The organism is Ezakiella massiliensis, assembly GCF_059862345.1.
On record NZ_JCBCEO010000002.1, the window covers coordinates 115,343 to 173,013 of the forward strand.

A 57,671-nucleotide genomic window follows, 5' to 3' on the forward strand; every position below is an offset into this window, starting at 1 on the left:
AATTTAATTTATGTTGATTATAAAATTTTGGTTCAAAATAAATTTGCCCCTCAGTATGTAGATAGGTTTTGGCAAAGGGATTTTTATGATCACATAATAAGAAATGATAAAGAGATGGAAGATTGTTATAATTATGTCGAAAATAATCCGCGTGTGGCATCGTTTAAGATTTTGTTAAAGAAATGGAATAGAGAAGCGGAAATAGAGAAACAAAAATTAAAAAATAAAAATAATCATAAATAGCAAAAACGGGGGCATCGAACCCCCGTTTTTGAATGGTCACCATTCTTCTCAGATTGTTGCAACCAATCGGTCAATTTCTTGGCGACCATAAAGGATCGCCTCTACAGGAAATTGACCTCTTGGGCAACAAGTTGCGTGAGTCCTGCATACCAATCGAGCATCGTTATTACTCGCTCTCTTGGGCAGGGCTGCAAGGTGACCTCTACAACGTTCTTATGAATATACATAGATCAAATCACAATTTAGCCATTATTAATTTTCATAAGATATATTTGGGCGTGACGTTTTATTTATACCAATGGTATTCATTATATAGATGCGTATCGCGTGTAGCGTCCATCCTTTATGGTGGACATTCCGGGGCCGAACCCCATTTTTGGGGTGAGGTTTCGGCGTTTTATTGTGCAAATAAAAATTCAAAATTTTTTCCAATTTCTTCGTAATTTTCCTTCGCTCAGGATATCTATATATGCAAGGGGTTAAAAAGGCCTTGCAAAAATATAATTCTAAGGAGGAGAAAGAATGAAAGTTGTATTAAAACTTAAAAAGGAAAGGGAAGGCAAGGAATATTTGTCTTCCAAGACAATCAACAATGTGGCAGATACAGCTTCTAGGGAAGATATCCTAAAGATGGCTGATGGTTTTCACGGCCTTATTGGCCTAGATATGCCAGAAGTCCACAAGGTTGTAACCGAAATCTACAAGGTCGGTGCTTAATATGATTATTATCTTGGCCACCGGCAAGGGTGGACTCAAAGAAATTAAGTTAGATGTAGACGACCCCGGCCCTCCAGGCTATAGCAGAAGCCGCCATTGGCGACGGCACTTTGAACTTGGAACCGGTCGCAGGCCAGGTCTTTAAGATAAATTTGCGGGATATAGTTAAGTATATCCTGTCCATGATAAAATAATATAAGGAGGTAAAGATGAAGAAAAGATTGCAATTGAAATTTGAAAACGCTAATAAACAAAGCTTTTCAATTTCACTATCAGAATTCAAAGAAGGGCTAACAGGAGAGGCAATTAAGCAAGAAACTGCCAAAATCCTCGGATCAAATACTCTAATGTATAAGGATAGCCAAGCCCAAAGCCTATTAGAGGCAAATGTAATCACAATTACAACAGAAAAACTCGCCTAAGAGTGGGTGATGAGAAGGATGTGTAGGGATAAAACCTTACGCATCCTTTTTTTGTTTACAATTTGTGGTGTGGGGGCGATCTAATGGTCACCAATTTGGTGGCCATATTTTCTTTTTGAACAAGAGCTTGGGTGAGGTGTTTATAAATTTAATTTTATAAATTGTTTTCAAAATATATTGACATTTTTCTTTTATGATGGTACTATAAATGTAACATATGTACTAAAAATGTAACATTTATAGTAAAAATGAAAGGTCATTTGAGGAGGTGGGCTTGTGGATGTGGTAATTGAAAATAGGATTGGAGAATTTCGCAAGGAAATGGGCTTGTCCCAGCACAAGTTGGCCCAGGCAGTCGGCCTCAAGAGGCGGTCGATCATGGCTTATGAGAACAACACTATTAGTCCGACCCTGGAAACTGCCTACAAGATTTGCAAGGTTTTGAACAAGGATATAAAGGAAGTTTTTATTTTTAAATAGGAGGATATATGGGTTTATTATTTAATTCCGCTCAGGAGATTAGCGATAAGGTTTATGAGAGATTTGGCGATCGTGAAAATTTCTTGCTTGTCATGAAACACAATGATTTTAAAAAAGATTTATTAAAATTACTGGCTAGCAAGCTCTACTATGCAATGGATTCCAGTCGGACTTTTGTTTTGCATTTTTCGCCCAAGGGCATAGAAGAGGTAGAGGTTTCAAACACCTTAAAGAAAGATTTCCTCCTCATGCCATGGAATGAAATTTCGAATTTTGAAGTGAAGACTGGACTTGCCAAGACTATAATGACATTCAAGCATTTGAATGCAAAAATCAGCTACGAAATTCCCTTTGAGGGCAGACTTTTTGCTGACAACAAGGGCAATTTTTTAAGGCTAGAGGACAGGGATTGGAATAGGATATAGGTGGATAGATATGGATAAGTTAAAGGCAAGGGAAATTTTTGATAAGTATACAAAAAAGCTCAGGATAGTTCCTGAGTGGGATATTAGATTGGAATTTGTGGAGGATGAGGACTGGAAGAAGACGGGGGATTTTAAAATTGATCCAACTGATAAAAAGGCAATTTTAATGTTAAATGCAGCGAGTCCCAAGGACGAAAACATCGAGGAGACGATCGTTCACGAGCTCATGCACATAAAGTTGTATCCACTGGACCAGGTCTGCGAGTCCATGATAATTAATATGTTTGAAGAGGGAAGTAAGGAGCAGAACTTCGCATATCAAACTTTTTTTGAAACCCTTGAAGTTACCGTTGAAGAGCTGGCCAAGTGCTTCCTGTTGGAATTTGGGGAAAACACAGAATTTTCTTTTGGAAGGATGGATAAAATAAAGTCCTTTAATGAATTGTATGATGGCCTTAAGAAATTGGATTAAGGGATTGAAAATTTGGCTCACATTATTGTGGGCCTTTTTTGTATAAAAAAATGGTCACCATTCTCCTCAGATTGTTGCAACCAATCAAACAAAATTTTTTGGTCACCATAATCTCGTCCTCGCGGCATCGAGCCTGCTCATACGAGGTGTCCACAATAAAGTGGACGGTACATGGCTACATATATATTCGTTGGATAATTAATATGTTTTTATATCTCCTCTTTACCTTTCTACATACTATTTGCTAGGGAATTTCGATGAGATTCGAATATAATATCTTTTTCCCTCTATACATACAATTTGTGAGGAAAAATTGATGAATTTTTGTAGCTTGAGACTTTTTAGGAATGAGGCGTAGTGAGTCCTACGCCGCAGTGACGAAAAAGTCGAACACTGCAAAAAGTCGCAATTTTAACCACAAATTACTGTCTGTGAGATGGGTCGGTGATCCCAATAATCTGTCCCACCGGCACCGTAAACATGAGTCCAACTCCCGGCTTGGTCATGTCGCCCAGGATTTCTTGGATGGCTTTGATTGCCTTGTCCAGTGTTTCTTCGTCATCGCAAACTGTAAAGACGACTTTGTTGTAGGGTCTGTTGTTGTCGATGGCAAAGCGGAGGAGGCCGCCAAATAGTTGGCCGTCGCCTGTTGATAGGGCCGAGCCCATGCCTTGTGAATCTATAATGGTGGCTCCGCGCACACCTGATTTGACTAGGTTTTCTAGTATTTCATTTAACTTATTGGTTTCGTTTAAAATTAAGAATAATACGTTTTTCATATGTCCTCCTATTTCCAAGTTTTATCTACGCCGTCTACTTCTCCTGCCTTGGTGATTGAAATCTTGGCTAGTATTGGTCCCATGATTTCAAAGACTAGGACTGAGAAGAGGATTACTGTGATTATTTCTCCTGCATGGTCGGGGAGCTCGCGCGCCACGATCATGGACAGGCCGATTGAAATTCCGCCCTGGGGCAAAAGTGCCAGGCCCAACCATTTTTGTACCCTTGGAGGGGCGTTTACCATTTTTGCTCCAATGGTTGCTCCTGAAATTTTCCCTATGGCCCTGGAGAGGGCATAGACAACTCCGAGAAAGCCGATTGATTTTAAGACCGACAGGTTCAAGCTTGCTCCAGCAAAGGTAAAGAAGAGCAAGTGAATTGGCGGTGCAAATTCATTTATGATATCAAAGATTCTTTTGATATTGCGATTGAGGTTGCAGGCTGTTGCGCCGACGACCATGTTGCACAAGAGGGGCGATATGCCGAACATATTGGCAAGGCCGGTTGTGCCAAGTATGGTCACCAGGATTAAACAGAGCATGTGGTCGTGCGATTTGATCTTGGTCGACAAAAATGTAAAAATATAACCGACCACAAAGCCGAGTCCAATTGAATAAATTATTTCCAAAAAGGGTGCTGCAAACATCATGACCTTGGAGACATCGCCGGTTGCCCCTATGCTAATTTTGGCAAGAGACATACAGATGCCAAAGGCGATTATGCCAAGCACGTCGTCAAGAGCCGCTACTGGAAGTATGGTCCTTGTTAGGGGGCCGTCAGCCCTGTACTGTTTGATAACCATAACCGTGCCTGCAGGCGCTGTGGCAGCTGACATGGAGGCGATGATTATGGAGAAGACAAAGCTCTGTCCTAAGACAAATCTCATCATTACAAAAACAAAGGCGAGAACGCCCACAACTTCCATGACTGTGATTACAAAGACATCCTTGCCCAGCTTTTTTAAATCGGGCAGGAAAAATTCTCCGCCGATGGCAAAGGCTATGATGCCTAGTGCAAATTCGTTTACAAACTCAATAATGCCGGCGTCGTCTGGGCTTACGAGTTTTAAAAACGAGGGGCCCAAGAGCAGTCCAGCCAGCAAATATCCTGTTACATTTGGTAGATTTAACCGCTTGGAGACCTTGCCTCCTGCGATTCCAAATAAAATTATTATAGCTATTTTTAAACTTATATTCATCCCACCACTCCTCCCTTAATGCCTTTATTATATCATATTTTAGGCATTTTTTCTATCTTGTGTTTAATATATATGTTTTTTGTTAACCTTTTTATTTTAAAAGGGCTTTTTTATTGGACAAATATTTTTTTGTAAGACAAATTATCCCAAGGCCTTTAACCAAAATGTAATTGCAGGAGGCGAAGGTCTGTGGTAGAATAAGTATATATTTACTTTTTGATGTGGAGGTTTTTATGCTTAAAAAAATTTTAAGGGACAAGGAATTTGTAAATGCGACCTTGCAGATTGCAATACCGGTTACAATTCAGTCGCTGATTGCCTCGTCCCTAAATACTTTGGATACTTTTATGATTACCAAGCTTGGCACAGCCGCCATTGCAGGCGTTGGTCTGGCCAACCAGGTTTTCTTTTTCTTTAGCTTTTTTCTCTTTGGTTTAAATACGGGATCGGCTATTTTATTTTCCCAGTTTAATGGCAGGGAGGACTTTAAATCTGTGCGAAAGACCATGATCCTCTCCCTCAAATTTTCATTTTTTATAGCTCTGATCTTTAATATTTGCGCCCTAACTTTCCCCCATCAGATTATCGCGCTTTTTATAGCCGATGATCCTATGGTTATTGAAGCTGGCGTAATTTATTTAAGGGCGGTTTCCTCTTCTTATATAGTGACGGCTCTATCCTTTGCCTTTGGTGTGGCCATGCGGTCGACGGGCAATCCCCGTACGCCTTTAATGGCTTCCATTATTTCGTTTTTTGCCAACGCCTTTTTTAACTACTGCTTTATCTTTGGTAAATTTGGCATGCCTGAGCTGGGCGTTTTGGGCGCAGCAGTTGGTACAATAATCGCCAGATTTATCGAGCTGGGCGTTTATATTTTTGTAGTTGTTAAGTACAAGGGGCCTCTTTATTTTAGGCTGGCCGAATTTTTCAAGACGGATTTTAAATTTTTCAAAAACTTTTCCCTAATAGTTATACCGGTAATTTTGGAGGAAATCCTCTGGTCATTTGCCCAAGTCCTCTACAACTTTTTCTACGCCAAGACCGGTGTTGATTCAACGGCGGCCGTACAAGTGGCCTTTGCCGTTTCAAATATGCTTTATATATTTGCCCGTGGACTTTCCTCTGCAACTGCGGTTGTAGTTGGGACCAAGATTGGCGAGGGCGATTTGGACCGGGCCCAAGACATGGCCGACAAGTCTATCATCGCTTCGCTTTATCTGGGAGCCTTCCTGGGAATAATTTTAATTTTGGCCAGGAAATATTTGTTACTGCTCTTTGACCTGACACCTGAAGTTAGGCAAATTGCCATGGAGGCCTTAGTTGTAATGGGAATTTTTTATCCAATCAAGACCGCCAACTCCACAATCGTGGTCGGCGTTGTCCGCGGCGGTGGCGACATAAAATACTCCCTTGTGGCCGAGACTTCGACTGCCTATCTGATCGGCGTGCCAATGGCTTATTTGGGGGCCATAGTTTTGGGATGGCCGCTATATGGGGTCATGGTTTTGATTTCTCTGGAAGAAGTTGCCAAGTTGCTTGCAACCTTGCCCAGGACCAGAAATAAAAAATGGATTAGGAGGCTGGCGGCATGAGCCTAGTCGCAATTGCAATTGTAATCTTAGTCTATTTAATATTAAAATTTTCTTTCAAGACTATTATCAAGCTCCTGGTAAACGCAGCTGTCGGATTTGTTATAATTATTGTTATAAACGCCTTTATATCCATGGTGGGCGGGGAGATTCCCCTGAACTTTTTAAACTCACTCCTCATAGGATTTTTCGGCGTGCCCATGGCAATCATAATGGTGGTGTATTATCTATGGATCAAATGAGAAAATATGGTGACGGGATTTATGTAAAGGAATTTACGGACGGGTCTAAACTTTTTATGACGGGCCTTCCCTATAACTTTCGTCGCTACAATGTAAAAAATACCAACAAATTTTTGAGACACTTCAAGATGACGAACAAGCCCATTTCAAAGACCAGGCAAAAGCACACGAAAAATATAATCGTCGACCCGCATCCGGGCGAGTACGTGGGCGTGGATGGCTTTATTAGTGACGGAAGTCCAGTCATGGTCGTCACGGCCGATTGCATACCGATTTTAATCAAGGACAAAAATTCCAAGAGGGCCGCTCTCCTGCATTCGGGTTGGCGGGGCGTTAAAAAACGCATTTATTGTGAGGCCATAAATAAACTTGGCAGGCGGACAGAAATGGAAGCCTATCTCTTACCGTCCATACAAAAAGCCTCCTTTCAAGTGAGTGAGGACTTTGTAAAGGAATTTAAAGGGCGGAGGGACTTTAACAAGTTCTTAACTGTGGATGAAAAAAATCCAGGCAAATATTATTTTGACCTGCAAAAATTTGTCAAGGCAGAGTTGATAGGTGCAGGATTAAAGGCGAAGGATATTCATATAAGCGGACACGATACATTTACAAGTAAAACCTTCCATTCATACAGAAGAGAAAAAAATAATTATGGGCTGAACGCAATAATCTATTTATAAAATATTTCGTGTTAAATTCGCGATAAAGGCTTGTTTCGAAATATTTGCTCGTTGCGACGTATCATTTATACGACTCACTCGCAAAATTTCTGCACTTCGCCTTTCTCATCGAATTTTCCTACGAAATATCAGTGCATATAGGGGTAAAGTTAAGATTATTTTCTTGAAAAATTATGTGTATAAAAACTAAAAAATAACGCGAAGCGTTTGTAGGGGCTACCTTTATGGTAGCCATATTTTTTAGTTTCTTTTTGTAGATATTTTTTAATAACTAAAATCTAATGGCCATTTCATTTGGTCATTTTTTATTTGCATTAAGGGTATAAATAAATATAGTCAGGAAATCTGTATTTACATAAAGGAGGTTTTTCGATGAAAAGATTTAATCTGTTTATTATAATTGCGATAATTTTCGCCATGATTTTTACTATGGCGTGTTCGAAAAAAGTTGACGACCCTGCCACTAGCAAGAGGCCAGTCACTGATGAGAAGGCGGACACTAGTGAAAAGACGACCACTGATGAGGGGGCGGATGCTGGTGAAAGGGCGGACGCTGGTGAAGAGGTGGACACTAGTGAGAAGGCGGACGCTAGTAAAGGTCCGATGACTAGTAGAGACCCATTCAAAAGTTTAGATCAATCTTTGGTTGATGGAGCCATTATGGGGTCCAGGTCTGACCATGTCAAGGACAGGGAATTGTGGAAGGACTTGACCGATCCGAAATTAATGGAATTGGCCAAGAATCCTATTGACGGCCTTCACCTACCTGAGATTTTATTGACATCTAATGACGCCATGAAGGTCAACGATGAGCTAATAAATCTTTCTCAAGAATTTTTAAAGATTATTGAGGAAAGTAAAGACGATTATGCTGGCACCGACCTGCCTGTGGATGCAAGTTTTTCTGTCTATGATGACGGGGAAATTATTAGCGTCCATTTGAAATATTTAAATCTCAATGAAGGATATTTTATAAAGCACAAGGTTTATAACTTTTTAATTCCAGACAGGATTTATCCAAGTACTGGTAAGCTGATAAGCGACGAGGAACTTTTGGAACACTTTGGCATTGGCAAGGATGAGATAATGGGTCGACTGGAAGCAACTATCCAAGGGGAATACGATCGCATGGCAAATCTTTATGATTCGCAGATAGACGATAAATATTTCTTGTCGGGCACAAAGTATTTTGAAGGCCAGGCCTTAAATGAATTATGGGATTCCTATAACCCTCAAAAGAGCCAAATTTTTATAGATCAAAATGGCCAGGCAAATTTTATTTACAAGCAGTATTCTGAAGCTGGTAGTGGAGAGTCCATAGCGACAGCTCCAATTCCTGGTCTGAATATAAACGATAGCGAAATCTCACCAGCCTTTATCCAAACGGCCAAGGCTCTTGGCCTAAATCCAGAGGACAAAAATATAGAGGCCTTTATACTCTTTGTTGGCGGAGCCTATGATGAAGATACTACGAAGAGTGTGGTAGCAAACCTCTATCCTTGGCAGATGGTATTTAACAATTACGCAGATCCAGTATTTTTGCCAATGATTACGACAGACCCAGAAACTTTTGATATAAGTCTGATGGGCCAAGAATTTTATTTGGTAATCCCCAAGTACAAGGCGACATCTATTGCCCTTAGGCAGTTGGATTTGACTGAACAAGGAAAGTTATCTCAGGTGGAAAATCTGGCGGTTGAAAATATGTCCGTTACTGGTCCAGCCTTGCTGGCGGTAAATATCAGCGACATTTATTCAAATGCCAAGATTATTTTGAGGCACAGGGACCAAGTGAGTGAGTTCACGCCATTTATCAGCCTCAAAGACGGCAGCCTAATAATCGATCAAGCTTCTGTGGACGGGGAAGGAATCGTGGATGCGACAGGGCTTTTTTATAAGCTGCCGGCGAAGGAGGATTTTTATTCGTATCTACTTTATAGCAAAATTATGAGCCTCATTAAGTAAATTTGCAATAAATTTGCGGTTAAAATTGCGAATTTTTGCAGTGTTCGACATTTTGCTCATTCCGACGTACCCTCTAGTACGCCTCATTCGACAAAATGTCTCAAGCTACAAAAATTCATCAATTTTTCCTTGCAAATTATGTATAGATAATGGTCGTTAAAGGCCATTTTTTATTGAAAAAATTTAAAATACATTGTGTATATATCAATGGTATTTATTCAAAAATCGCTCTGCGGTTGTAGGGGCTACTTTATGTAGCCCGAAAAGTCTCGCCCGAAAGGTGAAGGGGAAATATTGAGCTTGTAACAACAACAAAAATAAACGACCAGATTTCCTGGCCGTTTTTGTTTGCAAATAAGATGTCTTATGATATAATTTAAGGAGGAGGTAATATGATTACTAATAAATATAAAATTAATCTTGAAAGCATGCCGGTTGTACCCCTGCGTGGTCTTTCGATTTTTCCATATATGATGATTCACTTTGATGTTGGCAGGCCCAAGTCTATGAAGGCGATTGAAGTTGCCTCCATGAAGGAAGAGCCTATTCTTTTGGTTACCCAAAAAGACGCCAAGACCGAGGACCCAAAGGCGGATGATTTTTACCACTGGGGGACGGTTGCCAATATTAAACAGATTATGAAGCTGCCCACAGGCGGCATTCGCGTTATGATTGAGGCCAAGATGCGTGGCCATATTGAAACTTTTACAGACGAGGGCGAATATTTTGAAGCAAATGTTTCCACTTACCAGCCCGACTTTGACGAAGATGATTTTGATGATGAGGTGACAGCTCTGGTTAGGCTGATAAAAAAAGACCTGGAAGAGTATGTCAGCCTTCATCCAAAGATTCCGGAAAATGTTTTTATGAATGTTTACGACGAAGACGATCCGGAACGCTTTACCGATATAGCAGCTGCTATCACGCTTTTAAAGGAAGACGAATACCAAAACTTGATCAAGGAATTGGATATTAAAAAGCGTCTGACTTATTATTATGAAGTTTTGCAAAAAGAATTAGAGCTCTTGGAACTGGAGGAAAAAATTAACGTCCGCGTTAGAAACCAGATGTCCAAGATGCAAAAGGATTATTATTTGCGCGAGCAAATCAAGGCTATCCGCAAGGAGTTGGGCGAGGAAGAGGAAATCCACGCCGAGATTGAGGAGCTCAAAAAGGCTATCAACGACAAGCCAATGCCCATTGAGGTCAAGGAAAAGGCCCTGAAGGAAGTCAAGAGGCTTTCGCAAAATGCTTTTAACACAGCTGAGACTGGCGTTATCAGAAATTATTTGGATTTGATTTTGGATTTGCCATGGGAAGAAGCCTCTGAAGGCGAAATCGATTTGGACAGGACCATGGAGATTTTAAATCGCGACCACTATGGCCTGGTCGATATCAAGGACAGGATTGTCGAATACCTGGCTGTTAAGAAATTAAATCCAGAGTCCAAAGGCAATATACTACTCTTTGTGGGCCCGCCAGGAGTTGGCAAGACCAGTATCGCAAGGAGCATAGCTGAGGCACTTGACCGCGAATTTGTCCGCGTGTCCCTAGGCGGTGTTCGAGACGAAGCAGAAATTCGCGGCCACAGGAGGACTTACGTTGGAGCCATGCCGGGTAGGATTATTTCTGGCATCAAAAAAGCTGGGACCAATAATCCGGTCTTCCTCTTGGATGAAATAGACAAAATCAATTCAGACTTTAGGGGAGACCCTGCGTCTGCGCTTTTAGAAGTTCTTGACCCTGAACAAAACAAGGACTTCGTGGATAACTATTTGGATTTGGAATTTGATTTAAGTCAAGTTTTATTTATTACGACTGCAAACTCTTTAGACATACCGCCAGCCCTCTTAGACAGGATGGAAGTTATCAGGATTAGCGGTTACACAGATGATGAGAAGTTAAATATTGCCAGCAAATATCTCTTGCGCAAGCAAAGGGAAAATGCAGGCTTAAACACAAATAGTTTTAATATCACAAAGCCAGCCATCAGGGAGATTATCGAAGCCTACACCCGTGAGGCAGGCGTTAGAAATCTGGAACGCGAGCTGGCCAAGGTTATTAGAAAGGCCGCTGTTAAAATTGCCAAGGGTGAAGTTGATAAGGTGTCTGTAGGTATAAAAGAGGTCCACGAATTTTTGGGACCAGAGATTTTCACTGCAGATGTGCTGGGTAAGCGGGACAAGGTTGGTGTGGCAAATGGACTTGCATGGACTTCTGTTGGCGGAGTCAACTTGCAAGTAGAGGCAATCGCAACTCCGGGCTCGGGCAAGATCCAACTCACAGGAAAATTGGGCGATGTAATGAAAGAATCAGCCTTTGGAGCTGTGACTTATATTAGAAAGAACGCGGAAAAACTTGGAGTGGAGGACGACTTTTACAAAAAAACCGACATCCACATTCACGTCCCTGAAGGGGCAGTCCCCAAGGATGGACCGAGTGCTGGCATCACGATTGCAACAGCGATTTTATCAGCCTTAAGCAACAAACAAGTCGACAGGACAGTTGCCATGACAGGCGAGCTGACTATTACAGGTCGTGTCCTTGCCATTGGCGGCCTCAAGGAAAAAGTTTTGGCTGCAAACAGGATGGGGATCAAGGAAGTTATAATTCCAGAGGAAAACGCAAAAGATTTGAGCGAAATTCCTGATAATGTAAAGGAAAATATTGAATTTCATTTTGTAAAAAATGTTGGAGAGGTGTTTAAAATTGCACTTAGATAAAATTATTTCAGCAGAATTGGAGGCCATTGCAGTTAAGCCCGACGGTTACCCCGAGGCAAATCTACCTGAGATTGCCCTGGCCGGCCGGTCAAATGTGGGCAAGTCCTCTTTTACAAATGCCATTATGAATAGGAAGGCCCTGGCACGGACATCGGGTAAGCCGGGCAAGACCAGGACCATAAATTTTTACAATATAAATAATCAGGTCCGCTTGGTCGACCTGCCGGGCTACGGCTATGCGGCCACCAGCCAGGATGAAAAGGATAGGTGGGCCGATTATATAAACACCTATCTGGAAACCCGGGAAAACCTCAAAGCAATTTTTTTAATCGTGGACATCAGGCACGAGCCCACAGCTCTGGACTGCGCCATGTATGATTACATCGTCCACACAGGGATAGATTGCGTAATAATTGCAACCAAGGCGGACAAAATCGCCAAGGGTAAGTATCAGCAGGCGGAGAAAGTTATAAAGAAAAAGCTAAAGGCAGTCCACCCGATTGTACCGTTCTCATCAGCAAATAAGTATGGAATTGAAAAGGCTAGAGAGCTGATCGAAAAATACATCTAAAAATTTGCAGTTAATTTCGCGTTAAATTTGCGATAAAGGCTTGTTTCGAAATGTTTGCTCACTGCGGAGGGCACTAAGCCCACCTCATTCGCAAAATTTCTGCACTTCGCCTTTCTCATCGAATTTTCCAGCGAAATTTATGAATATAGGCAGAGAGAATCTCATCGAAATTTCCTCGCAAATTAAAAAGGTGAGTGTAGGTTTTTTCTGAAAAATATAATAGAAAAAACAAGCGAAGCGTTGTAGTGGCTGACTTAATGTCAGCCATTTTTTATTTAATGTTATATGTAAGACCGAAACCTCACCCCATAAATGGGGATCGGCCTCGGAATGTCCGAGATAAATCGGACTCTACCTACGTGTTGAGAAATATCCGTTGGAAAAGACTCGCACGCGGGACATCGAGTCCACGCGCACGAGTGGCGACCATTTCAGGATCGCCGTTACGCCACAGCCATTGCTAGGGGATTGTTTGAAATTTATTCTTTTTTAATGTAAAATATACCTATTAATGATATAAAGATAAGGAGAATTTTTATGAAGATTTTAGATGACAAGGGGAGGCTATTTGGTCTAATCAATATAGTCGACCTATTTATACTTGTAATTGTGGTTTTGGCCATTGTTTTTGGGGCCAAGAGGTATTTTACCAAGCCTGACGAATCCAAGATGATGAAGCCAGCCAAGCTGACTTTTGAAATCAATGACGTAAGACAGGTGACTGTTGACACGATCAAGGTTGGCCACCAGCTTTATTGGGCTGATCGCAATACTCCGCTAGGAGAAATCGTTGAGGTAAACCACATTCCTTTTGAAAGACCAATTGAACAAAATGGTCAGTGGGTTAACATGCCTGTGCCTGGCAAGTATGCGGTGACTTTTGTAATCGACGCCATGGTCAAGGACGACGGCAACGCTTTTTGGCTGGGTGGCGAGCAAATTCGCGTCGGCATCAAGTATATGGTAAAGACCAAGTATATGAATATGGAAGCCCATATTGTGGGTTTTGATATTGATGAGTAATTCAAAGTTTGTAAACGGACTTGTAATAATAGGTAAATATATAGGCAGGGTTTTTGTATCCTCAAATCTCTACAAGATTTTTACTCGTAAGCACGGGAAGACAAATTCCAAAATCGTGCGGACTTTGGTTGACGAGGACTTGTCCAAGGATTCCAAGGCTTACGGCTTTATAGAAAAAACCTTGGAAGAGCCAAGGGTTTTTGAAGCAAAGGCTTCGGTTTTCTTGAGGGCTGGGGAAAAATTATCCACGTCAATAATTGCAGGTTTGGCAGCTTTTGTCATGATGACAATCGCCTTTGCTTTGGGGGTTATCGGTAAAAAACTTTTGATGGTCGGCGGAGTTTTATTAATCGTGGCCTTGTTTATTGGTTGGATTATTTCCACCAAGGCCTACGAGGGCAGCCAGGTCGTCAGGTTTTTTAAATACGCCTATAGGTTAGAGGAGGATGGCCATGGAAAATAAAGCTGTTGTGAAGAGAACCATAGACAAGGACCAAGTTATCTACGCCCTTGTATTTGCGATATTGACTCTTGCCTTAGGGATTTTTATGGGCGGCAAATTTGCTTTGCTCGCAATGGCCGGTGCCATGGTCCTGCCCATAGTTTACAAGTACCAGTTTTTATCTCTCAATTTATTTGTAATGGCCTATGCCTTTTTGCCGGACATAGTGATTTTGGCGGCGGAAATTTTATTTTTCGCGGTAATGGTTATTGATTTAAAATTTAACAAGAAGGTTATCAAGGCAAATACGCTTTTGATTCCAATGTTTTTGGTCGGGATTTTTATGATAATAAATTCCTTTACCAGTTTAAATATCTTGGGCTCTATGAGGGATTTGGCCTTTAACTTTGGTGGCATATTTTTGGCCCTTATGGTCTACAAGGAAGTCAACACAAAGGAAAGGCTCAATAATATCTTGACCTCGATCGCAATTGGTGGAGCCCTGGTCGGAGTTTTTGGCCTTTATCAATTCGTATTTTTGGGCACGGTCCAAAGGGAGTGGATAGACGCTAGTCTCAAGGGCGTCATCACCAGACGGGCCTACTCGGTCTTTATGAATCCAAATATCTTTGCCGAGTATTTGGTCCTGGTAACGCCCCTTGTAGTCAGCCAATTTTGGGCCCACAGGGACGGCTTTAAAAAATTTATTTATCTAATGATAGCCGGCCTACTTCTATTAAATATGATGCTGACATTTTCACGTGGAGGCATGGTTTCAATTGCAGTTGCGGCCATGGTGTTTTTGTTCTTTGCCATGAGACCTCTCTTTGTATTTTTGATCCCAATAGGAATTTTTTCTATAAATTTCCTGCCAGAGAAAATTCAAAATAGGATTTATAGCATCTTTAACTTTGCCGATTCATCCACCAGCTACCGTTTTAAGATGTGGGGAATTACAAAAGATTTGATCAGAGACAATCCAATGGTCGGCGTTGGCTTTGGCCACAAGGCCTTTAAACAGGAGTTTGAATTATTGATTCGGTCCATGCCAATCTTCCACGCCCACAACACTTATTTGGAAATTATGGCTGAGGGCGGAGCGCTGGGAATTATTTCTTTCCTATATATAGTGATTGGGTCGATAGTAAATTTATTTAAGAGTGGAATGAAGTCTACAGACAAATATATAAGGACGGTTTCCATTGGGCTTTTGGCAAGCATCATAGGAATTTTGACAAATGGAATGACCGAGCACATCGTATATATAAATAGGATAATTGTTATGCTTTGGATGGTCTTTGGTCTGACGGGCGCCCTTAGAAATATATACGAAGACGAAAAAGAAAAAATAAATGCAAATTAATTTTTAAAGATAATTTTTATCCAGGGTTTGATGCCCTGGATTTTTTGTAATATTTTTTCTGTTGCCTTATTGTAACTATTACAAATCAAAAGACTTTCGAATACCGTATGACTTGATTTTATCGAGCTAGAGGGACTTATGTAATTTAAAACACATTTTGGATTCGCTTTAATCAAGTATTACTATTAAGTTTACCCTTGACATAAACTTGTAACTTAGTTATAATATTCGTGTTGGGAATTTCCCAAACAAAAGGAGGAGACATATGAATAAAAAGTTATTGGCTTTAATTCTTGCAGCTTTAATGGCTATTACAATGCTAACAGCATGTGGCAAGAAAGATGAGCCAGCAAAGAAAGACGAACCTGCAGTTACAGATAACTCAGACAAGTCAGAAGACAAGAAAGACGAAGAATCAAAAGATGATTCAGCTAGCGAAAATGATGGAATGATCAACGGCGAAAAAATCGACGAAGACCAATACATCAACACATTTATGGATCTATGGCCAAACACATACGACCCATCAAAAGGTAACGATACTTATGGTAACAATGTTCTTGTTAACGTCTTAGAACCACTTATCAGATATAACGAAGACCACTATGAACCAGCTGGTGCTGAAAGCTGGGATATCTCAGATGACGGTCTAACTTATACTTTCCACATCAGAAAAGGAAACAAGTGGGATGACGGTAAAGAAGTTACAGCTGAAGACTATGCTTACGGTATCAGACGTTCAGCTATGCAAGACACTGCATCACCATATGCAAGTTTCACTTACCCACTAGTTAACGGTCAAAAAGTTAACTCAGGTGAAGCTGATATTGAAGAACTTGGCGTTGAAACACCAGATGAATACACCCTAGTTCTTACACTTGGCAACCCAGTTCCATTCTTCTTGGACATGCTTCTAAACAGAGTTTACTTCCCACAAAGAGAAGACTATGTTGAACAATACGGCGACCAATACTCAACAGACCTAGGCAACATCCCAATGTGTGGACCATTCCTAATCGAAGATATGACATTAAATAATGAAATCAACTATGTTAAGAATCCAAACTTCTGGAATGCTGCAAACGTTATGCCAGACAGAGTTCACGTTGCTATCTTAAACGACCAAAACACAATCAACAACGCTCTAATGACAGGCGAAATTGACTACTCAGGTGTTGGTGATCCAAAGGTTCGTGAAGAACTTGAACAATCAGGTGAATACAACATTCTTAAGAGACAAAACCCATGGACAGGTTACTTCATGATGAACTACGGTCCAGATTCACACGTAGCTAACAACAAGATCACAAGAGCTATTGCAGCTGTTCTTGACAGACAAGAAGTTATCGACAACGCTTGGAACGGTACACCAGTTCCTGCATATGCATTCGTATCACCAGTTATGAGATGCCAAGGCGTAGAATTCAACAAAGAAGGCGAAGGCCCAGCTAAGAGATTGATGGAAGACATCAAAGATCCAAAGGCTCTATTCGAAGAAGGAGTTAAGGAACTTGGCGGAGATCCAAACGGATACGTTGTAAGACTACTTGGTTCAGACAACTCAGACTCAGGACGTATTGCTATCGAAGCTTTCCAACAACAAATTGAAAAGGCTCTAGGATGCAAAGTTGATGCTCAAAACCTTGACTGGAACGCATTTACAAACGTAGTTGAATCAGGCGACTTTGATATCGCTTGGGCAGGTTGGGGTGCAGACTACAACGACCCAATCAACCTACTCGAAACAGTTTACTCAAAAGCTCCAGCTTACAACATTGGTTGGGTTAACGAAAAATTTGACTCACTTCTAGAAGAAGCTAGAGTTGAAGTAGATGCTGAAAAGAGAGCAGAACTATTAAGAGAAGCTGAAAATATTATGATTTATGACGACGCAGTTATTATTCCTATTAACCACGGCGTTGCAAATATCTTCAGAAAGAAATACCTACGCGGTGCAGCAGACAACTGGTTCACAACAATGGGCCTACAAACTCTATACACTGTAGGTAGATAAAATCAACTAATTAATTGGTAGGACAGGGCGAGCTTTTTATAAAGCTAGCCCTTTTACCTACATAGGAAGGAGAAAAGATGACAAGATACGTATTAAGGCGTATTGCCTTTATGATTGTTACACTACTTGTAATCTCGGCTGGTACATTCTGGATGATGCACTCTGTACCAGGTAATCCATTAACCAACATGGCAAAGAAAAACTTGCCACCTCAAGTTATGGAAAACTTTATGAAAAAGTATAAGCTCGACAGACCTATCTCTGAGCAATATGTAATCTTTTTGAAAAATGCTGTCCAAGGGGACTTTGGTGAATCCATTATCTACCCTGGCCAAAAGATTTCAAAGACTATTGCAAAGACAGCGCCAGTAAGTGCTAAACTTGGTTTTATTGCTCTTATTATCGGCTTTACTATAGGTGTTACACTAGGTTTTGTGGCTGCTTTAAACAGGGGTAAGTGGCCAGATTATGTAGTTATTGCTATTTCAATCTTGGGTGTTACAATTCCATCATTTGTTATGGCTGCCCTCTTACAATATTTCTTGGGCAACAAACTCAGATGGTTCCCTATCACATACAAGGCGAAAAACTGGAAGTCAATGGTTATGCCTATCATTGCTCTATCATTTGGTACTATTGCTACTTATGCAAGGTACATGAGAAGCTCTGTTCTAGAAGTTGTTAACTCAGACTATGTTTTAACTGCTAGGGCAAAAGGCGTAAGCAAAATGGGAGTTTTATTTAAACATATTTTAAAAAATGCGATGATTCCAGCTATTACTATACTGGGACCACAAATTATGGGCGTTTTTGGAGGATCATTTATCATTGAAAAGATTTTTGGTATTCCAGGCCTAGGATTTTTCTTAGTTAAAAGTATTCCAGATCGCGACTACCCAATGATTATTGCAACTACAGTTTTATTTGCATTTTTATTTGTAGTCAGCCAATTGGTTGTTGATATTGTCTACGGTCTAGTTGACCCAAGAATTAAGATTCAAGATTAGGAGGGACAAATGGAAAAAGATATTAAGCTTGATGCTTCCAATATCACCCCAGATATGTTTAAACGCATACCTATGGATGATGACGAAGCGGAAAAAATTGCCCGTCCTATTATTACTTTTTGGGAGGACGTTTGGCGTCGTTTAAAGATGAATAAGGCAGCTATGTTCTCTCTTGTTCTAATTGTTTTATTAGTTTTTATGTGTATTTTTGGACCTATGATGAATAAGTTCGAATACGCTACCCAAGATGCAAGTGTTAGAAACCAAACACCAAATGGGACTTACTGGTTTGGTACTGACTCAGCAGGTAGAGATATTTTCACCCGTATTTGGATGGGTGGTAGGAAATCTCTAACCATCGGTTTGGTCTGTGCTTTTGTAGCCATGCTTGTAGGTGTTACCTACGGGGCTATCGCAGGTCTATCAGGTGGTTGGGTTGATACAATCCTCATGAGAATTGTTGAAATTATTTCATCCCTACCTTATCTATTGATAATAATATTGGTCCAACTCTGGCTGGATTCTCAGACCTTTGGGACCATGCTCTTGGCACTTTCTCTTACAAGCTGGACCGGTACTAGCCGGCTGGTTCGTGGTGAAGTTTTAAGGATTAAAAACGAAGAATTCGTACTTGCAGCAAGGACACTGGGTGTTCCTCAATCAAAGATCATTTTGAAGCACTTGGTACCAAATGCTATGAGTATTGTTATAGTTGGTGCGACTTTTGATATTCCTGGCTTTATTTTCTCAGAAGCCTTCTTATCATACATGGGTCTTGGACTTAAACCACCTGAAGTTTCATGGGGTATTATGTCCAGTGAAGCTCAACAACAACTCATGTTCCACCCTTACCAACTATTCTTCCCAACACTTATGATAGCTTTAACCATGTTATCATTTACTCTTTTGGGAGACGGTCTAAGAGACGCTCTTGACCCTAAACTGAGAAAGTAAGGAGAGAATTATGGCAGATAAATTAATAGATGTAAAAAATTTACAGGTATCCTTCCACACCTACGCTGGTGAAGTTAAGGCCGTTAGAGGTTTGGACTTCCACGTAAACAGGGGGGAAACCTTGGCTTTTGTAGGTGAATCTGGTTGCGGTAAGAGTGTTACCGCCAAGGCTCTTATGAGACTTTTGCCAGAAGAATCCTCAGAAATTAAAAAAGATTCAATCATCACCTTTGAAGGTGAAGATGTTATGTCTATGAAGGGCAAGAGACTTACTGATTTAAGGGGTGGAGACATTGCTATGATCTTCCAAGACCCTATGACATCTCTAAACCCAACCCTTACAATTGGCATGCAAGTTACAGAAGCTCTCAAAATCCACAGGGGATTAAAGGGTGACGATGCCAAGCGTGAGGCCATTAGACTATTAGAATTGGTTCAAATTCCTGAAGCAGCCAAGAGGTTAAAATCATATCCACACGAATTATCAGGCGGTATGAGACAAAGAGTTATGATCGCCATGGCGCTATCATGCTCACCAAAACTTTTGATTGCTGACGAACCAACAACAGCTCTGGACGTTACTATCCAAGCTCAAATCTTGGACCTTATCCACGATTTGAAAGAACAAATGCACACAGCTGTTATCCTTGTAACTCACGACCTGGGAGTTGTAGCAAACTTTGCTGACAGGATCCAAGTTATGTATGCAGGCGACATCATTGAAGAAGGTACTACAGATGAAATCTTCTACAATGCTAGACACCCATACACCTGGGCCCTATTAAACTCAATTCCTAAGGTTCACGATACCAAGAATGACGACTTAAGAGCACTTGGCGGTACACCACCAGACTTATTATTGCCACTTCCTGGCTGCCCATTTGCACCAAGGTGCTCAAGGGCTATGGAAATTTGCAAGAAGATGGCTCCACCAGCAAGCGTGCACTCAGACACCCACCGTTCATGGTGCTGGCTAGAACACGAATACGCCGGAGAAATCGACTGGCAAGCTATGAGAGAAGGAGGATACTAATATGACAAAAGAAGTACTAGTACAAGTTGAACATCTCTCAAAACACTTTAAAGTTGGTAGACACCAAATTTTAAAGGCAGTTGACGATATTTCATTTAATATTTACAAGGGCGAAACCTTTGGTGTTGTAGGTGAATCAGGTTGCGGTAAGACAACTGCAGGCCGTACAATCCTCGGCATGTACCCAGCAACCCATGGTAAGGTTTTATTTGATGGCAAGGACGTACACTCAATGAGTAAAAAAGAAGCCTTTGACTTCAAAAAGAAAGCCCAATATATATTCCAAGACCCTTACGCAAGCTTGGACCCAAGAATGACCATCGGCGATATTATCGCTGAAGGTATGGACACCCACTTTGACCTATCCAAAAAAGAACGCACAGATAGGATCAATGAACTTTTGGGCACAGTTGGTCTAAACAAAGAACACGGGGCACGTTTCCCACACGAATTATCAGGTGGACAAAGACAACGTGTAGGTATTGCAAGAAGCCTTGCAATTGAACCAAAGTTCATCGTTTGCGACGAACCAATCTCAGCTCTTGACGTAAGTATTCAAGCACAAGTTGTTAACTTGTTAAATAAATTACAAAAAGATATGGGCCTAACCTATATGTTTATCTCCCATGACTTGTCAATGGTAAAACATATTTCAGATAGGATCTGTGTAATGTATTTGGGATCAGTAGTTGAACTTGCTAAGTCAAGCGAAATCTACGAAAACTCCCTCCACCCTTACACCCAAGCCCTAATCTCAGCAATACCTGTACCGGACCCAGAAGTTGGTAAAAAATCTAACAGGATCCACCTAGAAGGCGAAGTACCTTCACCAATCAACGTCCCACCAGGATGTAAGTTTGCAGGTCGTTGCTCCAAGTGCATGCCAATTTGTAAGGAAGTTGCTCCTCAATTGAGAGAAGTAAAACCAGAACACTTTGTGGCCTGCCACTTGTATAACGAATAAAAATTTTGAAGGCGCTAATTAGTGCCTTCTTTTTTTGTGTGAGTTGATTTAGCTTAGACGAAATATTTGAATTTTACATGCAAAAATAAATAAAACAAAAATCTATAATTATAATAAATAAAATTACAAAAGCCTTAAAATAAAACGACTTTATGGTATAATAGATAATAGATGGATAAATGTCCTTAAATTTTATAATTTATAGGGAGAAAATAAAACAGAAGGAGAAGAGGATGAGAGATTTTTTTAAGACTTTTAAGCGGATGCTAAGGGAGACCAGGGCCTTTGACAAGAGCTTTTTCTGGGTCTTTGCCGCCATAACTATTTCAAAGGGGCTCTTGCCAATATTTTTATCGATAATTCCTAAGCTCATGGTCGAGTCTTTTGACCAGGGCCTGGAGGCAAAGTGGACCATAATTTACTATGGGATAATTTATTTTGTAATTGCAGCCATTGGTATGCTGGTAAGCTCTTATTTAAAAGAGTCGACCGCTAGCAATCGTTTTGATGCTCGTTTTAATTTGATGGGCAAGATGTTTGTCAAGGTCTTAAATGCCGACTACAAGTACATAGTTGATGAAAATTTTTGGGACCAATCCAGGGAGGGCTTTGAGTCCTTGTCATCGGACATGAGGGGCTACCAAGGTGCCCTGGAGAATTTTATAGATTCAGGGGCAGATGTGCTTTCTATTATAATCTTCCTTATAATACTTGGCATGCTGAGTCCGCTAGTTTCTCTTACCTTGGCTCTTTATATTTGCCTTTTTGTTTATATAGAACTGGAGAGGACACAATTAAAACTTGCCATGCAAAAGGATGAGAACAAGCATTTGAGAAAGCTTGATTATCTCTACGAAACGACAGGGGCCTTGGAATACGGCAAGGAAATCCGCATCTATGACCTGGGTGAAGACCTGATGAAGAGGTATAAGGAGGCCGTGGCTGATTACAAAAACTTTTTAAAGTCCTACAAGCGTAAGGACTTTCTCTACAACAGCTTAGCTGTCCTTGGACTTTTGGGATCATCAGCCCTCGCCATTTGGTATTTGATAACCGGCTATAGGTCGGGTGATGTTAGCTCGGCTAATTTTATGATGTATCTGTCATCCCTGATTTCCCTGGGCGTATTGGTCGAGACCTTTACCAGGAGATTTTGCTTTTATGTTATTAGCGAATCTAAGAAGACACGGACGGCCTTTGAGCTTTTGGATTCAGACCTCAGCCACAAGGGCGTCATGGATTTGAAACTGAGTCCCCCTATGGAAATTGAATTTAAAGACCTCTGGTTTAGGTACGCAGACGACAGTCCCTATGTATTAAAGGGTCTAAATTTAAAGATAAATGCCAATGAAACTGTGGCCTTGGTTGGTAGAAATGGGGCAGGTAAGTCGACTATAATTGCACTTTTAACTGGCTTTTACGAGCCGACCAAAGGCCAAATCCTCTTAAACGGAGTGGATATAAGTAAATTTTCCAAGAAAGACCTCTACACTTACTTTAATGGAATCTTCCAAAATGTAAATTTATTTCCACTTGACTTGGCCCACAATGTTGCCATGCAGGAAAATCCAGATGAGAAAAAGGTCTGGCAAGCCCTTGAAGCTGTTGGCCTAAAGGAAAAATTCCAGGCCCTATCTACTGGCCTAAAGACGCAAATCCTAAAGGGCGTTTACAATGACGCGGTGGGTTTGAGCGGTGGCGAGGCCCAAAAGGTTTCCATATCTAGGGCCATTTACAAGGACGCACCAATCACTCTCTTGGACGAGCCGACGGCTGCCTTGGACGCCTTGGCTGAGTACGATATTTACACAGGCTTACACAAGGCGTCTGATGCCAAGACTTCGATTTACATTTCCCACAGGCTCTCGTCCACCAAGTTTTGCGACAGGATAGTCTATCTTGAGGACGGCAAGGTCTTGGAAGAGGGGACCCACGATGAGCTCTTGGCTAGGGACGGAGAATACGCTAGGATTTTTAAAATCCAAGGCAAATACTATCAAAAGGAGAATTATGAAGATGAAAAAATTTAAAGAACAAAGTAAAATCTACAAATTCATTTTCGGATTTGCCTTTAAGGTAGCCAAAAAAGAAATGATTTATATAATCATGGGCGGGCTCTTGTCAGCCGCCATGCTCTTTATAAATCTCTTTGTGCCAAAGCTTATCATTGACAACATTGGGACCAGTACACCCAGCCAGCTGCTAATCTACGGGGCAATGCTGGCCCTTGCCAACCTGCTCTTTGCCAAGCTGCCCGGCATTATCCAAGAGGCTGTGGACAATTCTTGGGACACGATTTATATAAATATCAGAGACCACATGGCCGATAAGACCTTGAAGCTTAAATTCGAGGACTTAGAAAATCCTGAGATTGTATCCATCAAGGAGAATGCAGACTTTATCAATCGGACCAACGCTCCTATGATTTCCTTTATATCAAATAGCGTTAACTTTATAATCTCTCTTTTGAAATTGGCCCTCATAACTGGGATTGCCTTGTCTTTTAGTCCACTGATGACAGCGCTTATGATAATAATCGCCCTGGTCCAAGTCAAGATGTCACAAAACATCATGGTCCTCATGAACAATTTTATGTCCGGCATTGTTGAGACCAATAGGATTTTCTCTTCATTTTTTAATATTCTTGGCAACGATCTCAAGCAAATGGACGTTAGGATGTTTAATTCTGAAGAGCTAATCACTCATAATTTGAATGATTTTTCTGATAAAATCAACAGCAATTTTAAAATCATGAGAAAGAAGATGGCCAAAAACATTTCTCTCATGGGTATTTTAAATGTTCTAATCATTGCAGTTTCATATATTTACACTGGTCTTAGAACGATTGGCGTCCTGGGTGGGGAAAAGCTGGGATTGGGTTCATTTTATTTATACAGTTCGGCCCTGGCTATGTTTAACACCAATTTCTTTGATATGATAAAGTCCCTATCCTTTATGAATTCAAGTGCGGCCATGATAAAACCCCTCTATGATTACATGAATCTGGAGGAAGAAGAGGCGAGCGATAGTGATAAGGAAAGCTTGAAGGCAATCGACAAGATTGAATTTAAAAATGTCTCTTTCAAGTATCCAGCCTCAGAGGCAAATGTACTAAACGACATTTCCTTTGAGATCCACAGGGGCGAAAAGATTTCAATCGTGGGCCTAAACGGGGCTGGTAAGACCACAATTATAAAACTTCTCTGCGGTTTTTACACGGCAAATGATGGGAAGATTTTAATAAATGACAAGCCTATTGATGCTTACAAGAAAAAAGACTTGCAGAAAAATATTTCCGCAGTCTTTCAAGACTATCATCTATTTAACTTTACAATCGGCGAAAATATTTCCTCAGACCCGACCTATGACAAGGCCAAGGTCCAGAAAATTATCAGCGATTTGAATTTGACCGAGAGAGTCGCCAAGGCCAAGGATGGCGTGGACTCACTGGTCGGCGTGGGCAACCTGGAGGGCGAACGCTTCTCCGGCGGCGAGCGGCAAAAAATCGCAATTGGCCGGGCATTATACAAGGATGCGGACCTGGTTATCCTCGACGAACCGACATCTGCCCTGGATCCTGAGTCCGAGGCGGAGATCTACGAAAATTTCGCCAAGCTGGTTCACGATAAGACTTCGATTTTTATTTCCCATAGGATGAGCTCGTCAGTTTTTTGCGACAAAATTTTGCTTCTAAATAATTCCAGGGTCGAAGCCTTTGACTCCCACAAGAACCTGATGAAAAATACCGACAGCTTGTATTATAAGCTCTTTACCACCCAGCAGGAAAATTATTTAATAGAAAAAGAAAAGAGCCAAGTTATGTAGTCTCAAGCGGAAGTAAAAGCTTCCGCTTTTTTCTTGCTTGATTGTATCAAACCTTGGGTAGAAAAATATTGAAAGATAAAATAATTTACAAGGAGGATCATATGAAAATTGGATTAATAGTTGGATCTTTGAGAGAAGATTCTTATAATATGAAAATTGCAAAGGCAGTTAAAGAGATGCTTGACGGAGATGTGAAAGCTGAAATTATAGATATAAAAAATATACCATTTTACAATAGCGACTTGGAAGGAGATAAACTCCACCCAGAATTTAAGAGAATCAGGGAAGAGGTCAGAAATTATGACGCCTTTATTTTCTTTACACCTGAGTACAACAGGTCCTTTGCCCCAGCCGAAAAAAATGTCATCGACATAGTTTCGGTTGACCCAAACGGCAGTGGAATATCCGGCAAGCCAGCCACAGTATTTTCTGCATCAATCGGCGGCATGGGAGGACTTGCAGGCAACCTGGCCCTTCGCCAAGTCTTTGTAAATGTAAATTTAATCCCCATGCAAAAACCGGAAATATATCTGGCAAATGTGGGCGAATGTTTTGATGAAAACGGCAAATTGCTTGATAAAACCTATGACTATGTCAAAAAAGCTGCCGACGCCTTTGTAGACTTTGCAAAGAAATTCGCATAAGAGGTAAGATGAAGCAGGCCTTGGCCTGCTTTTTTATTGAGTTTTTTACTTTAGTGCTTTTAAGGCAAATATAATAGCTTAATTAAGTTGATTTTATAAAAAATTTAATTCGATATGTTTATGGTAAAAAGGGTTTTAATAAAAAAGACGGAGAAAGATTTTAATTAGAAAATAAAATATAAGCTTGTAAAATATTATGAATTATTATAATATACTATATAAATAGGATTAAAACTAGATGTGTCTTATGGATTTTTTCCATGATGAAATGTAGATGTTTGCTAATGGTGATAAAATATATGAAAAAAATATTAATAATTGAAGATGATAAAAATTTAAATAAAGGACTTTCTATAGCTTTAAATAAAGAATATGAAGTTTTCTCTGTAAACACAATGAGCAAAGCTAAATCTTTTATTGGCGATGCAGACTTAATTTTACTTGATATGAACTTACCAGATGGAGATGGGCTTGAAATAATAAAATATACCAGGGAAACTTCATCAATTCCTATTATAGTTTTATCAGCCATAGACCTAGAAGCATATATAATTTCAGCTATAAATTTAGGGGCAGACGACTATTTAACTAAGCCTTTTTCTTTAGGAATATTAGAAGCAAAGATAAAGAGAGCCTTCGAAAAAACAGTCCCTTGTGATTTAAATCTTTATAAGAAAGATGGTTTAGACTTTAATTTCAATGAAAATACTTTTTATGTAGATGATAAGAATATAGATCTCACAAGGACAGAGGCAAAAATTTTATACTATTTGATAAAAAACAAGTCTCAGGTTATTACTAAGGAATTACTATTTGATTTTGTTTGGGGAATAGATGATGAATTTATTGATCAAAATACTCTTAGTGTCAACATTTCTAGAATAAGAAATAAATTAAAACCCTATGACCCAATAGAAACAGTTTTTGGAGTTGGTTATAAATGGCAATTTTAATAGGTTTTTTTGCTCTTATAATTGGATTTCTTTTATACAAATATATAATTTTGAGAAATGAAATGCGTGAATTCTCAGACTATATTGATAAGGCTTTGGATGGGAATTTAGAAGTAACTGAATTTGATGAAAATGAATTATCTAAAATAAAATCAAAGCTCATTAAGTTTTTGTATGCCAGCCAAGTAAAAGAAGCAAAAATAAATACAGAAAAAAATAAAACAAAAGATTTAATAGCAGATATATCACATCAAACCAAGACACCAATTACCAATCTTTCTCTATACATTAGTCTTTTAGAAGATGATCCGAAAGATGAGTATCTTGAAATTATAAAGTATGAGCTTAATAAACTAGAATTTTTAATACAAAACCTAGTAAAATCTTCTAGGCTCGAATCTGATATTATAGGGCTACAAAAAAATCCAGCAAATTTAAAAGACCTAGTAGAAGATGTTTTGAGAGAATTCAAAGTCATATTAAATGAAAAAGATATAAGAATAAATTTAAAAGATGAAGATTTAATTTTCAATTTGGATGAAAGATGGCTTAAAGAAGCCATTCACAATCTAGTAGATAATGCTATAAAATACTCGCCAAAGGATTCCACTATTAATATTTCAGTTTATAAATCTTACCTAAACTATAATCTGGACATAGAAAATGAATGCAAAGACTTATCAGAAGAAACTTTGCCAAAGATATTTGAAAGATTTTATAGAGGAAAAAATTCAGTTTCAAAGGACGGTTTGGGTTTAGGTCTTTTTATAGCCAGAGAAATTATAGAAAAACATGGTGGAAATATAAGAGCGTCTTTAGACGAAAATAGAATAAAATTTTCAGTAGACTTCCCCTTGTGAGAAGTCTTTTTTCTTACAAAACTGTAAGAGGTCTTGTAAGTACTTTGTAAGATATGAATGTTATATTAAATGTAAAGAGGTGATAGATATGTTAAAAGTAGAAAATTTAAAAAGATATTATAAAACAAATGATGTAGAAGTAAGGGCCCTTGACGGAGTATCTTTCGATGTGGAAAAAGGAGAATTTATTTCTATAATTGGAGCAAGCGGATCTGGTAAATCAACCCTACTACATTTACTAGGAGGACTTGATTATCCTACAAGTGGGAAAGTTTTGATTGATGGTACGGATATTTATGCTTTAAAAGATGATGAGAGAACCATTTTTAGGAGAAGGAATATCGGTTTTGTCTTTCAAGCATATAATCTTTTGCCCATGCTAAATGTATATGAGAATATAATTATTCCATTTGGTCTTGATGGGGACAAAGTAGATAAGAAATATGTTGATTCCGTAATAGACATTCTAGAAATAAGTGATCAAAAATATAAAATGCCTAACGAATTATCTGGTGGACAGCAACAAAGAGTTGCCATAGCAAGAGCCTTGGTTACTAAACCATCTTTAATTCTAGCTGACGAACCCACAGGAAATTTAGATTCAAAATCATCTTCCCAGGTTGTTTACTTACTAAAAAAAATTAATAAAGAGCTTGGAAACACTATTCTTATGATTACTCACGATGATGCTGTCGCTCAAGCTGCAGAAAAAACTCTAAGGATAGAAGATGGAAAGCTGGTGAGAAAAAATGAAAGTCAAAAATAAAGCTTATATAAGGCACCTTGCAAAAAATATTTTAAATGCAAATAAAAGCAGGAGAAATATTCTCTTATTAGCCATTGCTTTGACTTCTATACTATTTACAAGTCTGTTTTCTGTAGCCTTAGGTTTAGGAAAAAGCATGGAAACCCAAACGATGAAAACTGTGGGGTCGATCAGCCACGGATCATTTAAAGAACTTTCTGACGAAGATGTAGAAATATTAACCCATGATAAGGATATAAAGGATTTTTCAGTAAGAAAGAAAGTTGGAATTCTTGACGATGAAAAAATAAGTGCAGAACTATCTTATATGGATAAGAAAGGATTTGAATGGTCTCTAATAGAAAAAGTTAAAGGGAAATTTCCTGAAAAAGAAAACGACGTATTTATAGATTTAGCAACTGCTAAAAAATTAGGTTATAAGGGTGAAATTGGAGAAGAGATAGAAATTCCATACAGTATTGAAAAACCTTACACAGGAGAGATTATTGAAAAGAAAAGTGACAAATTTATTATATCTGGAACTTTTCAAAATCCAATTGACTCCAATGTTGGTGTAGGACAAATTTACTTATCGAAAGCCTATGTGGATAAATTATTACTACCAGATACGAATAACGATATGGAAGTAATGCTAAAAAACTCTTTTATGATAAAAGATAAACTCTTAAAAATAGCAGAGAGAAATGGTTATAAAGTAGCAGATAGCCCTGGAAATTTATCTGATAAAGAAATAAGAATTGGTGTTAATTTTGCTTATATTTTATCAAGAGGTGATAACGCAGACTTTTTGATATTTTTACCCGCATTACTTTTATTAATTTTAGTAATGATTGCAGGATTTTTAATTATCAATAATATATTTAAAATATCTGTAAATGAAGATATAAATTTAATTGGACTACTTAAAACAATTGGTATGACAAAAGTTCAAGTTAAAAAGCTTGTTCATTTAGAATCTTTTATAGTTTCTATTCCATCTATAATAATAGGAAACGCCATAGGTATTTCTATTGGTAAAATAATTTTAAATAAAATATTTTCTACTAATGTAATGCTAGCGAATATAAATCTATCATTAGCCTTAATATTATTAGTTATACTTTTCTCTACCATATTTACTTTATTAACTGTTCTTCTATCAGTTATGAGTCCAGCAAAATATGCAGCTAAAATTTCACCAATAGATGCTAGTAAATATAATGAAACTCAAGTAAAAAAGAAATACAAAAGTAATTCTATTTCACTAGAAAAACTTGCAAAAAGACAGGTTTTTTCAAATAAATTTAGATTTATATCCATAGTTATATCTATTAGCCTTTCTGCAGTTATTTTGAATAGTGTCTTAACTTATACTGGTAATATTGATTTAGAAAAAGGGATTTCTGATGTAATTGCAACGGACTATAATATAGCAAGCCCAAAATATTTTAGGTATATGTACTCAGGAAGTGAGGACGGTATCAAGGATAATTTCATTGATAAAATAGAAAATCAAAAGGGATTTAAAGCTGGAGGAGCTTTATATTCCTATGGTTATGAGTACTCCTTTCCAAGTATAAAAATAGAAGATCATAAAGTCGCACCAATTCTATTCGGTATGGATGAGTTTCTAATAAATAAACAAAAATTTATAGATGGAGAGTTTGATAAAGATAAATGGCAAACTGGAAATTATGTTATCATAGGAGAATATGGAGATAAAAAATCTGCATTTAAAGCTGGCGATAAAATAAAGATCAAAGTAAAAAATAGCATTAAAGAAGTCCAAATTATGGGAAAGATTAATTATAATTTTTCCGATGGATTGAGATATTATCCTATTATCCAGGAAAATCAATTTGATGAGTCTAGCCCTGAGTTAGATTTAGAATATTTTTATTTAAATCCTAATTTGTACAAAGAACTCACAGGCGATAATAGTATAATGTCCTATGGATTTGATGTAGAAGATAGTGAAAAGGAAAATTTTGATAAGTTATTAAAATCTTTTGAAAATGAACCAGGATTTTCCTATGACTCAAGAGATCTTCAAATAAAGTCTTTTAAAGATTTCAAAAATCTTATAGAATTTGTGGGTTATAGTTTATCTATAGTATTATTCTTAATATCTGTACTGAATTTTATAAATGTTATTGCTACTGAAATTTTGAGAAATATGGTGAACTTATCAATCCTTGAAGCAATTGGAATGACAAAGAAAAATATTAAAAAATATTTGGCGAAAAAGAATTTGATTTATTCTTTATGCGGCTTAGTATTTTCTTTCATCATTATGCTTCTTGTAGATAAATTTATCTTGTTGGATTTTATGGAACAAACGAAGTGGACTTCCTATAAATTTGTAATCATGCCACTTATACTTGTAAACTTAGTAAATATAATCATTGGAATAATATTTACTGGAAAGTTTTATGAAAAGCACAGTCAAAACAGTCTTGTAGATAGAATAAGAAATTTAGAATAAAAATTTATTTTATGTTAGCTGTAATGGAAAAAAGGCTATGAGAATACTCATGGCCTTTTTTATTACAGCTAAAGAGTTATAAAAGTATTTTTTAAAAATGTTAAATAAAATTTTATTTTCCTCATAATAGTTTATTTTTTAAGAAAATATGGTATAATTATACAAAGTGACACGGTGTCACCTATTTGTGAGGAGGATCAAATGAAGAAAAAATATTTAGTTTTACTTGCTGGAATCCTGTGGATTTTTGCCGGCGTTAAAGTTGTAATGGTAGGCTGCAGGGTCGGCGGAGATGTTGATATCAAAAACTTTTGGTATTATCTGATCATGGCGGCGGTGTTTTTAGTTTTTTATTTTAGAATTTTTTCGCCCATGGTGGATAAAAATCTGGACAGGATTTCAAAATTAGACGAGCCCAAGCTCTGGAAATTTTTGGATAAAAAATCCTACATCATTATGTTTGGAATGATGTTTTTGGGCATGGCCTTAAGGAAATTTACCAGTCTGCCGGCTGCCTTTTTCTATACTTTTTATATAGGATTGGGCATGGCCCTCCTGTCAGCTGGTATCAAGTACATGGTAATCTTGGTGAAGATCTATGCCAAAAAATACTTTTTATAATTTACCAGACGAAAAAAAGTCCAGGGTGGTCGGCGTCTTAAAGGAAACTTTTTCGGCCAAGTCCATTTACCAGGCCAATGTCAAGGAAATCGTCGAAAAACTGGACATAGCCAGGGGGAGTTTTTACAAATATTTTGAAGACATTGAAGACGCTTACTTTACGATTTTGGATATGGAGACGGCCGACATCCACAAGGTCTTTTTGGATTTGTTTAAGGAAAATGACCACGATATCCACAAAGCTCTTGAGGCCTATGGAAATGCTTTGGCGGAAATTTTGTTTGAGCCAGACACTTACGGCCTTTATAAAAATCGCTTTCTCAATTGGACGCCCGACTTGGAAGGCAGGTGGAGAAAATATCTGAAGGAATTTCGCCCGGGCGAGGACGACTTTTCGGCCAGCGATTTTGATAGGGACCGGCTTGAATTTATGAAGGCGGCCGTCCACAATCTCATTCAGCGGACTTACTTGGAAGCCTGGGATAGGGAAGGTTTTTTACTTCATTACAAAAAATATATGAAATGGTTAAAGGGAGGAATTTAAAATGATGGGATTAATGGAATCGATATTTGATATTGTCTACCTGGTTGTAGTTACGGGGCTGGGTATCAGACTGCTCTTAAATGAAAACAAAAACGCCAAGACCTTTGGGCTAATGGCAGTTTTACTTGGCTTGGGCGACGGCTTTCACTTGTTACCCAGGGTGATGGCCCACATGTCTGCGGACGGCTTCAATAGATTTGCGACCGCCCTTTCTTGGGGAAAATTTGTCACCGGCATTACAATGACAATTTTTTATGTGCTCTTCTATTACTATTATAGAAATATTTCCGGGGACAAGGACCCAATGAAGAGGTGGATTATAGTGGGCCTGGCGGCTCTTAGGATAATCCTCGTCTGCCTGCCACAAAATAATTGGGGAGGGGCAGAGTCCTACTCAATGGGTATAATCAGAAATATTCCATTTTTAATAATGGGAATCCTATTAATAATTTGGACTTACAAAAATAGAAAAGTCGAGGGCCTTGAGCACATGAGCCTTTATATTGCCTTGAGCTTTTTGTTTTATATACCAGTTGTCCTTTGGTCGAAGGCAGTCCCAGCTCTGGGCGCTTTAATGATGCCAAAGACAATCGCCTATGTAATGATAGTTGTAAAAGGCTTTAGGCATTTTATAAAAGATTTTAATGAAAAGAATATTTTCGACACTTCTCTTGTCTATATGTTTATGGGTTTGGCAGGCGGAGTTTTCTACAGGGAATTCACCAAATATTTTGCCTATACAGGCGATAATCACCTGGGAAAACTCCATGTCCACACCCTAGTCTTGGGATTTATTGTGGTCATGGTCATCTTTATCTTGACCAGATTTATGAAATGCAAAGAACTCTGCGGAATCAAGAGGCCGCTTACAATTTACAATATTGGATTAATTACAACCGTGTCCATGATGACAGTCTACGGGATCTATGATGTAATTGGCACAGAAGGAGTAGTATCAGTGCCGGCCATGGCAGGGATCTCTGGCTTGGGCCATATAATTTTAACCGTCGGCCTGGTCTGGATGGTCTTGAATATAAAGAAAGGAATTTTTGCCAAAGATCCAGCCAAGGGAAGTGGCCTAGACTTTATATAAGCAGAGGGCTCAGATTTTGAAATTGCAAATGCAAAAATAATTTGCAAATTAGGAGCCGCAAGTTTTGAAATTGCAAATGCAAAAATATTTTGCAAATGAGGAGCCGCAAGTTTTGAAATAAAAATACAAAAATAATTTGCAAATGAGCAGGCGCAGACTTTGAAATTGCAAATGCAAAAATATTTTACAAATGCCTGGCTGTGAAAAAGTAAATACAGGAAGGATTTTAAATAAAAATAAGATCTACTAGGAAAAAATTCCGCTCTTGGTCCCCTCCAGGGCGGAGTTTTTATTTGCAAACTACTATATATAGTCCATTAATTTTTGTTAGTCATACTATCCATAATTATTTGCAGGAAATTTCGTCGTAAAAATAATAATATGCAAGGGCTATTGACAAAAGAGCTTTTATCTGATAAAATATTGCATAGTCACATGTGTAGTGACAAAAGTCTTCGAATTTTAATTCGGAGGCGGCTGTCTACATAGTGCCTTTTGATCATATGCATTTTTAATAATGTATTTGTTCTTCCTCAAACAAACAAAAGAGGCCCCGCGACGGGGCTTTTTTTGTTGGGCACATTTTGATTTTAAAATTGCATTTGCCTTTAAAATTTGGTAAAATAAGGGAAAGAGAATTTATTATATAGGAGGAGCTTATGTACTTTTATGAAAATCTTTCAGATGATTTAATTAGGATTGGTGTAAATGACAGACGGATTTCGCGTTTTGAAAATATGTATCCAATTCCAAATGGAATCAGCTACAACTCATATCTAATCAAGGGCGAGACTAACACACTTTTTGATACTGTCGACCCTTGCTTTATTGAACAATTTATGGAAAATCTGGAAGGGGCATTGGCCGGCGAAGATTTGGATTATCTAGTCATCACCCACATGGAACCCGACCACTCAACTGCAGTTTCAATCGTTATGCAAAAATATCCAAATTGCAAGATTATCGGAAACGCCAAGACTTTCCAATTTTTAGACCAATTTTTCCATGTAGAGGACAAGGGTAACCGCATTGTGGTTAAGGACGGCGATACTATGGACATTGGCACCAGGACTCTTACTTTTAAGTTTGCTCCTATGGTCCACTGGCCAGAGGTTATGTTTGTTCAAACTTCAGAAGGCGAGCTATTTACAGCTGATGCTTTTGGCGTGTTTGGCGCAATCGAAGGCCACATTACAAGCGACCTAATAGACATGAACGAAGAATTTTTCTCAGAAGCCAGACGCTATTATATAAATATCGTTGGTAAGTTTGGCAGAAATACTGCTAATATTTTAAAGAAGATTGACCTGGATGAAGTTAAAATGATTTTACCCCTTCATGGTCCAGTCCACTGCGATGGCGAAAAGATTAAGGCTTTCGTTGATAAATACCAAAAGTGGGCAGCCTATGAACCAGAAGAAAATGGGGTTTGTATTGTCTGCGCAACCATGTATGGCAACACCATGCTTGCAGCTGAAGCTCTTGCATATTATCTAAGCCAAGAAGGCGTCAAGAATATCAAGGTTTATGATGTAAGTAATACTGATTTTTCCTATATGATTTCAGAAGCCCATAGGCTTTCAAATCTGGTAATCACGCCTATCAACTACAACACAGTCCTCTATCCAAAGATGGATGCATTTTTAAGAGATCTTGTGATGACAGGTTACAGCGGACGCAACTACTCCACAATCGTAAACGGTTCATGGGGCGGCAGGTCCGAAGCTATGGCTGATGAGATTTTAGAAAAATCAAAGATGACAAAGGTTGGCAATCCAGTTGTATTAACCTCAGCTGCATCCCAAGAAAATATGGAAGAACTTAAGGCCTTGGCCAAGGAAATTAAAGCTTCTTTTAAATAAGGCTTGCAAAATTGATGTCCATGTAGTATAATATGACAGTACCCAATGGGGACTGTTAGCTCAGTTGGTTAGAGCGCTACGTTGACATCGTAGAGGTCACAAGTTCGACTCTTGTACAGTCCACCATTTTTTTGTGCAATAAATTATAAAACAAAAGAGGTAACATGAATATTAACGAAATTTTTGAGATGTATTTTAACTCTCTGGTAAAAATAAAATACAATACATTTTCCTTAGGCGGCCTGGACAAGGACCTGACAAGCGAATTTGTAGGGATTTTGGACCGGGCGATCTTGGAATCTTTTAAGATTGCAAGGACTGAGGGCTATGACTTGGTCTTTGACCTAAGCAAGATAGACAGCTACTCTGACTATCCATATACAGTCACTAAGCCCCAGTCACGGGAGGAATTTGTGGGAGAAATAATGGCTATGACAGACCACATTTTGAGCCACTTGAAGGAGCTCATGACCCAGCTTAATAAGAATGCAGATATTTTTGTGGTCAGCGGCTTAAATGAAATAGCCATGCAATTTTATAATTTCAAATTGAATTTATAAGGAGGAACAATGAAAAATACAAAAAAACTACTAGTAATTTTGGCTCTTGCCTTGTCACTTATGACAGCTTGCTCCAAAAAACCTGCAGAAAAAACTGAAGAGCCCAAGGCTCCAGTAGAAAATGCAGAAACAACAGAAAAAACAGAAGAAAAAGATCAGCCAGCTGAAGAAGCAAAGCCTGCTATCGAAGCTGATGAATTGAAATTTGCCATGCGCGATTCAACTTTGAATCTCTATTCTTTTGATGATGGACAAAAATATATTAGGCTGGACGAATTTTCAGAATTCCTAGCCCCATCTATCCACAGGTTTTCCATCAAGGCCAATGACAAGAACAAACGCATTGCCATGAAGGAAGGCGAGTTCAACCACAACAAGAAGTCCGTTTCCAAACTGGACCTCAGCCAAGTGGAATTTGATGAATACGAACTCCGTTTGGACAAGAAGAGCGAAAATTACAAGGTTGGATTCATAAAAGGATTTTACTTCTTAGAAGTTAATGACGCCATGGAATTTTTTGACTTTAAGCTCGAAGGTGATGGCAAGGATGAAGTTGTCTTTGCTGTGCCTGATAAAAAACAAATGGAAGCTGCCAACAACCGCGACTACGATTGGTACGAAGACCAAGCCCACACAGGCGAATACAATGAAGGTAACTGCGGACCAACATCCATGGGTATGGTTTTAAAATGGTTGGATCCAAATTCCACAGCCACAGGTGAATCCTGCAGAAACGAAGTTCCAAACGACGGCCAATGGTGGAGCACAAATATTGTTGAAGATTATTTCAAGGCTCACGACGTCCACTACGACGACGTATTCTACAAATATCCAGAACTTATTACAGATGAAATCGACAAGGGCAACATCGTTTATGTTTGCGCCATCATGAAGGAAATCAAGGAAAACACCAAGCCTGAATCCAACAATTTTGGCAGGTTCTACGGCTTTGACGGTGGTCACTTCTTCCTCATCAAGGGCTACAAGGTTATAAACGGCGAACTCTATTTTGAAGTTTACGATCCAAATGGTTGGGATAAATATTATCCAGACACCAACGAACCAATGGGTAAGGACAGATTGTATGCGGCTCGCGAAGTTGACCAAGCTATCAAAAACTGGTATATGACAGTTTTCTCAATCTACCCAGCCGGAAAATAAAATATATAAGCTATATAATAAGAAAGATCCAGGTTTTTGACCTGGATTTTTTTGTGTTGACAATTATTTTTTTTATACATATAATGCAAGTAGGAAAAGACTTAGACGCGGCTGTGGATTTGGTCAAGAGATTTGCGGCCGACAAAAGTTATAAATTTTTTTGAAAAAATAAAAAAATATTTTTTTAATTTCATATTCATTTCATAAATCTATTGTATCATAGGTTTTGTTGGGAGGAGATATGGTCTCTGAACCGATAATTAATTTAAATTTGAAAGAGAAAAAAATATTAGGAGGAAAAATTTATGAGAAATAATATTTTAAAAATGATAAGTGTTTTACTTATACTTACAATGGCCTTTGGAGCTGTGGCATGCAATAAGGCTGACAAGGCAAAAAACAACGACATGCCAATGATCGAAGACGGCAAGGGCCTAGAAGAAGGCACAGAATCAGTGAGCGCTGAAGAAGCTGGCATGAGTGATCCTACAAAGGACACTCCATCAGCAACCTTTAAACCAGCTGATTATACAATTGGGGCCAAGGACGAATACGTCTACGAATTTATGGGTCTCAAGTTTAAGCTGACAGATGAATTCAAAAAGGCCATGGTAAACAAGGAAGTTGCCATGCTGGACGACCAAAGTCCTCTGGACCAAGAATTAAAATACGCCATGCTAACTTTTGATCGTTTGACTGAAGAACAAAGAAATGCAGAAGTTCCTCAAATGGGCGACGGCTTTATGAATTGGATTCAAAGCCTAGAAAGACTGGGAACCATTTCAATGTTTAAAAAGGGCACAAGCCAAGAAGAAATTTCCAAGATTACCAAGGCTGATAAACACGAATTGATCGGCACAAGCAAGGATGGTGAATACGAATACTATCTATCCACAAATGAAAAGACAGACGACGAAATTTTGAAGGAATTTAAAAATACAAATGTAGAAGTTATCGACAAAAAAGACCGTCCTGAAAATGGTTTTGTCCTAGCAGAAAAATCAGACCTCCAAGGCGACCAAATTTTGGACAACAGTTCTGCCAAGGATTTAAAAAACCTAAAGACAAAGGACATTAACGGCAAGGACTTTGACATCGAAGACTTTGGCGACTATGAACTCACAATGGTAAACGTTTTTGCAACCTGGTGCACAGCTTGCGTTAAGGAAATTCCTGACCTAGAAAAGGTTTATAAAGAAATGAAGGACAAGGGTGTAAACATCGTTGGCGTTGTAACAGACACAGTTGACGATAGGGGAGAAAATGCAGAAGCCATTGAAAAATCAAAATTAATTCAAGAAAAAACCAAGGCTTCTTATCCATTCTTGATGCCAGACAAGACCAATTTCAACGGCAGATTAAACGGCATCCAAGCCCTACCTGAAACATTCTTTGTAGACAAGGAAGGCAATATCGTTGGCGAAACTTACTCAGGCTCCAGAACTGCTGAAGGCTGGAAGAAAGTTATCGAAGACGAGCTAGCAAAGATTAGGAATAAATAAGGACATAATAATGAAAGAAAAAATTTTAAACAGCCGGGCCCTACCCTGGGCCCTGGTCGTTTTGTCCGCAGCCATGATTTTTTACGGGACGCAAAACGGCGAGGTCAGGGTGGTCCTTGAAAAGGCTATCAGGATTTGCATGGAGTGTATAGGAATTGGCTAGATTTATGAATATATTTAAAGTTAGCAAGGCCAAGTTTTATTTGGCCATGGATTGGGTCAGGCACTTCTTCCAAGCTTCATGGTTTTTACTTACAAACTCTTACTTCCAGGGTTTCAAGACAGGGAAGATTTACGGGGGAGAGTGGAAGAAGCTTTGCGTGCCAGGCATGAACTGCTATTCCTGCCCAGGTGCCAAGGGCTCTTGTCCTATAGGCGCCCTTCAAGCGGTTTTGGGAAACTCAAATTATAAGTTTTCCTTTTATGTAGTAGGCTTTATATTTTTTATAGGGGCTCTTATCGGCCGCTTTGTGTGTGGATATCTCTGTCCTTTTGGACTGGTCCAAGATCTCTTGCACAAGATTCCATTCTTTAAAAAAATCGACACTTTTAAGTTCGACAAGCATTTGAGAAAGCTCAAGTATTTTATACTGGCAATTTTTGTTATAATATTACCTATGTTTGTGGTGGATATTTTGGGCCAAGGGTCCCCATTTTTCTGCAAGCTAATTTGCCCAGTGGGCATGCTTGAAGGTGGGATTCCTCTGGTACTTTTAAACAAGACCATGAGAGGGGCCATTGGATTTTTGTACTATTGGAAGGGTTTGATTTTAGCCCTTACGATTTTATTATCAATTATAATTTATAGACCATTTTGCAAGTACATCTGCCCACTTGGTGCTCTCTATTCGATTTTTAATCCGATTTCGGTTTTCCGTTACAGATTAGACCACCACAAGTGCATCAATTGTGGCCGTTGCAAGAAGGTTTGCCAGATGAATATAGATCCAGTTCAAAACTGCAATCATTTGGAATGTATTAGGTGTGGAAGGTGTAAGAATGCCTGTCCGGTTAATGCAATTTCCTTCGGGAGAAAATAAATTTAGGGTCTAAATCGCGACATTCTCGTGAAAAAATTTTTTAGTCCTCGATGTACACTTGAGTACACCTGCGTCCTAAAAATTTTATTTCACTTCGAATCTCATCGATTTATCCTCCTAAATTTCGGTGCTTAAAGGATGAAGAGGTTCACGCAATTTGTTTTCCAAGAAAACAAAATTTAATGCAGCGTCCGATTGCAGCCACGCCCAAGAGACGAGCCTCGAAATTTTAATGTAGCGTCCGATTTATTTCGGACAAAAAATTTCGAAAAGGCGAAGTTGATTGGCAAGCGTTGACTCACGCAACCTATTTCTCAAGAAAACGAGCCAAAGGCGATGTTTGATTGAATGAAATAGTCTGAGGAGAATGGTAGCCACCGCCTCGTATAGGAATTGACTGATTGGCTATCATATCTCGTGTCAGAGAATTAAAAAGGAGATTTTATGCGAGTGTTAATTGTTGAAGACGACACAGTCATCAGAGAAGGGATAAGTGAATACCTCAAGGCTTTTAATTACCAAACCGTGGAAGCAAAGGACGGCAGGGAGGCCTTGGAGAAATTTGATTCTGATATAAAACTAATAATTTTGGATATACAAATCCCCTATATAAATGGCTTGGAGGTTTTGAGGAGGGTCAGAGAAAAAAGCGACCTGCCAGTTTTAATTTTGACCGCTTTTTCTGACGAAGAATACAAGATCGACGCCTTTACAAACCTGGCTGATGGCTACATTGAAAAGCCCTTTTCTCTGCCTGTCTTAAAGGCTCGGGTAGATTCGCTTATTAAAAAGCACTACGGGCAAAGGGAGACTTTTAAGTACAAGGATACAGAGGTCGACTTCACATCTTACACTGCAAGGATCAATGGCGAAGACGTAAACGCCAACCCCAAGGAGCTGGAGATTTTAAAATATTTACTCGAAAACGAAGGCCGGGTCCTCACCCGCATGCAGATTATTGACGCTGTGTGGAAGGAATCGGACGAAATCCCCTACGACCGGGTAATTGATGTTTATATAAAAGAAATTAGAAAGAAACTCGATTTAGATTGCATATCCACAGTTAGAAATGTGGGCTACAAGTTGGAGAGAAAATGAAAAACTTAAAAATATTTCCAAAAATGTTCATACAAATATTTTCTGTCCTGGCCCTTGTAGTCCTCTTGGTCCACTTTCTGGTGTTTTTAATTTTCCCAAAAACCTATTTGGAAAAACGCAAAAATGAAGTGCGGACCATTGCCGACCAGATGGCGGAGAGTTTAAAGGACAAGGACATGGCCGAGGTCGAGGAAATTATCGACCTTTACTCCAGGTCCAGCGAGGTCAAGGCTCATATAATAGAGGCTATGGCGGATGACGCAATCAAGATCGAGGGCAATGTAATGATCGACATGAACTCAGACACAAATTCCCTCATCATCGAAGAGCGGGCAATAAAATTGAACGATGGCCAAGATCTTTTCCTTCAATTTATTTCTACGGCCGATGTAAAAAAAGAGGCCAAGGACCTGAGCCTAAAATTTTTGCCTTACACATTGCTACTGTCATTTTTATTATCAGTTGTCGTTTCTCTTGTTTACGCCAAGGTCATAAAGAATAACGTCACTGAGATTAAAAACGTGACCGACAAGATGATGGCTCTGGACAAGGAGGCCATTTTAGAAGTTGACACAAGGGATGAAATTGGCGACTTAAAGGAGCAAATCAACGACTTATACACCACGCTTTTGAAGTCCATTGACGACTTGGAAATAAAAAACAAAGAAATTATTAAATTAGAAAGACTCAAGTACGACTTTCTAAAGGGATCTTCTCATGAGCTTAAAACCCCTCTAGCTAGCATGAAGATTATCCTGGAGAATATGAAGTACAATATCGGCAAGTACAAGGATAGGGATACCTATATCGATGAATGTATTGATATAGTCGACGGACTGACTGCAAATGTTACGCAGATTTTGTCCGTCTCCTCCTTGGAAAATTTGAAAAACGACGAGGAAGTCATACTTGTTAACGACGTCCTGGAAGACCTTTTGAAAAAATACTCTGTCATGGCCAGTCAAAAGAATATAAAAATTACAAAGGACTTAGCAGACGAAAAAATTTATATAGGAAAGACCGCTTTAAAAATTATTTTATCGAATTTACTTTCAAATGCTGTTAAATATACCGACGAAAATGGTATCATTAGTATAGGGGTAAGGGGAAACTGGCTCTACATCGAAAACTCCGCTTCAAATCTGGAGGCCTTGGATGTGGACAAGATTTTTGATATTAACTTTGACCTCAATAAGGAAAACAGCAATGGCCTGGGACTTTACATTGTAAAAAACTTACTTGACAATTACAAAATCGACTACCAGGTTAAGAAGGAAGACGGGAATTTTATCTTTATGATAAAATTGGCTTAAGATAAATTTTAAGGAGGACACATGTATATTTTAGAATTATACCAAGACGGATACAGCACAGAGCTATCCGCTTTTAAGACTTTGAAAGAAGGCAGAGAATTTATTTCGCAATTAGACGCTTACGCAAGCGAAGAGGAAGACGGCTTTACCTATGAATATTTAAAATGGAATCTGGTTCCAGACTATATGGAAGTTGAACACAAGGGCCACATAATCCCCCTTACTCGCTTTATGTTTACAGATGGGGACAGGGTGGATATCTATTGGAAGGAAATTCCAAATCTATCCGTCAAAGGCTCCGGCATGGTCAAATCCGCCACAAGAGTTGACGCTTACTCCATCAACAACGAAGACGTCAAAGACTATATAGAAGCCAGGGAAGAAAATTATAAAAAAGCCAAAAAAGCCCTGGAAGAAAAAGGTTTCGAAGTGGAAAGGTCCTTCCTGGGATCGGAAGACGGCGAGGCGATTTTGTATAGGAAAAAGGGAGATGAGGAGTGGCATTTTCTGACCCACATGGACCCAGGATTCGGGGAGAGCTTGGATGAAGTTTTAGAAGAAATTTGTGGTTAAAATTGCGACTTTTTGCAGTGTTCGACTTTTTGCGAACTGCAGCCCTGCCCAAGAGAGCGAGTGGTAACGACGCTCGATTGGTATGCAGCGACTCACGCAACCTGTTGTTCAATCGTTCGACCGAAGGGAAAAACGATTGAGTACAACAGTCTGAGGAAACGACGTACACTTGAGTACGCCTCATTCGTCAAAAAGTCTCAAGCTACAAAAATTCATCAATTTTTCCTCACAAATTGAAAAATAAAGTGCAGGTTCTTTTTGCTGAAAAATATTTATTAAAATTAAAACTCACGTTTTTAAACGTGGGTTTTTGTTTGTAATTGGCATTTGTTTAAAATTCGCTCTGCGGTTGTAGGGTCCACTTTATGTGGACCGAAAAGCCGTGCTCAAAAGAAAAAATACATCCTCTCTGCTCGTAATGGCTGTGGCGTATCGGCGATCCTGAAATGGTCGCCACTCGACCACTCAGGCTCGATGCCGTGTGGTCGAGTTTTATGACAATCGTTTTCGATTGTCATAAATTTATTTTCCTTTCAATTGGGTATAATAAAAATAGATAAGTAAAGGGGACTTGGATTTTACATTCAAGCTTAGAGAATTTTTTATAAAGGAGAATATTATGAGTGATTTAAAACGTTTTGATGCAATTAAATTTCAAGGCGAGGCCATGACTTTGGTTGGACCTGAAGTAAAGGTTGGGGACAAGGCAACAGATTTTACAGCAGTGAAGAGCGACATGAGCGAATTTAAGTTGTCAGACTTGGAAGGTAAGAGGGTTGTAATTAGCGTTGTGCCATCAGTTGACACACCTGTTTGCGAAGAGCAAACCAAGACCTTTAACAAGGAAGCATCTGAGCTCAAGGACCTGGTTATTTTAACCATCAGCTGCGATTTACCATTTGCCCAATCCAGATTTTGCGCTGCAAAAGGAATCGATAATTTGATTATGCTTTCAGACTATAAGGGCCACGACTTTGGAACCAAGTATGGATTTTTGATTGAAGAGCTCCAACTCTTGGCCAGGGGCGTTGTGATAATCGACAAGGACGGCTGTGTTGAATATGTGGAATACGTTCCAGAAGCAACCAACTTGCCAGATTTTGACAAGGCTATGGAAGTTTTGAAAAAATAAAAACGAGGTGGAAATTGTAGGGGTTACCTTGCAGCCACGCCCAAGAGACAAGTCCTTACGGACGCCGTCGATTGGCATACGCTCACTCACGCAAATTGTTGTTCAATCGCTCGACCGTAGGGAAAAACGATTGAGGACAACAATCTGAGGAAAATGGTAACCACCGCCTCGTAAAATAATTTAGCTTAATGCCCATCCACCGTGGATGGGTTTTTTGTTTGGAGAAAATTGCAATTCTGTTTGCAAAAATTTTGCCAATAAAAAATGCACGCGGCCTCACGTGCAAAAAAATCATTTGTTTTAAAATTAAAATTATATTTTTTATCCGTTTAAAATTATGTCTTCAAAGTACTTGTAATTGTCAATGAGGACATCGGTTTCTGGTATATATGAGGCGCCGATGACTTCGTCTGGCTTGTACTCTTCCTTGATACGCTTCCAGGTCTTGGCGGCTTCATCGATGTCGCCTTCTATGGATAGGCCCTTGGAAGTGCGGAGGACAAATTTTTCCATGGACGTGAGCTCGGGCTCATTGTCTGGGTCCAGCTTCATAAATTCCTTGCGTTCTTTTCTCAAAAATTGCAGGGAAATATTTTGGGCGTGCTTCTTCAAGATTTCTGCATCTTCCTTGGTCTTTGCAATGTTAACAGAAGTGCCCAAGATTACATAGGGTTGGTCCAAATATTTTGATGGCTTAAATTCATTCCTGTAAATGCTAAGTGCATAACCGATTGTATTTGGCGCAAAGTGGCCGGCAAAAGAATATGGGAGGCCCAGGTCTGCTGCTATGTGGGCAGATGTTTCCGAAGAACCAAGGATTGTTATAGGAATTTTTGATCCAGCGCCAGGATGTGGAGCGACCTCTAAGTCCCAAGCCTCGTCAGACATGTATAATTGCATCTCTTGGATGGCCTTTTTAAAATCTTCGGATTTATATATATTTCTGTAAATCAATTTTGCCGTCTCCATATCTGTGCCCGGTGCCCGGCCAATGCCTATGTCAACGCGGCCAGGGTGGAGGATATCAAGGGTGGCATATCTCTCGACGACTTGAAAGGGCGTGTGGTTGGGGAGCATTACTCCGCCAGCCCCAACTGTAATTCTCTTTGTCTGATTTAAAACATGATTTATCATCAAATCTGTAGCGGCGCCTAAAACCGCTGGACTGTTGTGGTGTTCGGCCAGCCAGTAGCGGGAAAAATCGTGGTCATCAGCAAATTTTGCCAAATCAACCGCTCTATCGACGGCAGCTCTTTGACTTTCGTCTTTGAACTTTGGTATTAAATTTAAAATTGAAACTTTTGTCATAATAACTCCTTTCAACTTACATTTACCCATTACAATGAGTTAATAATTATGGTCTTGGGTATTAAATAAGAGAGGTGAAATATGGATATTTTAGTTGGAAAAGGTGAAAATCCTGTTTACTTAAAGACAGAGATGTTAAATAGGCACGGGCTTATAGCCGGGGCGACCGGCACGGGCAAGACGACGACTCTAAAGCTTATAGCAGAGGACGCCAGTGATTTGGGCATCCCTGTATTTTTGCCAGATGTCAAGGGCGACTTGTTCTCCTTGAGCGTGCCAAATGAAATGAACGACAATGTGAAAGATAGAGTTAATAAAATTGGTTTGGATTACAGTCCAGCCGCTTACGATATAGAAGTTTGGGATGTCTTTGGCGATTTGGGCCACCCCATGCGGACGACCATCAGCGAAATGGGACCGCTTCTGCTTGCAAATCTCTTGGACTTAAACGAAGTTCAAGAGGGGATTTTAAATATTGCCTTTAAAGTAGCCGATGACGAGGGCATGCCTATTTTGGATTTAAAGGACCTTAGGGCTATGCTAAATTATATTTCAGAAAACCGCAAGGCTTACACCAGCACCTATGGAAATATTTCCACAGCCAGCATTGGGGCAATACAGAGGGCCCTTCTGCTTTTGGAAAACGACGGGGCAGAATATTTCTTTGGCGAACCGGCCTTTGAAATCGACGATTTATTTAGACAAGAAGGTGGCAAGGGCATAATCAATATTTTAAACGCCAAAATTCTCCACCAAAAACCAAGACTCTATACGGCCTTTATGGTTTGGCTCTTAAGCGAACTCTATGAACACTTACCAGAAGTGGGCGACCAAGAATATCCAAAGATAATATTTTTCTTTGATGAGGCCCATCTCTTATTCCAATATGGATCAAAATTATTGACTGACAAATTGGCCCAGGTCATCAGACTTATCCGGTCAAAAGGCGTTTCAGTTTTCTTTGTAACCCAAAGGCCAGACGATATACCAGACGAAATTCTGGCCCAACTTGGCAACAAATTCCAACACGCCCTCAGGGCCTTCACGCCAAAGGACCGGAAGATGATCAAGGAAACCGCCCAAAACTTTAGGGACAATCCAAGCTTTGATACGGCGGAGACACTTACAAATCTCCAATCAGGCGAGGCCCTTGTGTCGACCTTGGATGCAGATGGCCTGCCAAATATTACAGAAAAAACTCTCATGGCTCCACCAAAATCGACCTTCGATGCAATCGATGACGACAGTGTTCGTGCCCTGATACCGGGGGCCATGGATAAAAAATACCGGAAGATGATTGACAGGGAATCAGCCTTTGAAATCTTGGAAGAAAAACTTACAAAAATACAAGAGGAAGCAGAGGCCAAAGCCCTAGCTGAAGAAAAACGCAAGGAAGACATCAGACGGGACCAAGACGAATCGCGGGCCGAAAGGCAAAAGCGCAGAAACAAATCTGAGCTGGAAAAAGCCATGGGCAAGATGGCCAACCAAACCATATATTCCATGTCAAGAACACTTGGCAATCGAATTATGCGGGGAATCCTTGGCGGAATTTTTGGGGGCAAAAAACGCTAGAATGTTTAAAAAATATACCAAGGGGTATATGTAGATTGTAAATGAAAAGTATAAAGGAGGAACTATGCTTACAGATTTATTTATTGAAAACATGATCGGACAAGAAATTGGCGACTTTAAAGTAACAGCCTATGACAGCAAGGGCAAATTTATCGATGTAGAAAAAGAAGACCTCAGAGGAAAATGGAGTGTATTTTTCTTCTACCCAGGAGACTTCACATTCGTATGCCCAACAGAACTAGAAGACCTAGCTGAAAACTATGAAAAATTCCAAAAGATCGGTTGCGATGTATACTCAATCTCAACTGACTCAGAATTCGTTCACAAGGCATGGCACGATGAAAGTAAGGCAATCGGCAAGGTAAACTTCACAATGTTAAGTGACAGAACCAGACAACTCGGCGATATGTTCGGAGTTTATGTACCAGAAGAAGGACAAAACCTAAGAGGAACCTTCATTATCAACCCAGACCTAAAGATTTCAGCTTATGAAATCCACGACATGGGAATCGGCCGTGACGCACTCAGCTTACTCAGAAAAGTTGAAGCCAGCCAATTCGTCTTTGAACACGGCGACAAAGTATGTCCTGCAAAATGGGCACCGGGGGATGAGACTTTAACACCAGGAATCGACCTAGTAGGTAAAATCTAAAATTTGTTGTTAAAATTGCGAATTTTTGCAGTGTTCGACTTTTTCAAACTGAAGCCCTGCCCAAGAGAGCGAGTGATAACGATGCTCGATTGGTATGCAGCGACTCACGCAACCTGTTGTTCAATCGTTCGACCGAAGGGAATAACGATTGAGTACAACAGTCTGAGGAAACGGCGTAGGACTTACTACGCCTCATTCCTAAAAAGTCTCAAGCTACAAAAATTCATCAATTTTCCCTAACAAATTTATACGATTTTAAGTTAGAGAAAGACTAAGAGTCCTACATTTTTGTGGGGCTCTTTTTTGTTGCGAAGATTAATTTTAATTCAAAACAAAATTTACCTAAGAGGTAAATTTATATTGACAATTTGAGTAAAATGATTTATAATAAAATTAACCTAAGAGGTAAATATTCGAGAAAGGTTCATAAGGTTGGATATTGAATATAGAACAAAAAAATTAGAGAAAATATGTACAGATGCTTCTGCAGCCAAAAAAGTATATAGCATAGAGATGGCAGAAAGAATTCAAATGCGTATTGATGAAATTCGGGCTTCCGATAGCGTTGAGTCTATGATTAAGTATAAAATTGGAAGATGCCATGCATTAAAGGGAGATCGAGCAGGTCAATATGCTGTAGATTTGATTCAGCCATATAGGCTAATTTTTGAAAAAATGATAAAGAAATTAGAATCGTTAGGATTATCGAGATTACAGATTATCATTAACCAACGAGAAAGGAGGAAGTGCAGTGATTAGTAGCAAAACATATATTGCGACACCACCAGGTGCGACAATAAAAGAGCAGTTAGAAGATAGAAAAATGACTCAGAAAGAATTCGCTAGAAGAATGGATATGTCAGAGAAACATATAAGCAGACTGATCAATGGTGAAGTATCTTTAACACCAGAGCTTTCCGTTAGGTTGGAAATGGTGCTTGGAATTCCTGCTGGTTTTTGGAATAATCTTGAAAGTATTTATAGGGAAAAGTTAGCGAAAGTTAAGGCTGAAAATGAAATGGATGATGATTTAGAACTGTTAAAAAAAATACCATATAAGCACATGGCTGATAATAGCTGGGTTGAGAAGACAAATAACAGAACGGAAAGAGTTGTTAATACACGTAAATTTTTTGAAGTTTCAAATTTAGCTTTAATAAATAAGCCTATGATAAGGAAGATAGCCTGTAGAAGATTAGGAGATGGGGAAACAAGTGATTACGCCTTGCTTGCTTGGGCACAAGAAGCCAAACTGCAAGCAAGAAACATAGATACGGCCCCTGTTAATATTCAAAAACTAGTGAATAATTTGCCTGAGATTAGGAAGATGACTAGGAAGGATCCTAGTGAATTTAACGTTAATTTGCATGAGATTTTAGCTGAATGCGGAATAGCTTTGGTTTTGCTACCTCATATAGATGGATCTTATTTACATGGGGCAACATTCTACGATGGTAAGAAAATTGTTATGGGCTTAACCACCAGAGGTAGGGACGCTGATAAATTTTGGTTTAGTTTGTTTCATGAGTTAGGACATATTATACTAGGCCACATAGGTAATGATGAAATTACCGAGGACGATGAAAAGGCTGCTAATGAATTTGCAGCTAATAAACTAATTCCTTTGGATGAATTTGAAAAATTCACTAGTGAAAAAGATTTTTCCATTGAATCTATTACAAAGTTTTCAGATAGAATAGAGATTGATAAGGGAATTGTTATAGGAAGACTTCAGAAAGAATACTATATTCCATTTAACCAGTTTGGAAGTTACAAGACAAAATATAACATACAAGTTTAAATAAAGAGCTATGTAATTTTGCATAGCTCTTTTTGATGTGAAAATTTTAATCGGTTATGTAGCGTCCGATTTATTTCGGACAAAACCGATTAAAATTTCTTCCTGATTGGCGATAATAATCCATGAAAAATTATTTCTTGATTAAACATATTTGTCTTGTTATAATTATCTTAGATACTTAGATAAAGATGAAAGGAGTTTTTTATGTTAGCGATTAAAAATGCGAAGATTTATACAATGGTTGGAGAGGTTATTGAGAATGGGGTGATCCTGATTGAGGATGGCAAGTTTGCTGAGATTGGGGTGAATGTGGACATTCCTGATGGGGCGGAGGTTATTGACGCTGGTGGGCACATGGTGACACCGGGTTTGGTGGACGCTCACACGCACATTGGTCTGGATGAAGAGGGGATTGGCTACGAGGGAGCCGATTTTAACGAGGGGACAAATCCTATTACTCCTGAGATGAGGGGGATTGACGGGGTTTATCCTTGTGACAAAGGATTCTTGCAGGCTCGCCAAGGGGGAATTACGACTGTGGTTACTGGTCCGGGATCTGCCAACTGCATTGGCGGAACATTTCTTGCATTAAAAACTTATGGGGACAGGGTCGACAATATGGTTGTGAAAAATCCTGTGGCCATGAAGATTGCCTTTGGTGAAAATCCAAAGCGTTTTTACGGGAAAAATGGCAAGATGCCGATGACTAGGATGGGAATTATCGCCCTTATGAGGGACACTCTTTACAAGGCCAGAGATTATATGAATAAGAAAGAAGCTGGCGAAAAGGTCGATTACAATATGCAATATGAGGCCTTGATCCCAGTTTTGAAGGGAAAACTCCAAGTCAAGGCCCACGCCCATAGGTCAGACGATATTTTCTCAGCCATAAGGCTTGCCAAGGAATTTAATTTGGACCTCAGTCTTGAGCACTGCACTGAGGGCCACTTGATTGCAGATGAACTCGCCAAAGAAGGCTATCCTGCAATTTGCGGACCAAACTTATCGGGTGCATCCAAGTATGAGCTCAAGAACAGATCTTTTGAAACGCCAGCCGCCCTATACAAGGCAGGCATGACTGTGGCAATTATGACAGACAACTCAGTTATACCAACAGCTCAATTGCCAATTTGTGCAGGACTCGCTGTAAAATCTGGCCTGCCGGAAATGGAAGCCCTAAAGGCCATTACCATTAATGCAGCCAAGATTACACAAATTGATGACCGCGTTGGCTCAATTGAAAAGGGCAAGGACGCAGACTTGGTTGTGTGGACTCAAAATCCAGTTAGGGATATTGAATGTGAAGCGATATATACGATCATCAATGGAAAAATAGTTTATAATAAAGATATTGATGAAAAGTTTGGGTTTTAAAAATTTGTGGTTAAAACGGCGATATTTCGCATTAAATTTGCAATCTTTGAAGCGGCCACAATTTATTTGCCTCCTCGGAGTGCACTTAGCACACCTGCGTCGACAAAAAATTCGTCCACTCCAAATCTCATCAAATTTTCTAGCGAAATATATGTATAAAAAATCCATCAATTTTTCCTCACAAATTGAAAGGTATAGTGCAGGTTATTTCTGAGGAAACATATTTATTAAAATTATAAAACAAAAAAGAGGTCATACAAAAATGTATGGCCTCTTTTGTTGCCCATTTTAGTGAGTTGAGCGAGCGCAAGCGAGAGAAACAAAAAAACACCTGATATGCAGGTGGAGAAAAAACATTAGCTTCAAGTTTGGCGACCATTCTCCTCAGACTATTATATTCAATCGTTTCTCCCTTCGGTCGAACGATTGAATAATAGGTTGCGTGAGTCCTGCATACCAATCAATCGTCGTTATCACTCGCTTTCTTGGGCAGGGCTGCAAGGATCGCCGCTACATGGACTGCCCCCTTAAATCCGGACACGGAAATAAGGGGGCATTTTAATGAAAAAAGTAAAAATTAGTTTAATTACAGTAATCGCATTTTAAATTGTGATGTTTGCAAGCTAAATTACGGACTTCACTTGGAAGTTTTCCCTTGTACCTTTTGTAATAAATGGAAAATTTGCTATGGGATGTGTATCCAACAGATTCAGCAATTTCCTTTATAGGAAGTTTGGTATTTAAGAGAAGAGTCTCAGCCACGTTCATTCTTTTTCTTTGAGTATATTCTGTAATGCTTTGACCATATTTTTCTTTGAATAGATTTTTTAATTTAGTCCCGCTCATTTTAGATATTTTTTCAAGGGTTTCTTGATTTACATTCATGGCGAAATGATCATCCAAGAATCTTGCTACATCTTCAAGTGCTTTATTATCATCAGATTCGATTTTATATTTTTTCCTATTTAAGTAGGTATCAATTACTATACTGACCCATTCATTTGCTTTGGCTTTAAAGAAAAAATCAGCAGCAGGAGCGTCCATCTTACAATTTAATATTTCCAGTGCAACTTTTTCTAAAGATTTTGTAAGAATTATTTGATTCGGTTGAAGTAAGCTCGAATAAAATGATTCTGGATTAATGTTAATAGATGCTAAATGTTTTTCTATTAGCTCTTTTTTAAAACCAATGGAAACAGCAAGATAACAACAATTCTCGTGTAACAAAAAAACAAAATCGTCTTTTATATTGTCAAAGTCAAAAGTACATAATGAGTTTGGAGTCAAGGTTTGATATGGATTAAATTTTTCACCATTTGCGCTGACAATGTAGCTTGAATATATTGAAACATAGTCTGCCATACTATGAGTATTATTTTGAACTATTTCTTCTTTAACATAAAAATCATGTATATCAATAATGAAGCCGTCTCCTTCATAAAACCAATACAGGCCTTCTGCATAAGTTGAGTCCTCTTTATTCCAACAAAAAGTGTGGCCTGCACTTGAGTACTTCTTATTGTTTTTACATTCATCCACCTTCATATATTCTTTTACAAAATCATAATAAGCCATAATACACATATCCCTTTTAGACAATATTCCAATTAGTCTTATTAATGCAAAACTATTGTATTAGTCATTATAACAGATGTATAATAGAAAAGCAATGATAGTTATTATCAATTAAGCAAATTTATATCTAAAAGGGATATCAAAGAAAGGAGATATGCTTATGAAAATTTACAAAAAACTATTTGCTTATGTGCAGGATAAAAAATATCTTGGCTTTTTAGCTATAGTTTTTTCTGCTATATCTGCTGTACTTACGGTATATGGATTTTATTTAATCTACAAATTTCTGGATAATTTAATAATTAATTCAGATTTATCCGGTGCAGAGAGCATAGCATTAAAATCTGTCATCACACTAACAAGTGGAGCGATATTTTATTTTGTGTCAGGAATGTTTTCACACATATTGGGATTTAGACTGGAAACAAATTTAAGAAAAAGGGGTATAGACGGCTTAGAGAAAGCAAGTTTCAGGTTCTTTGACTTAAACCCTTCTGGTCAAATTAGAAAGATCATAGACGATAATGCCGCGCAAACTCATCAGGTTGTAGCTCACATGATTCCCGATAGTTCTCAGGCAATAGTTACACCCGTGCTTGTACTTGTACTTGGCTTTATAGTAAGTATAAGAGTTGGTATCACTTTGCTTGCTCTTACAATAATCGGAGGCTTAATTTTAGGAGCAATGATGGGCGAGCAAAAATTTATGCAGATATATCAAGAAGCTCTATCTAAACTAAGCGCTGAAACTGTCGAATACGTAAGAGGAATGCAAGTTGTAAAAATATTTAGAGCAAATGTCGAGTCATTTAAAAGCTTTTACAAGGCGATAAAAGATTATTCAAAGTACGCTTATGATTATTCACTATCTTGTAAAAAACCTTATGTTTTGTATCAATGGTTATTTTTTGGCTTAATTGCAATTTTAATCATACCTATTCTTTATTTTATGGCTAGCTTAGGCAGCAATAAAATGATTTTGCTTGAGCTTATTATGATTTTATTTTTATCGGGAGTTCTCTTTGTTTCATTTATGAGAATGATGTGGTACGCTATGTATATTTCTCAAGGCAATTATGCAGTAGATACTTTAGAGGCACTATACGAGGATATGCAAAAAGATAAATTAGTCCATGGCAATGTCAATAATTTTAAAAACTATAATATAGAGTTCGACAAGGTAAGCTTTGCTTATAACGATAAAGCTGTCATTGAAAATTTATCCTTTAAATTAGAAGAAGGAAAGTCCTATGCACTAGTCGGTTCATCTGGATCAGGTAAATCAACAGTAGCAAAACTTATATCAGGTTTTTATAATGTTAATGAAGGAAGTATAAAGATAGGTGGCATACCTATAAGTGAATATTCTGACGAAGCTCTAATTAAAGCTATTTCATTTGTTTTTCAAGATTCAAAATTATTCAAGAAAAGTATTTATGATAACGTCGCTTTAGCTAATAAAGGAGCGACGAGAGATGAGGTTATGAGAGCCTTAAAATTAGCAGGATGCGACCTGATATTAGACAAATTCCCAGAAAGAGAAAATACAATTATAGGCTCAAAAGGAGTTTATTTATCCGGTGGAGAAAAACAGAGAATTGCAATTGCTAGAGCAATTTTAAAGGACTCTAAAATTATTATTATGGATGAAGCCTCAGCATCTATTGACCCAGATAACGAGTTTGAATTGCAAAAAGCTTTCAAAAATCTTATGAAAGATAAAACGGTTATCATGATTGCGCACAGGCTATCTACAATTAAAGACCTTGATGAAATTATTGTGATGGATAGTGGAAAAATTATAGAAAGAGGTTCTGACAAAGAATTAATGTCAAGAGATACAAGTTATAAGAGATTGCAAGAACTCTTTAACAGTGCGAATGAATGGAGGGTTTCAAATGAAGGAGTTTTATAAAAAAAGATTTGCTCTTACAGATAAAGGAGCAAGAAATTTATCTAAAGCAACACTGGCTTCATTTTTCGTTTATTGTATAAACATGCTTCCTGCGATATTACTAATGATTTTTGCTCAGGAAGTTTTGGAAAATATCGTTAAAAGCAAAGGATTTTATATAGTATTCTCAGTTTTGACCTTGCTAGCAATGTATATTTTGCTTATCGTAGAATACGATAAATTATATAGCACAACATATCAAGAAAGTGCGGATTTAAGGGTAAGAACAGCGGAGAATTTATCAAAACTACCTCTATCATACTTTTCTAAGCATGATATTTCTGATCTTTCACAAACAATCATGTCTGATATTGAAGGTATAGAGCATGCAATGAGCCACTCGATACCAAAAGTGGGCGGCATGGTACTCTTCTTCCCACTAATATCCATCATGATGCTAATAAGCAATGTCAAGATGGGTTTAGCTGTTATTATTCCAACGGTTCTAAGCTTTATATTTATACCACTATCTAAAAAACGTTCAGTTAAGGGAGAGAAAGAATATTATAAGGTCTTAAGAGAAAACTCAGAAAGCTTTCAAGAAAATATTGAGATGCAAATGGAGATTAAAGCCTATGGCTTATCAGAGGAAATGAAAGATAAGCTATATGAAAAAATGGATAAAAGTGAAAAAGTGCACTTAAAGACAGAGCTAGGACTTATTTTAACTATGTCACTTTCATCAATTTTTAGCTTTGTTTCCCTTGCTGTTGTAATATTTGTCGGCGTAAATTTAATTATTAGTAAAGAGATAAGCCCTCTCTACCTTGTAGGATATTTACTAGCGGCTATGAAGATAAAAGACTCTCTAGATGCATCTAAAGAGGGCTTGATGGAGATATTTTATTTGTCGCCAAAAATTGAAAGGCTAAAAGAAATTCAAAATCAAGATTTGCAAGAAGGCGATGACTATGAACTAAAAAAATTTGATATTGATCTAAAAGATGTTGAATTTGCATACAATAAAGACGCAAAAGTTTTAAATGGTGTGAGCTTTAAAGCTAAGCAAGGAGAGGTTACTGCTTTGGTAGGAGCAAGCGGCTGCGGTAAAACAACTATCTTAAAACTTATATCAAGACTTTATGATTATGACAAGGGACAAATCCTAATCGATGGCAAGGATATAAAAGAAATATCAACAGAATCTCTTTTTGACAAGGTGTCTATTGTTTTCCAAGATGTGGTTCTCTTTGATCAAAGCGTTATGGAAAATATTAGAATTGGTAAGCAAGATGCAAGTGACGAAGAAGTTAAAAGAGCAGCAAAACTTGCAAACTGCACAGATTTTATAGAAAAAATGGATAAGGGTTTCGATACACTTATTGGTGAAAATGGTGCAGAGTTATCAGGAGGAGAAAGACAAAGGTTATCAATAGCCAGAGCCTTCTTAAAAGATGCGCCGATATTGATCTTAGATGAGATAGCAGCAAGTCTTGATGTTGACAACGAGAAAAAAATTCAAGAGTCTTTAAATAACTTAATTAAAGATAAAACGGTTGTCATCATTTCACACAGAATGAAATCCATAGAAAATGCAGATAAGATAGTAGTTCTTGAAAATGGAAGAGTAGAAAGCCAAGGCAAGCATGAAGAGCTTTTACAAAAATCAAAAGTTTACAAGAATTTAATAGAAAAAACAAAAATGGCAGAAGAATTTATTTATTAGGAGGACAGAAGCAAAGTCTTGCAATAGCATTTCCTACGTTTAAGGATTCTACGTTTGTTTATTTCGACGAACATACAAGTGGTATGGATTATTCCGATATGATAAAAACTGGCAGTCTTTGGACTGCCTTTATTTTTTATTTACTTTAACACAGCAAAACTTATAGTTGAAAATAATCAACCTTATATGCTATAATTAAATCAATAAATGATAATTAATATCATTTAAATGAAAGAGAGGTTTAATTGTGACTTTATACAAGAGTATATGGATAGGTCTTTTGGGTTCATTCTTAATGTTTTTGGGAGACATGACCTTATATTATGATCCTAATGATTACGATAGCAAGGATACTATAAATAATATTGTTGGCATAATGAAAAATGTTAGCATAAAAAGATTATACATTGGTGGTCTTTTAGGTCCAATATGTGCCTTTATATATTGTATTGGATTTTATCACATTGTTTTAGGCATGCAAGAAAATTATTTAAATATTGGATGGTCTGTGTTTTTAATAAATGTTTTAGGCATGATACTAGGAGGCTCTTATCATATTCAATGTGCCTACTTAGGTCTTTTATCAAGGCACGAAAACAAAGGAGCTTTTGATGAATTTTTAAAATTTTTAAAATTTCAAGCAAAAATACTTTTTGGAATTATGGCTATAGCAAATATAGCATTAGCTTTGGTAATTTTATTTGGATACACAGTATTTCCAAGATGGCAAGCCCTATTTACACCTATATTTCTTTTGGTATTTACTCCTCTTGCTGATAGGTTGCCAAAGGGACTGCATATGATTATTCGCGGAGGATGGTTTAACTTAATATATTTTGCTTACTACCTAAGCTTATTGATAAACTATACTAATATGAATTTATAAGCTTATATAGTCAGAGACAAAATTATTATTTTAGTAGACAAGGGAAATTTTATATAATTTATTATTTAAAGGAGAAAATTTTATGAAACAAGTAAATTTTATGGATGACGATAAAACAAAGGCTGACTACAAAAACTGGGTTCCCCAAAGCTTGTTAAAGAATTTAATATTTGCAAGCCTTGCAGCTTTCATCTTATTTATAGCCTTTGGTGTCAGTGATTTTGTATTTAGTGGAAGAACTCGTCTTATATGTGCCCTTATTCTTGGGCTTGTAACGTTGATACTTATTTTCTTTGCAAGCTGGATGAGATTTTTATATAGGGCTTTTGATTACAACGGAAAAAGAAAGCTTGCCAAAGTCATAATAGAGGGGACTGCCGACTATGTAAAGATCCCAGATGGTGGCGTGGGTTTAGATGTAGGATGTGGTAGCGGTGCACTTACAATTGCTTGCGCAAAGAAAAATCCAAAAGCAACCATGGTGGGCTGCGATATTTGGGGGGGCTCATACAAAAGTGAATTTTCTAAGGAACTCTGTAAAAATAATGCAAAATTAGAGGGAGTAGAAAATGTTAGATTTGAAAATGGTAATGCTGTAAAACTTCCATTTGAAGATGAGAGTTTTGATGCAGTAACCAGCAACTATGTTTATCACAATATAACGGGGAAAAATAAACAAAAACTTTTACTAGAAACATTTCGTGTACTAAAAAAAGGAGGAGTTTTTGTTATTCATGATTTGATGAGCAAGTCAAGATACGGTGATATGAATAAATTTATGGAAAAGCTTAAACAAGATGGCTACGAAGATGTGCAATTAATTGATACAACAAAGGGTCTTTTTATGGGCCACAAAGAATCTTTATTCCTTGGACTTTCTGGCTCAGCTCTTCTTATTGGGAGAAAATAAAATTGTATATGAATTACTAAAACAAAATTTGGAAAATTGATGGGGTGTGCAAGATGAAATACAAGGGTTTTTATTTCTTATTATTTAAAGGTCCAATGAAGAAAGTTCTTATAGAAAAATATAATAAAGCATATGCTTTAGAAATTATTAAAAAGAGTAAAAAAGTTTATCGAGAACTTATAAAAAATATGGATGATATCGGCGAGGATAATCCCATGGCATACAATGAGATGTTCGCCCTTGTCTTTGTTGCTCCATATATAGCAAGTGAGAAAAAAATTCCACCGGAGACCGTCCAAGAAATGATGCGTCGCTCTCTTTATACTTTCAAATGGTTTTTTTCCTTGATTAATCTCAATACTAAAAGGGGAAAAGAGGCCAATAAGAAAAATATTCTTAAGTATTACAAGTGGTATACAGAGGAAAAAGAAAAGCTCTATCCCACATCTTTTAAAGTCGATTTTGAGGGAGAACCCTATGAGGGTGCTTGCTATTACAGAATTACTCGTTGTCCCATTTGTGCTTATACAAAGAAGTTGGGTGTAGATGAATTAATGCCACTATTCTGTGAACTTGATGAGCTTATGATAAGCTTTCAGCATGGAGTTTTACACAGAAAAGAAACTATCGCTAAGGGAGGAGACTATTGTGA

Annotated in this window: 55 protein-coding genes, 1 tRNA gene and 1 pseudogene (2 of these 57 running past the window's edge); 53 read left to right on the top strand and 4 right to left on the bottom strand. The window is 38.4% G+C overall.

What is annotated here, in order from left to right:
- From AC6FXG_RS03425 to AC6FXG_RS03455, 7 genes are all read left to right on the top strand, one after another.
- A protein-coding gene (locus tag AC6FXG_RS03425) for a transposase (RefSeq protein ID WP_500571584.1) crosses the window boundary here: on the top strand, nt 1-243 show its end. It extends 300 nt beyond the left edge of the window; the window shows 243 of its 543 coding nt (coding positions 301-543); the start codon falls outside the window, past its left edge; its stop codon occupies nt 241-243.
- 522 nt (nt 244-765) lie between these two features.
- Entirely contained in the window at nt 766-960 is a 195-nt protein-coding gene (locus tag AC6FXG_RS03430; RefSeq protein ID WP_075574203.1) for a DUF1659 domain-containing protein, read from the top strand.
- A 1-nt stretch (nt 961) separates the two neighbouring features.
- A complete protein-coding gene (locus AC6FXG_RS03435; RefSeq protein ID WP_500571585.1) occupies nt 962-1,105 on the top strand; it encodes a hypothetical protein in 144 nt (47 codons plus the stop codon).
- A 64-nt stretch (nt 1,106-1,169) separates the two neighbouring features.
- Nucleotides 1,170-1,382 (top strand): DUF2922 domain-containing protein, encoded by a 213-nt coding sequence (locus AC6FXG_RS03440; RefSeq protein ID WP_500571586.1) that lies wholly within the window; start codon nt 1,170-1,172, stop codon nt 1,380-1,382.
- A 276-nt stretch (nt 1,383-1,658) separates the two neighbouring features.
- The gene (locus tag AC6FXG_RS03445; protein WP_500571587.1) at nt 1,659-1,862 is read left to right on the top strand and encodes a helix-turn-helix transcriptional regulator; all 204 of its coding nucleotides are present in this window, start codon (nt 1,659-1,661) and stop codon (nt 1,860-1,862) included.
- Between the two features lie 8 nt (nt 1,863-1,870).
- A complete protein-coding gene (locus tag AC6FXG_RS03450) occupies nt 1,871-2,287 on the top strand; it encodes a histidine kinase (RefSeq protein ID WP_500571588.1) in 417 nt (138 codons plus the stop codon).
- A gap of 10 nt (nt 2,288-2,297) precedes the next feature.
- Nucleotides 2,298-2,759, top strand: coding sequence for a hypothetical protein (locus AC6FXG_RS03455; RefSeq protein WP_500571589.1), 462 nt, complete (start codon nt 2,298-2,300; stop codon nt 2,757-2,759).
- 422 nt (nt 2,760-3,181) lie between these two features.
- Here AC6FXG_RS03455 and AC6FXG_RS03460 read toward each other — a convergent pair whose 3' ends face one another.
- Together AC6FXG_RS03460 and AC6FXG_RS03465 are read right to left on the bottom strand one after the other, a co-directional pair.
- Nucleotides 3,182-3,538: a P-II family nitrogen regulator gene (locus AC6FXG_RS03460; RefSeq protein WP_500571590.1), complete on the bottom strand. Its 357-nt coding sequence runs from the start codon at nt 3,536-3,538 to the stop codon at nt 3,182-3,184.
- A gap of 8 nt (nt 3,539-3,546) precedes the next feature.
- Nucleotides 3,547-4,737 (bottom strand): cation:proton antiporter, encoded by a 1,191-nt coding sequence (locus AC6FXG_RS03465; protein WP_500571591.1) that lies wholly within the window; start codon nt 4,735-4,737, stop codon nt 3,547-3,549.
- 233 nt (nt 4,738-4,970) lie between these two features.
- On the opposite strand from AC6FXG_RS03465, the gene AC6FXG_RS03470 reads away from it, so the two are divergent.
- From AC6FXG_RS03470 to tpx, 35 genes are all read left to right on the top strand, one after another.
- Entirely contained in the window at nt 4,971-6,329 is a 1,359-nt protein-coding gene (locus tag AC6FXG_RS03470) for an MATE family efflux transporter (RefSeq protein ID WP_500571592.1), read from the top strand.
- Nucleotides 6,326-6,568, top strand: coding sequence for a pro-sigmaK processing inhibitor BofA family protein (locus AC6FXG_RS03475; RefSeq protein ID WP_500571593.1), 243 nt, complete (start codon nt 6,326-6,328; stop codon nt 6,566-6,568). The genes AC6FXG_RS03470 and AC6FXG_RS03475 overlap by 4 nt, the downstream gene beginning before the upstream one ends.
- Nucleotides 6,556-7,248 (top strand): purine nucleoside phosphorylase YfiH/LACC1 family protein, encoded by a 693-nt coding sequence (locus tag AC6FXG_RS03480; RefSeq protein ID WP_500571594.1) that lies wholly within the window; start codon nt 6,556-6,558, stop codon nt 7,246-7,248. Before AC6FXG_RS03475 ends, AC6FXG_RS03480 begins: the two co-directional genes overlap by 13 nt.
- Nucleotides 7,249-7,620: 372 nt before the next feature.
- Nucleotides 7,621-9,213 carry a hypothetical protein gene (locus AC6FXG_RS03485; protein ID WP_500571595.1) on the top strand — a complete coding sequence of 531 codons (1,593 nt, stop codon included), beginning with the start codon at nt 7,621-7,623 and terminating at the stop codon, nt 9,211-9,213.
- Between the two features lie 392 nt (nt 9,214-9,605).
- On the top strand, nt 9,606-11,936 hold the full coding sequence (gene lon, locus AC6FXG_RS03490; protein WP_500571596.1) for an endopeptidase La: 2,331 nt from the start codon (nt 9,606-9,608) through the stop codon (nt 11,934-11,936).
- Entirely contained in the window at nt 11,923-12,507 is a 585-nt protein-coding gene (gene yihA / locus AC6FXG_RS03495; RefSeq protein ID WP_425432820.1) for a ribosome biogenesis GTP-binding protein YihA/YsxC, read from the top strand. The genes lon and yihA overlap by 14 nt, the downstream gene beginning before the upstream one ends.
- Nucleotides 12,508-13,044: 537 nt before the next feature.
- Entirely contained in the window at nt 13,045-13,530 is a 486-nt protein-coding gene (locus tag AC6FXG_RS03500) for a DUF4330 domain-containing protein (protein WP_075574199.1), read from the top strand.
- Nucleotides 13,523-13,993, top strand: a complete 471-nt coding sequence (locus AC6FXG_RS03505; RefSeq protein ID WP_500571597.1) for a hypothetical protein — start codon at nt 13,523-13,525, stop codon at nt 13,991-13,993. Before AC6FXG_RS03500 ends, AC6FXG_RS03505 begins: the two co-directional genes overlap by 8 nt.
- Nucleotides 13,983-15,335 (top strand): O-antigen ligase family protein, encoded by a 1,353-nt coding sequence (locus tag AC6FXG_RS03510; protein WP_500571598.1) that lies wholly within the window; start codon nt 13,983-13,985, stop codon nt 15,333-15,335. The genes AC6FXG_RS03505 and AC6FXG_RS03510 overlap by 11 nt, the downstream gene beginning before the upstream one ends.
- 265 nt (nt 15,336-15,600) lie before the next feature.
- Nucleotides 15,601-17,349 carry a peptide ABC transporter substrate-binding protein gene (locus AC6FXG_RS03515; RefSeq protein ID WP_500571599.1) on the top strand — a complete coding sequence of 583 codons (1,749 nt, stop codon included), beginning with the start codon at nt 15,601-15,603 and terminating at the stop codon, nt 17,347-17,349.
- Nucleotides 17,350-17,426: 77 nt separating this feature from the next.
- A complete protein-coding gene (locus tag AC6FXG_RS03520) occupies nt 17,427-18,356 on the top strand; it encodes an ABC transporter permease (RefSeq protein ID WP_075574195.1) in 930 nt (309 codons plus the stop codon).
- Between the two features lie 9 nt (nt 18,357-18,365).
- Complete coding sequence (locus tag AC6FXG_RS03525; protein ID WP_500571600.1) at nt 18,366-19,310, top strand: ABC transporter permease; 945 nt, start codon at nt 18,366-18,368, stop codon at nt 19,308-19,310.
- 10 nt (nt 19,311-19,320) lie between these two features.
- Entirely contained in the window at nt 19,321-20,343 is a 1,023-nt protein-coding gene (locus AC6FXG_RS03530) for an ABC transporter ATP-binding protein (protein ID WP_500571601.1), read from the top strand.
- Nucleotide 20,344: 1 nt separating this feature from the next.
- A complete protein-coding gene (locus tag AC6FXG_RS03535) occupies nt 20,345-21,307 on the top strand; it encodes an ABC transporter ATP-binding protein (RefSeq protein ID WP_075574192.1) in 963 nt (320 codons plus the stop codon).
- A gap of 233 nt (nt 21,308-21,540) precedes the next feature.
- Nucleotides 21,541-23,337, top strand: a complete 1,797-nt coding sequence (locus AC6FXG_RS03540; RefSeq protein WP_500571602.1) for an ABC transporter ATP-binding protein — start codon at nt 21,541-21,543, stop codon at nt 23,335-23,337.
- Complete coding sequence (locus AC6FXG_RS03545; protein WP_500571603.1) at nt 23,324-25,132, top strand: ABC transporter ATP-binding protein; 1,809 nt, start codon at nt 23,324-23,326, stop codon at nt 25,130-25,132. The genes AC6FXG_RS03540 and AC6FXG_RS03545 overlap by 14 nt, the downstream gene beginning before the upstream one ends.
- Before the next feature lie 101 nt (nt 25,133-25,233).
- Nucleotides 25,234-25,776 carry an NADPH-dependent FMN reductase gene (locus AC6FXG_RS03550; protein ID WP_500571604.1) on the top strand — a complete coding sequence of 181 codons (543 nt, stop codon included), beginning with the start codon at nt 25,234-25,236 and terminating at the stop codon, nt 25,774-25,776.
- Nucleotides 25,777-26,075: 299 nt separating this feature from the next.
- A complete protein-coding gene (locus tag AC6FXG_RS03555; RefSeq protein ID WP_500571605.1) occupies nt 26,076-26,729 on the top strand; it encodes a response regulator transcription factor in 654 nt (217 codons plus the stop codon).
- The gene (locus tag AC6FXG_RS03560; protein ID WP_500571606.1) at nt 26,717-27,589 is read left to right on the top strand and encodes a sensor histidine kinase; all 873 of its coding nucleotides are present in this window, start codon (nt 26,717-26,719) and stop codon (nt 27,587-27,589) included. Before AC6FXG_RS03555 ends, AC6FXG_RS03560 begins: the two co-directional genes overlap by 13 nt.
- 88 nt (nt 27,590-27,677) lie before the next feature.
- Complete coding sequence (locus AC6FXG_RS03565) at nt 27,678-28,355, top strand: ABC transporter ATP-binding protein (RefSeq protein WP_500571607.1); 678 nt, start codon at nt 27,678-27,680, stop codon at nt 28,353-28,355.
- Nucleotides 28,339-30,819: an ABC transporter permease gene (locus AC6FXG_RS03570; RefSeq protein ID WP_500571608.1), complete on the top strand. Its 2,481-nt coding sequence runs from the start codon at nt 28,339-28,341 to the stop codon at nt 30,817-30,819. The genes AC6FXG_RS03565 and AC6FXG_RS03570 overlap by 17 nt, the downstream gene beginning before the upstream one ends.
- A gap of 201 nt (nt 30,820-31,020) precedes the next feature.
- The gene (locus AC6FXG_RS03575; protein WP_500571609.1) at nt 31,021-31,440 is read left to right on the top strand and encodes a hypothetical protein; all 420 of its coding nucleotides are present in this window, start codon (nt 31,021-31,023) and stop codon (nt 31,438-31,440) included.
- Nucleotides 31,418-31,984, top strand: coding sequence for a TetR/AcrR family transcriptional regulator (locus AC6FXG_RS03580; protein WP_500571610.1), 567 nt, complete (start codon nt 31,418-31,420; stop codon nt 31,982-31,984). The genes AC6FXG_RS03575 and AC6FXG_RS03580 overlap by 23 nt, the downstream gene beginning before the upstream one ends.
- Nucleotides 31,985-31,988: 4 nt before the next feature.
- On the top strand, nt 31,989-33,077 hold the full coding sequence (locus AC6FXG_RS03585; RefSeq protein ID WP_500571804.1) for a DUF2871 domain-containing protein: 1,089 nt from the start codon (nt 31,989-31,991) through the stop codon (nt 33,075-33,077).
- Nucleotides 33,078-33,736: 659 nt separating this feature from the next.
- Complete coding sequence (locus AC6FXG_RS03590) at nt 33,737-34,939, top strand: FprA family A-type flavoprotein (protein ID WP_500571611.1); 1,203 nt, start codon at nt 33,737-33,739, stop codon at nt 34,937-34,939.
- Nucleotides 34,940-34,988: 49 nt separating this feature from the next.
- A tRNA-Val gene (locus tag AC6FXG_RS03595) sits at nt 34,989-35,065 on the top strand.
- A gap of 38 nt (nt 35,066-35,103) precedes the next feature.
- A complete protein-coding gene (locus AC6FXG_RS03600) occupies nt 35,104-35,499 on the top strand; it encodes a hypothetical protein (RefSeq protein WP_500571612.1) in 396 nt (131 codons plus the stop codon).
- A 9-nt stretch (nt 35,500-35,508) separates the two neighbouring features.
- Entirely contained in the window at nt 35,509-36,660 is a 1,152-nt protein-coding gene (locus AC6FXG_RS03605) for a C39 family peptidase (protein WP_500571613.1), read from the top strand.
- Nucleotides 36,661-36,965: 305 nt separating this feature from the next.
- The gene (locus tag AC6FXG_RS03610; RefSeq protein ID WP_500571614.1) at nt 36,966-38,162 is read left to right on the top strand and encodes a TlpA family protein disulfide reductase; all 1,197 of its coding nucleotides are present in this window, start codon (nt 36,966-36,968) and stop codon (nt 38,160-38,162) included.
- A 10-nt stretch (nt 38,163-38,172) separates the two neighbouring features.
- Nucleotides 38,173-38,325 carry a CD1871A family CXXC motif-containing protein gene (locus tag AC6FXG_RS03615; protein ID WP_099951258.1) on the top strand — a complete coding sequence of 51 codons (153 nt, stop codon included), beginning with the start codon at nt 38,173-38,175 and terminating at the stop codon, nt 38,323-38,325.
- Between the two features lie 4 nt (nt 38,326-38,329).
- Nucleotides 38,330-39,202 (top strand): 4Fe-4S binding protein, encoded by an 873-nt coding sequence (locus AC6FXG_RS03620; protein ID WP_500571615.1) that lies wholly within the window; start codon nt 38,330-38,332, stop codon nt 39,200-39,202.
- A gap of 444 nt (nt 39,203-39,646) precedes the next feature.
- Nucleotides 39,647-40,300, top strand: a complete 654-nt coding sequence (locus AC6FXG_RS03625; RefSeq protein ID WP_075574177.1) for a response regulator transcription factor — start codon at nt 39,647-39,649, stop codon at nt 40,298-40,300.
- A complete protein-coding gene (locus AC6FXG_RS03630) occupies nt 40,297-41,613 on the top strand; it encodes a sensor histidine kinase (protein ID WP_500571616.1) in 1,317 nt (438 codons plus the stop codon). Before AC6FXG_RS03625 ends, AC6FXG_RS03630 begins: the two co-directional genes overlap by 4 nt.
- A gap of 21 nt (nt 41,614-41,634) precedes the next feature.
- Complete coding sequence (locus AC6FXG_RS03635; protein ID WP_500571617.1) at nt 41,635-42,186, top strand: hypothetical protein; 552 nt, start codon at nt 41,635-41,637, stop codon at nt 42,184-42,186.
- Nucleotides 42,187-42,805: 619 nt separating this feature from the next.
- Nucleotides 42,806-43,318 (top strand): thiol peroxidase, encoded by a 513-nt coding sequence (tpx, locus tag AC6FXG_RS03640; RefSeq protein ID WP_500571618.1) that lies wholly within the window; start codon nt 42,806-42,808, stop codon nt 43,316-43,318.
- Between the two features lie 321 nt (nt 43,319-43,639).
- Here tpx and AC6FXG_RS03645 read toward each other — a convergent pair whose 3' ends face one another.
- A complete protein-coding gene (locus AC6FXG_RS03645; RefSeq protein ID WP_500571619.1) occupies nt 43,640-44,626 on the bottom strand; it encodes an MsnO8 family LLM class oxidoreductase in 987 nt (328 codons plus the stop codon).
- Nucleotides 44,627-44,707: 81 nt separating this feature from the next.
- Between AC6FXG_RS03645 and AC6FXG_RS03650 the strand changes: the two genes are divergently transcribed.
- From AC6FXG_RS03650 to AC6FXG_RS03670, 5 genes are all read left to right on the top strand, one after another.
- The gene (locus tag AC6FXG_RS03650) at nt 44,708-46,201 is read left to right on the top strand and encodes a helicase HerA-like domain-containing protein (RefSeq protein ID WP_500571620.1); all 1,494 of its coding nucleotides are present in this window, start codon (nt 44,708-44,710) and stop codon (nt 46,199-46,201) included.
- Nucleotides 46,202-46,265: 64 nt separating this feature from the next.
- Nucleotides 46,266-46,853 (top strand): alkyl hydroperoxide reductase subunit C, encoded by a 588-nt coding sequence (ahpC, locus tag AC6FXG_RS03655; protein WP_296257246.1) that lies wholly within the window; start codon nt 46,266-46,268, stop codon nt 46,851-46,853.
- 432 nt (nt 46,854-47,285) lie between these two features.
- Nucleotides 47,286-47,612, top strand: a complete 327-nt coding sequence (locus tag AC6FXG_RS03660) for a type II toxin-antitoxin system RelE/ParE family toxin (RefSeq protein ID WP_500571621.1) — start codon at nt 47,286-47,288, stop codon at nt 47,610-47,612.
- Nucleotides 47,605-48,654: a helix-turn-helix domain-containing protein gene (locus tag AC6FXG_RS03665; protein ID WP_500571622.1), complete on the top strand. Its 1,050-nt coding sequence runs from the start codon at nt 47,605-47,607 to the stop codon at nt 48,652-48,654. The genes AC6FXG_RS03660 and AC6FXG_RS03665 overlap by 8 nt, the downstream gene beginning before the upstream one ends.
- A gap of 204 nt (nt 48,655-48,858) precedes the next feature.
- On the top strand, nt 48,859-50,028 hold the full coding sequence (locus tag AC6FXG_RS03670) for an amidohydrolase (RefSeq protein WP_500571623.1): 1,170 nt from the start codon (nt 48,859-48,861) through the stop codon (nt 50,026-50,028).
- Between the two features lie 582 nt (nt 50,029-50,610).
- Here the strand turns inward: AC6FXG_RS03670 and AC6FXG_RS03675 are convergent.
- Complete coding sequence (locus AC6FXG_RS03675; RefSeq protein WP_500571624.1) at nt 50,611-51,603, bottom strand: helix-turn-helix domain-containing protein; 993 nt, start codon at nt 51,601-51,603, stop codon at nt 50,611-50,613.
- A 160-nt stretch (nt 51,604-51,763) separates the two neighbouring features.
- Here AC6FXG_RS03675 and AC6FXG_RS03680 point away from each other — a divergent pair, with 160 nt between their 5' ends.
- From AC6FXG_RS03680 to AC6FXG_RS03705, 6 genes and pseudogenes are all read left to right on the top strand, one after another.
- Complete coding sequence (locus AC6FXG_RS03680) at nt 51,764-53,518, top strand: ABC transporter ATP-binding protein (RefSeq protein ID WP_500571625.1); 1,755 nt, start codon at nt 51,764-51,766, stop codon at nt 53,516-53,518.
- Nucleotides 53,502-55,223, top strand: a complete 1,722-nt coding sequence (locus AC6FXG_RS03685) for an ABC transporter ATP-binding protein (RefSeq protein WP_500571626.1) — start codon at nt 53,502-53,504, stop codon at nt 55,221-55,223. The genes AC6FXG_RS03680 and AC6FXG_RS03685 overlap by 17 nt, the downstream gene beginning before the upstream one ends.
- A pseudogene (locus AC6FXG_RS03690) lies at nt 55,217-55,342 on the top strand (ABC transporter ATP-binding protein); the annotation flags it as partial. The gene AC6FXG_RS03685 and the pseudogene AC6FXG_RS03690, both read left to right, overlap by 7 nt.
- Nucleotides 55,343-55,470: 128 nt before the next feature.
- Nucleotides 55,471-56,109 carry a DUF6796 family protein gene (locus AC6FXG_RS03695; protein WP_500571627.1) on the top strand — a complete coding sequence of 213 codons (639 nt, stop codon included), beginning with the start codon at nt 55,471-55,473 and terminating at the stop codon, nt 56,107-56,109.
- Between the two features lie 82 nt (nt 56,110-56,191).
- Nucleotides 56,192-57,019, top strand: a complete 828-nt coding sequence (locus tag AC6FXG_RS03700; protein WP_500571628.1) for a class I SAM-dependent methyltransferase — start codon at nt 56,192-56,194, stop codon at nt 57,017-57,019.
- Between the two features lie 53 nt (nt 57,020-57,072).
- Nucleotides 57,073-57,671 carry the 5' portion of an L-2-amino-thiazoline-4-carboxylic acid hydrolase gene (locus AC6FXG_RS03705; protein WP_500571629.1) on the top strand. Its footprint extends 28 nt past the window's final position, so only the first 599 of its 627 coding nucleotides appear in the window; it begins with the start codon at nt 57,073-57,075; its stop codon lies beyond the right edge, outside the window.

Bases quoted from the DNA above. Each gene is read 5' to 3' on its own strand.
- AC6FXG_RS03535 (WP_075574192.1), top strand. From the start codon at position 20,345: ATGACAAAAGAAGTACTAGTACAAGTTGAACATCTCTCAAAACACTTT.
- AC6FXG_RS03510 (WP_500571598.1), top strand. From the start codon at position 13,983: ATGGAAAATAAAGCTGTTGTGAAGAGAACCATAGACAAGGACCAAGTT.
- AC6FXG_RS03680 (WP_500571625.1), top strand. From the start codon at position 51,764: ATGAAAATTTACAAAAAACTATTTGCTTATGTGCAGGATAAAAAATAT.
- AC6FXG_RS03570 (WP_500571608.1), top strand. From the start codon at position 28,339: ATGAAAGTCAAAAATAAAGCTTATATAAGGCACCTTGCAAAAAATATT.
- AC6FXG_RS03565 (WP_500571607.1), top strand. From the start codon at position 27,678: ATGTTAAAAGTAGAAAATTTAAAAAGATATTATAAAACAAATGATGTA.
- AC6FXG_RS03515 (WP_500571599.1), top strand. From the start codon at position 15,601: ATGAATAAAAAGTTATTGGCTTTAATTCTTGCAGCTTTAATGGCTATT.
- AC6FXG_RS03600 (WP_500571612.1), top strand. From the start codon at position 35,104: ATGAATATTAACGAAATTTTTGAGATGTATTTTAACTCTCTGGTAAAA.
- AC6FXG_RS03525 (WP_500571600.1), top strand. From the start codon at position 18,366: ATGGAAAAAGATATTAAGCTTGATGCTTCCAATATCACCCCAGATATG.
- ahpC (WP_296257246.1), top strand. From the start codon at position 46,266: ATGCTTACAGATTTATTTATTGAAAACATGATCGGACAAGAAATTGGC.
- AC6FXG_RS03645 (WP_500571619.1), bottom strand. From the start codon at position 44,626: ATGACAAAAGTTTCAATTTTAAATTTAATACCAAAGTTCAAAGACGAA.
- AC6FXG_RS03460 (WP_500571590.1), bottom strand. From the start codon at position 3,538: ATGAAAAACGTATTATTCTTAATTTTAAACGAAACCAATAAGTTAAAT.
- AC6FXG_RS03610 (WP_500571614.1), top strand. From the start codon at position 36,966: ATGAGAAATAATATTTTAAAAATGATAAGTGTTTTACTTATACTTACA.
- AC6FXG_RS03505 (WP_500571597.1), top strand. From the start codon at position 13,523: ATGAGTAATTCAAAGTTTGTAAACGGACTTGTAATAATAGGTAAATAT.
- AC6FXG_RS03670 (WP_500571623.1), top strand. From the start codon at position 48,859: ATGTTAGCGATTAAAAATGCGAAGATTTATACAATGGTTGGAGAGGTT.
- AC6FXG_RS03470 (WP_500571592.1), top strand. From the start codon at position 4,971: ATGCTTAAAAAAATTTTAAGGGACAAGGAATTTGTAAATGCGACCTTG.
- AC6FXG_RS03540 (WP_500571602.1), top strand. From the start codon at position 21,541: ATGAGAGATTTTTTTAAGACTTTTAAGCGGATGCTAAGGGAGACCAGG.
- AC6FXG_RS03545 (WP_500571603.1), top strand. From the start codon at position 23,324: ATGAAAAAATTTAAAGAACAAAGTAAAATCTACAAATTCATTTTCGGA.
- AC6FXG_RS03430 (WP_075574203.1), top strand. From the start codon at position 766: ATGAAAGTTGTATTAAAACTTAAAAAGGAAAGGGAAGGCAAGGAATAT.
- AC6FXG_RS03575 (WP_500571609.1), top strand. From the start codon at position 31,021: ATGAAGAAAAAATATTTAGTTTTACTTGCTGGAATCCTGTGGATTTTT.
- AC6FXG_RS03635 (WP_500571617.1), top strand. From the start codon at position 41,635: ATGTATATTTTAGAATTATACCAAGACGGATACAGCACAGAGCTATCC.
- AC6FXG_RS03700 (WP_500571628.1), top strand. From the start codon at position 56,192: ATGAAACAAGTAAATTTTATGGATGACGATAAAACAAAGGCTGACTAC.
- AC6FXG_RS03585 (WP_500571804.1), top strand. From the start codon at position 31,989: ATGGGATTAATGGAATCGATATTTGATATTGTCTACCTGGTTGTAGTT.
- tpx (WP_500571618.1), top strand. From the start codon at position 42,806: ATGAGTGATTTAAAACGTTTTGATGCAATTAAATTTCAAGGCGAGGCC.
- AC6FXG_RS03625 (WP_075574177.1), top strand. From the start codon at position 39,647: ATGCGAGTGTTAATTGTTGAAGACGACACAGTCATCAGAGAAGGGATA.
- AC6FXG_RS03520 (WP_075574195.1), top strand. From the start codon at position 17,427: ATGACAAGATACGTATTAAGGCGTATTGCCTTTATGATTGTTACACTA.
- AC6FXG_RS03580 (WP_500571610.1), top strand. From the start codon at position 31,418: ATGCCAAAAAATACTTTTTATAATTTACCAGACGAAAAAAAGTCCAGG.
- AC6FXG_RS03435 (WP_500571585.1), top strand. From the start codon at position 962: ATGATTATTATCTTGGCCACCGGCAAGGGTGGACTCAAAGAAATTAAG.
- AC6FXG_RS03550 (WP_500571604.1), top strand. From the start codon at position 25,234: ATGAAAATTGGATTAATAGTTGGATCTTTGAGAGAAGATTCTTATAAT.
- AC6FXG_RS03465 (WP_500571591.1), bottom strand. From the start codon at position 4,737: ATGAATATAAGTTTAAAAATAGCTATAATAATTTTATTTGGAATCGCA.
- AC6FXG_RS03455 (WP_500571589.1), top strand. From the start codon at position 2,298: ATGGATAAGTTAAAGGCAAGGGAAATTTTTGATAAGTATACAAAAAAG.
- AC6FXG_RS03675 (WP_500571624.1), bottom strand. From the start codon at position 51,603: ATGGCTTATTATGATTTTGTAAAAGAATATATGAAGGTGGATGAATGT.
- AC6FXG_RS03500 (WP_075574199.1), top strand. From the start codon at position 13,045: ATGAAGATTTTAGATGACAAGGGGAGGCTATTTGGTCTAATCAATATA.
- AC6FXG_RS03475 (WP_500571593.1), top strand. From the start codon at position 6,326: ATGAGCCTAGTCGCAATTGCAATTGTAATCTTAGTCTATTTAATATTA.
- AC6FXG_RS03480 (WP_500571594.1), top strand. From the start codon at position 6,556: ATGGATCAAATGAGAAAATATGGTGACGGGATTTATGTAAAGGAATTT.
- lon (WP_500571596.1), top strand. From the start codon at position 9,606: ATGATTACTAATAAATATAAAATTAATCTTGAAAGCATGCCGGTTGTA.
- AC6FXG_RS03605 (WP_500571613.1), top strand. From the start codon at position 35,509: ATGAAAAATACAAAAAAACTACTAGTAATTTTGGCTCTTGCCTTGTCA.
- AC6FXG_RS03440 (WP_500571586.1), top strand. From the start codon at position 1,170: ATGAAGAAAAGATTGCAATTGAAATTTGAAAACGCTAATAAACAAAGC.
- AC6FXG_RS03560 (WP_500571606.1), top strand. From the start codon at position 26,717: ATGGCAATTTTAATAGGTTTTTTTGCTCTTATAATTGGATTTCTTTTA.
- AC6FXG_RS03450 (WP_500571588.1), top strand. From the start codon at position 1,871: ATGGGTTTATTATTTAATTCCGCTCAGGAGATTAGCGATAAGGTTTAT.
- AC6FXG_RS03620 (WP_500571615.1), top strand. From the start codon at position 38,330: ATGAATATATTTAAAGTTAGCAAGGCCAAGTTTTATTTGGCCATGGAT.
- AC6FXG_RS03630 (WP_500571616.1), top strand. From the start codon at position 40,297: ATGAAAAACTTAAAAATATTTCCAAAAATGTTCATACAAATATTTTCT.
- AC6FXG_RS03485 (WP_500571595.1), top strand. From the start codon at position 7,621: ATGAAAAGATTTAATCTGTTTATTATAATTGCGATAATTTTCGCCATG.
- AC6FXG_RS03650 (WP_500571620.1), top strand. From the start codon at position 44,708: ATGGATATTTTAGTTGGAAAAGGTGAAAATCCTGTTTACTTAAAGACA.
- AC6FXG_RS03685 (WP_500571626.1), top strand. From the start codon at position 53,502: ATGAAGGAGTTTTATAAAAAAAGATTTGCTCTTACAGATAAAGGAGCA.
- AC6FXG_RS03530 (WP_500571601.1), top strand. From the start codon at position 19,321: ATGGCAGATAAATTAATAGATGTAAAAAATTTACAGGTATCCTTCCAC.
- AC6FXG_RS03615 (WP_099951258.1), top strand. From the start codon at position 38,173: ATGAAAGAAAAAATTTTAAACAGCCGGGCCCTACCCTGGGCCCTGGTC.
- AC6FXG_RS03555 (WP_500571605.1), top strand. From the start codon at position 26,076: ATGAAAAAAATATTAATAATTGAAGATGATAAAAATTTAAATAAAGGA.
- AC6FXG_RS03590 (WP_500571611.1), top strand. From the start codon at position 33,737: ATGTACTTTTATGAAAATCTTTCAGATGATTTAATTAGGATTGGTGTA.